Genomic DNA, 57,485 nt, shown 5'->3' with positions numbered 1-57,485 from the left:
CCGGCTCACAGGGCGAGCTGGCGGGGCTGCTCGCGATCCGCGGCTACCACCACTCCCGCGGTGATGAGCAGCGTGACGTCTGCCTCATTCCGTCGTCGGCCCACGGCACCAATGCGGCATCCGCCGTCCTCGCCGGCATGCGGGTCGTCGTCGTCGCGTGCGACGAAGCCGGCAACGTCGACCTCGGCGACCTGCGCGCCAAGATCGCCGCACACGCAGAGGCGCTGGCCGCTCTGATGATCACGTACCCCTCGACGCACGGCGTCTACGAACAGGACGTCGTGGACATCACCGCCGCGGTGCACGATGCCGGCGGGCAGGTCTACGTGGACGGCGCCAACATGAATGCGCTCGTCGGATTCGCCCGGTTCGGCGACCTCGGCGGCGACGTCTCGCACCTGAACCTGCACAAGACCTTCGCCATCCCGCACGGCGGCGGCGGACCGGGCGTCGGCCCCGTCGCCGCGAAGGCGCACCTCGCGCCGTTCCTTCCCTCGCACCCGCTGGCCCAGCGCGCCGAGCACGCGGGCGGGTTCGTCTTCGACGGCGGACCGATCTCGGCCGCGCCCTACGGCTCGGCATCCATTCTGCCGATCTCGTGGGCGTACATCCGCATGATGGGTGCGGAGGGGCTGCGGGAGGCGACCGGGGCGGCCGTGCTCGCGGCGAACTACATCGCCGTGCGCCTTCGAGAGCACTACCCGGTGCTGTACGCGGGGGAGGGCGGGCTCGTCGCGCACGAGTGCATCCTCGATCTGCGGCCGCTGAAGGAGGCGACCGGCGTGAGCGTGGACGACGTCGCCAAGCGCCTGATCGACTACGGGTTCCACGCGCCCACGATGTCCTTCCCGGTGGCGGGCACGCTGATGGTCGAGCCGACCGAGTCGGAGGACCTGGGCGAGATCGAGCGATTCATCGAGGCGATGATCGCGATCCGGGCCGAGGCGGATGCCGTGGCGTCGGGTGCCTGGCCCGCCGATGACAATCCGCTGGTGAATGCGCCGCACACCGCCGAGGCGGTGATCGCGGGGGAGTGGACGCATCCGTATCCGCGCGAACTCGCCGTCTACCCCGTGCACAGCCTGGTGCGCACGAAGTACTGGCCCCCGGTCCGTCGGATCGACAACGCCTACGGCGACCGCAACCTCGTCTGCGCCTGCCCGCCCGTGGAGGCCTTCGCCTAGCCCCGCGCGGTCCGCGATGTCCGCGAGGTCCGTGTGGTCCGCGAGACACGCGTTCCGCACCGAGACACCGATGTACACCCGGTGTCTCGGTGCGGGGGCGGTGTCTCGCGGACGGAGCGGACGGAGCGGACGGAGCGGACGGAGCGGGTGCGGTCACGGCAGGCCGCGGAGGGCGCGGTCGAGCGAACCCAGCAGCCCGAGATCGGGCTGTCGAACGAGAGGCAACCCCGCCGACAACAGGATCGCGCGGAGTTGGCTCGGGGCGATCACGTCGGCCCACGTCCAGTGATGAACCGTGTGGACGCCGCGTCGCATCAGCCGCGCGTCCCGAGCACGCCGTTCGCGGAGTGCGACACGAGCGTCGCCCAAGGCGCCGCTGTACTTGAGATCTCCGTCGGCCTCTCCCGCCACGAGATGGCCGTTGCGCAGCCATGCGAAGTCGACGCGGTCGTCCTCTCCCGGCTCCGGCCCTCGCACCCATCGCTGCATCTCCGGAACAGGAAAACCGAGCGCCTCGATAACCGTCGCGCTCACGGACTCCAGCGGTGACTCGGCAACCGCCGACGCGCGGTCGAGCACCTCGCGTGCGCGACGGCGGCCTCTCGAGGACGGGTGGGTCTCGCTCATCGCCCGCATGCAGCCGGTGGTGAGGTGCGGATCGGCCCGGAGTGCGGCATCGGCCGTCGCGCGGGCGACAGCGGGATGCCGTAGTCGTGCGGCATCCACGGCGACTTCGGCACCTGTCGCGACGAGCACACCGCTCACGTCGTCGAACTGCGGCGGGCGTTCGGCGGCATGCAGCCGGATCTCCCCGACCGCATGCGTCGCTCGCGAGCCGAGGGCGACGGCATGGACGTGCGGCGGTTCGCCGAAGACGGGGAGCCCGCGCAGCGCGGCCGCGGACTCCCGTACGAAGACGACGTCGGGGTAGCACCGCGCAGCCGCATGGACGCGAACGAGGTAGCGGTCCCATGGCGGCAGGTCCCGCCACAGCCGCGCCGGCGCGTAGACCCCGCGCATCACGCGAACGAGCTCCCCGCGCCGCACCGCGCGATCGATGTGCGGCTCGCCGCCTCGCGTGATCAACGGCACCGGGCACTCTCGGACGTCTGGCGTAGCGATCGCGGTTGGCATGTCGCCATTGCACCCGGCGATGAGTTGCCGCCTCCGCTGCTCACCGCTTTCCGTGGGAGCCGCCACCGTCTCTCGATGTGGGGAGGAACCCTTGCTCGCCCCGCGAGACACGGTCCGTGCACCGAAACACCGGTGTGCGGCGCGTGTCTCGGTGCGCCACGCGTGTCTCGCGGACCGGGTGGTGGTCGGTGCGGGCCGGGCGGTGGCCGGCGCGGGAGCGTTGGGGGGTGGGTCAGGCGAAGACGCCGGGCCACCAGGCGGCGGCGAGCGGATAGCCGACGAAGGCGATGACGTCGATGAGGGTGTGCGCGATCACCAGGGGCATCACGCGGCCCCAGCGCTGATAGACCCACCCGAACACGATGCCCATCGCGATGTTGCCGGCGATCGGTCCCCACCCTTGGTAGGCGTGATACGCGCCGCGCAGCGCCGCTGTGGACAGGATGATCGTCCACGTTCCCCATCCGAGCCGCCGCAGACGATCGAACAGGTAGCCGATGAAGATGACCTCTTCGGTGAGGCCGGCCCGCACGGCTGCCAGCAGGAGCAACGGAATCGTCCACCATGACGAGTCGAGTGGTGCGGCGTCGACCTGCACGGTGATCCCCAGCGCGCGACCGGCGACGTAGAGGCCGAGACCCGGGATGCCGATGACGGCGACGAGCAGCACGCCCGCACCCAGATCCCGCCCGAGAACCCGGAAATCCAAGCCGATGCGACGGAACGCCGAGATCCCGGGCTCCCACAGCAGGTAGATCGCCAGTGCGATGGGGGCGAACGCGAAGAACTGGGCCAGGAACTGGTTGAGGACGTCCCAGAACTGGGCGGCGTTCGCGCCCGGGTTCAGCGAGGTCGACTGGTCTCCCAAGGCCTGGTCGCGCGTCAGCGCCTGCACGAGCGCGAGCACCGAGGACAGCGCCGAGCGCCCGACCGACAGAGCGAGCACAATGCTGATCTCCCACCACAACCGGGCGCGCGTGCCCCTCAGTCTTGGCAGTTCGGCGGCCTCGGAATCGATCACCTTGTCAGATTGCCATATCGGCCCTGAACTGAGTTAAGGGTCTGTAACGTTTTCCCTAACGGTTTTGATCAACGCTGATCAGAACTTATGGTTTCGGTATCCGCGCCGTGGGTGTTTCACCCGCCTGCGCATCCATCCCTTACCCAGGAGGAAAATTGAAGAAGTCACGCTGGGGAGCACTTGCCGCGGTCACCGCGGCCGGCGCCCTCGCCCTGACGGGCTGCACGGCCAGCGGCGGCGGCAACGCCACCAACGCTGCGCCGACCGGTGGCACCGTCACGATGGCCATCGTGAACGACCTGACGTCGCTGAACAGCAACACGCCGCAGGGCAACCTGGACACCAACGGTCAGTACGTCTACCTGACCACGGGCGGGTTCTTCTACCCGGACAACAGCTTCAACCTCGTCAAGGACGAGTCGTTCGGCACGTACGAGAAGACCTCGGACGACCCGCTGACCGTGAAGTACACGCTCAAGAAGGACCTCAAGTGGTCCGACGGCGAGCCGATCACGGCCGACGACATGGTGCTCGCGTGGGCGATCGCCTCGGGCCACTACGATGACGCGACCACCGACGCGGACGGCAACGTCACGGGTGGCACGCAGTACTTCCAGATCGCGGGTTCGACGGCGGGCATCAACTCGACCGACTTCCCCGAGGTGGGCGACGACAACACGTCGATCACGCTGAAGTACTCCGAGCCCTACGTGGACTGGGAGATCTTCAACCCCATCGCGCAGCCCGCGCACGTCGTGGCCAAGAAGGCCGGCCTCTCCTCGGCCGCTGACCTGACGAAGCTCCTCCAGGGTCTGCCCAAGGGCGACCCGAAGGCTCCCGTCGCCGCGAACGACACCCTGAAGAAGGCTGCGGACTTCGTCAACACGGGCTACGACATCACGTCGTTCCCGACCGACAAGGACCTCCTGGTCACCTCGGGCCCGTGGGTGCTCTCGGCCTGGACGCCGGGTCAGTCGCTCACGTTCGAGCACAACCCCAACTACAAGGGCAACCTCGCGCCGAAGATCGACAAGCTCGTCATGCGTGTCATCGGCGACGCCGCCGCGCAGGTCACGGCTCTGCAGAACGGCGAGGTCGACCTCGTCTACCCGCAGGCATCCGCCGACACGAAGAAGTCGCTCGAGGCCGTCTCGGGTGCTCAGGTCATGACCGGTGACCAGGTCTCCTACGACCACCTCGACCTGAACTTCGGCTCCGAGGTGTTCAAGGACCCGACCGTCCGCGAGGCCTTCCTCCTGACGGTTCCGCGTCAGCAGATCCTCGACGCGATCGTGACGCCGGTCAACCCCGACGCCAAGGTCCTCGACTCGCAGATCTGGCTGCCCAGCCAGTCGGAGTACGCGACCACGGTCGCTCAGAACGGCTCGGACAAGTACGACCCGTCCAAGCTCGACGACAACATCGCGAAGGCCAAGGAGCTCCTCGCCGGCAAGACGCCGACCGTGAAGATCCTCTACAACACGAAGAACCCGAACCGCGTCGACGAGTTCCAGGCGATCCAGTCCTCCGCGGCCAAGGCCGGCTTCCAGGTCGTCGACGGTGGCGACCCCAAGTGGTCGACCCTGCTGTCGGCTGGCAACTACGACGCGTCGCTGTTCGGCTGGATCTCCCCGGGTATCGGCACGGCGCAGATCCCGCAGCTGTTCTCGACCGACGGTGGTGGAAACTACAACAAGTTCACCGCTGCCAACGAGGACGCGATCGCGTCGCAGACCACGGTTGACAAGGACAAGCTGACGCAGCTCCTCCTGAACATCGACAAGACGGCGTTCACCGAGGGCTACGGCCTGCCCCTCTTCCAGGCGCCCGGCATCTACGGCGTCTCCAGCAAGCTGGACGGCGTCAAGTACATGGGCAACCAGACCGGTCCGATCTGGAACAACTGGGAGTGGTCCGTCAAGCAGAGCACCAACACCAAGTAGTACCCACGCCAGGGTGGCGTCTACGGTAGATCCCGAAGGCGCCACCCTGGCCCCTGTCTGTCAACCGATGGGCAAGGCGATCGCAACCCGATGCCGCCCGCCCGTCGCACGTCGAAGTGAGTGACCTTTGGTCGGTTTCATTCTCCGTAGGGTCGGTGTGTCGATCCTCATCCTCCTCGCGGCATCCTTCGTGATGTTCAATCTGGTCGCTCTGTCGACGGATCCGCTCGAGGACCTCCGCTCTTCCAACAACCCGAACAAGCAGCAGCTGATCGAAGCGCGAATTCAGCTCGCCAACCTGGACGTCGCGCCTCCGCTTCGCTGGGCGATGTGGGTCGGCGGCGCCGCCAAGTGCCTCATCCCCTTCGCGAACGCCTGCGACCTGGGCACCACCTTCCAGGGTGCCCCCGTCACCGACGTCCTGCCGATCGCGATGGTGTCCACCATCCAGATGGTCACGGCGGCCCTGCTGCTGGCCATCCTCTTCGGCATCTCGACCGGAATCCTTTCTGCGCTGCGTGAGAACAGCGGCTTCGACGTGTCGTTCACCGTCCTCAGCCTGTTCCTCTACTCCCTGCCGTCCTTCCTGGCCGCCGCGCTTCTCAAGAACTTCGTCGCCATCGGCTTCAACGACTTCCTGCAAGACCCCGTCATCCCCATCGTCGTCGCGGTGATCGTCGGGATCGTGGTGGCCTTGATCGTGCAGGCGGTCGTCGGCGGTGACACCCGCCGTCGCCTCACGTCCGGGGGCACGAGCTTCGTGCTCACCACGGGCCTGCTCATCTACATGAGCGTCACCGGCTGGTTCCTCACGCCCGGGTTCGGCCCGGTCGGCGTCATCGTGCTGAGCGCAGGTGCCGCCCTCGGTGTGACCGTGCTGATCGCCGGCATCCAACAGCGCCGCGCGTTGCTGACGGCCGGCATCGTCGCCGTCGCCGGAATCATCAGCTACTTCGCGCTGCAGGGTCTGTTCGACGTGTCCACGTTCGCCACCATCGGCATCCTCTTCGTCGTGGCGCTGGCGGTCGGTTTCGCGGCCGGCTTCTTCGTCGGCGGAGACGACCGCTCCCAGAACATGCGCATCGGTGTTCTGGTCGCCGTGATCATCAGCGTCATCATTCTCATCGACCGCTTCATGCAGTCCTTCCCCGGCTACATGGAGGACATGAACGGACGCCCGATCGCCACCGTGGGCTCCTCGACGCCGGGATACGCTCCCGACAACATGTGGCGCGTCGGTCTGGACGTCTTCTTCCACCTGCTGCTTCCGACGATCTCGCTGCTGACGATCTCGTTCGCGGGGTACACGCGTTATGCCCGCGCCGGCATGATCGAGGTGCTCAGCCAGGACTACGTGCGCACCGCTCGCGCCAAGGGCATGCCCGAGCGGGTGGTGGTCGTCCGCCACGCATTCCGCAACGTGCTGATCCCGATCACGACGCTCGTGGCGACCGACCTCGGCGGGCTGCTCGGTGGAGCCATCATCACGGAGTTCATCTTCGCGATCCCCGGTATGGGTGCCCTCTTCCAGCGCTCGCTGGGTCCCGGTGACCTGTACCCGGTGATGGGCTACTTCATCGTCATCGCCTTCATGGCCATTCTGTTCAACTTCCTTGCCGATCTCGCGTACGCGGCACTCGACCCGAGAGTGAGGGTGCGCTGATGTCCAGCACCATCTCAGAAACCCCCGGCGACGTCGAAGAGCGCTCGATCAGTCAGAGCCGGATCATCTGGCGCCGTTTCCTCTCCCAGAAGGTCGGCCTCATCGCCGCCATCGTCCTCCTGGCAATCGTGGCCTTCGCCACGAGCGCCGTCGGGCTCGGCCCGATTCCCGGCTGGTGGAAGTACAACTGGTACGACCTGTCGAACAGCGTCAACGGCGGAGAGCCGACTCTGAGCCTGTTCCCGTTCTCGCTCGGCGACCACCCCTTCGGTCAGGACCGCATCGGGCGCGACTATTTCGCGATGACCATGCGCGGCATCCAGAACTCGTTCGTGGCCATGGTGCTGATCACGGGCATCGCGCTGATCGTGGGTGTCACGGTGGGCGCGATCGCGGGCTACTTCCGCGGCTGGGTCGACGCGGTGCTCATGCGCCTGACCGACGTCTTCATCGTGATCCCCGCCATCGTGATCGCCGCCGTCGTCGGTAACTGGGCCGGCGCGGTCGGCGTATGGGTCTTGGGCTCCATGCTCGGGTTCTTCAGCTGGATGGTGATCGCGCGTCTCGTCCGCGGTGAGTTCCTCTCGCTGCGCGAACGGGAGTTCGTCGAGGCTGCCCGCGTGGCCGGCGCCTCCGATGCCCGCATCATCTTCCGGCACATCCTTCCGAACGCGACCGGTGTGATCATCGTGTCGGGATCGCTCCTGGCAGCCGGCGCCATCCTGCTCGAGGCGGCGATCTCGCTTCTCGGCTACGGCATCCGCTCTCCTGACGTCTCGCTGGGTCTGCTCATCGGTGTCAACCAGTCGGCCTTCACCGTGCGGCCGTGGCTGTTCTGGTGGCCGGCGCTGTTCATCGTCACGCTGGCACTGTCGGCGAACATCTTCGGCGATGCCCTCCGCGAGGCGTTCGACCCGCGCAGCCGTCGGTTCTCCCGTCGTCGCACGAAGGAGCGCGCCGACGGTGTCGAGCCCGATGTCGCCGCTCCGACGAGCATGATGGATGCCGCGGCGCAGAACCCGCGCACCGGCACGCCGACCCTGCAGGATCCGGAGTAAGGCCGGATGCCGTCAGAGGTTCAGCAGCGCCGGAACGGTCGCCGCGGCCAGCAGCAGGCTCAGCGCGAGGGCGGTGACGTGCACGTGCACGCGGGCGCGGTCGCTTCCCGCGCGGCCCAGGGGGATGGCCTCGCTCTCCACGAGCCGATGCCATGCTCCCCGGATGATGTACGCGGCGTCACCGGAATCGGTGCCGAGGGCGTCGGACTTGCGCAGGACGCCGCCCCTCTGGTCGGGTCCGAGGCTGTCACGGCCTCCGCGCGGCATGGTGAGTGCGCCGGCCGCGGGCGCCGCGGACGATCGATATCGACGCGAGGGCGTCACCACGGTCAGCGCGAAGCGGGTGTCGATGTCGACGACCATCGTCCACGGGACGGTCGTGGTCGCGTAGGGGTTCACGAGCGTGATGGACTGCTCGTCCCAGACGATGCGCGGACGCCAGAACAGCTCGCCCACCAGCAGCGCGATCAGCGCCAACGGCACCAGAGCCCACAGCTGCTGCGTCGACCGGGTCGCGCCGAGCAGAACCACCAGCGCCGCGCCGGCGGTCACAGCCACCCATGCGCCGATCGCGATCACGGTGTTCGTGGTCGATCGGTACAGGCGCACGTCATCTGTCATTACCCCATCGTCGCATTCCGGACCACGAGTCCGTTCGCACGCACAACAGAAGGAAACCGCCGATGAGAACCTCCCGCGGCATGCTGCCCACGACCGAGGCGCACCAGCCGGACAGCGGTCCGGTGCTCGAGGTCACCGACCTCAACGTCGACTTCGGCGTCGACGGGTACTGGGTGCCCGCCGCACGTCACGTCTCCTACTCGATCGCTGCCGGCGAAGTGCTCGCCATCGTGGGTGAGTCCGGGTCGGGAAAGAGCGTCTCGTCGATGTCGCTGCTGGGCCTGCTGCCGAAGAACTCCCGCGTGAGCGGCAGTGCGAAGCTGGCTGGCCGCGAGCTCATCGGCATGAAGCCTCGGGAGATGCAGGAGATCCGCGGCAACCAGATCTCGATGATCTTCCAGGAGCCCATGACGGCGCTGAACCCGGTCCTGACGATCGGGTTCCAGATCGTGGAGACGTTGCGCCAGCACTTCGGCGTGTCTCCGGCGGAGGCCAAGGCGCGGGCCGTCGAGCTTCTGACGCTGGTCGAGCTTCCCGACCCGCAGAAAGCCTTCGACTCGTACCCGCACCAGCTGTCCGGCGGCCAGCGTCAGCGCGCGATGATCGCGCAGTCGCTGTCGTGCGACCCGCTGCTGCTGGTCGCGGACGAGCCGACGACCGCGCTGGATGTGACCGTTCAGGCGGAGATCCTCGAGCTCATGCGAAAGCTCCAGGACCGTCTCGGCTCGGCCATCCTGCTGATTACGCACGACATGGGCGTCGTCGCCGACATGGCCGACCGCATCGTCGTGATGCGTCAGGGCGACATCGTCGAGACCGGCACGGTCGCGAGCGTCTTCGCCGACCCGCAGCATCCGTATACGAAGGCGCTGCTGTCGGCGGTGCCGCGCATCACCACCGAGGATCTGCAGGCTCCCGATGCTGCCACCCCGTCCACTCCCGTGGTGGTGTCGTTCGACGACGTCGCGATCGAGTATCCGAAGCGCGGTCGGGTGCCGGCTTTCCGTGCGGCCGACCACATCGACCTGAAGATCTACCAGGGTGAGGTGCTGGGCCTGGTCGGCGAGTCCGGCTCGGGCAAGACGACGATCGGTCGCGCCACGATCGGTCTGCTGCCCATCCACTCCGGACGCCTGACCGTGGCCGGAATGGACATCTCGAAAGCGAACCGCGAGCAGCTGCACGCCCTCCACCACGAGGTGGGAATCGTCTTCCAAGATCCGTCGAGCTCGCTGAACCCTCGAATGACCATCGGCGATTCGATCGCCGAGCCGATCAAGCTGTCCGAGAAGATCAAGGGCGCGCCCCTCGACAAGCGCGTGCGAGCGCTGTTGGACTCCGTGCGGCTGCCGCGCGATTATGCATCCCGTTACCCGCACGAGCTCTCCGGTGGGCAGAAGCAGCGCGTGGGCATCGCCCGCGCCCTCGCTCTCAACCCGAAGGTCCTGGTTGCCGATGAGCCCACGAGCGCCCTCGACGTCTCCGTGCAGGCCACGGTTCTGGAGCTGTTGAAGGATCTGCAGCGCGAGCGCGGGTTCGCCTGCCTGTTCATCAGCCACGACCTCGCCGTCATCGATGAGCTGGCCGACCGGATCGCGGTCATGCGCCACGGCGCTCTCGTCGAGGTCGGCACCCGCGACCAGATCATGCGTCGCCCGCAGCAGGCCTACACCAAGCGTCTTCTGGCGGCCGTGCCGGTGCCCGACCCCGAGATCCAGCGTGAGCGCCGTGACAAGCGTCTGGCTGATCTCGCCGCCGGTGTGGACGCCGATGAGACACCCGGGGATGCCGCCGCGCACGCCTGATCGAGCGGCGCGGGGCGCGGCGGAGGACGCCGCGGCATCCGGCTTGTAGAATGGGAGGCGCTCTGCTCGGAGCGTCTCCCTTTCTCGTTAGGTCATTTCATGGCGCACGCCCTCCGTCCGGATCTCCGTAACGTCGCGATCGTCGCGCACGTCGACCACGGCAAGACCACGCTCGTGGACGCGATGCTCCGTCAGACCGGTTCCTTCGGTGAGCATGCGCACGTCGAAGAGCGCGCCATGGACTCGAACGACCTGGAGCGTGAGAAGGGCATCACGATCCTCGCCAAGAACACGGCGATCACCTACAACGGCATCCACACCGAGGTTCCGGTGACGATCAACGTCATCGACACCCCCGGCCACGCCGACTTCGGCGGCGAGGTCGAGCGCGGCCTGTCGATGGTCGACGGTGTCGTGCTGCTGGTCGACGCGTCGGAGGGTCCGTTGCCGCAGACCCGCTTCGTGCTGCGCAAGGCGCTGGAGGCGAAGCTGCCCGTGATCCTGCTGGTCAACAAGACCGACCGTCCCGACGCCCGGATCGCGGAGGTCGAGGAGGAGGCCCACGACCTGCTGCTGGGTCTGGCCGGCGACCTCGTCGACGACGTGCCCGACCTCGACGTCGACGCTCTGCTGGACGTGCCGGTCGTCTACGCGTCCGGTCGCGCCGGCGCCGCGTCTCGCAACCGGCCCGCCAACGGCGAGCTGCCCGACAACGAGGACCTCGAGCCCCTGTTCGAGGCCATCCTCGAGCACGTCCCCGCTCCCGCCTACGACGACGAGGCGCCGCTGCAGGCCTGGGTCACCAACCTCGATTCCTCGCCGTTCCTCGGCCGTCTGGCCCTGCTCCGTGTCTTCAACGGCACGCTGAAGAAGGGGCAGACCGTCGCCTGGGTGCGTCACGACGGCTCGCACACCAACGCGCGCATCACCGAGCTGCTCAAGACCCGTGCTCTCGAGCGCTACCCGGCCGAATCTGCCGGCCCCGGTGACATCGTCGCCATCGCCGGCATCGAGGACATCACGATCGGCGAGACGATCGCCGACCCCGAAGACGTGCGGCCGCTGCCCGCGATCACGGTCGATGACCCGGCCATCTCGATGACGATCGGCACCAACACCTCGCCCCTCATGGGCAAGGTGAAGGGTCACAAGCTCACGGCGCGCATGGTCAAGGACCGTCTCGATCGGGAGCTGATCGGCAACGTCTCGCTGAAGGTCGTCGACATCGGACGCCCCGACGCCTGGGAGGTGCAGGGTCGAGGTGAGCTCGCCCTGGCGATCCTCGTCGAGAACATGCGCCGTGAAGGCTTCGAGCTGACCGTCGGCAAGCCGCAGGTCGTCACCAAGCGCGGCGAGGACGGCAAGGTCAAGGAGCCGTTCGAGCACCTCACGATCGACGCCCCCGAAGAGCACCTCGGTGCCATCACGCAGCTGATGGCCGCTCGCAAGGGCCGCATGGACACCATGACCAACCACGGCACCGGCTGGGTGCGCATGGAGTTCGTCGTCCCCTCGCGCGGTCTGATCGGCTTCCGCAGCGAGTTCCTGACCATCACCCGCGGCACCGGCATCGCGAACGCGATCTCGCACGGCTACGACGACTGGGCGGGGCAGATCACCACCCGCCAGAACGGGTCGATCGTCGCCGACCGTCAGGGTGTCGTGACACCGTTCGCCATGATCGCGCTGCAGGAGCGCATGAGCTTCTTCGTGCAGCCGACCGAAGAGGTCTACGAGGGCATGGTCATCGGCGAGAACTCGCGCGCCGACGACATGGACGTCAACATCACGAAGGAGAAGAAGCTGACGAACATGCGCTCGTCGACGTCCGACTCCTTCGAGTCGATGACGCCGCCGCGCGTGCTCACGCTGGAGGAGTCGCTCGAGTTCGCGCGCGACGACGAATGCGTCGAGGTGACCCCCGAGAAGGTGCGCATCCGCAAGGTCGTGCTCGACGCGACCGAGCGCGGCCGCGCCGCCTCGCGCGCGAAGCGTCAGGACGGCTGAGCGCCGCGGGAAGCCTCATGCCCGCAGAATCTTCTCGAGCGGGCGACCTCGCGCGACCTCGTCGACGAGTTTGTCCAGGTAGCGGATCTTCTGCATCAACGGATCTGCGATCTGCTCCACTCGCACACCGCAGATCACACCCGTGATCTGCGCGGCGCCGGGATGCAGCCGCGCACCCGCGAAGAAGTCACGGAAGTTCGTCTGCGCGGCGAGGTGATCCGCGAGTTCCTCGGCGCTGTATCCCGTCAGCCATCGTGTGACGGTCTCGACGTCGTCCGCTGAGCGGCCCTTACGCTGCACCTTCTGGACGTAGAGCGGGTAGACGCGGGCGACGGGCATGTCGAAGATCCGCTCCATGACGGGCACCCTACTCGCCCGCAGGCGTTCGCGGGCAGGCGAACTGTCAGGATGGTGGGCATGGATGCCGCAGCTGAAGCCCGAGAGGCCGTGCGTCGCGCGCGGCGCGAGGCCGTCGGCGTCGCCGTCGCGACGAGCGCATACGGTGTCTCGTTCGGCGCCCTGGCTGTGGCGTCCGGCCTCGACGTCTGGCAGACGTGCGTGCTGAGCCTGCTCATGTTCACGGGGGGATCGCAGTTCGCGTTCGTCGGTGTCATCGGCGCGGGAGGCATCGCCGCCGCGCCCGCGGCGGTCGCCTCCGCCGCGTTGCTCGGCGTCCGCAACGTCGCCTACGGGCTGCGCATGGCTCCGGTGGTCGGGCGCGGCTGGCGCCGTCTCGTGGCGCCCCACGTCACGATCGACGAGTCGACGGCGGTGGCGCTGGCCCACAGCGATCCCGCGGCGCGGCGTGCGGGCTTCTGGATCACGGGCGTCGGCATCTACGTCGGATGGAACCTCTCGACGCTGGGTGGTGCGCTGCTCGGCGACGTCCTCGGCGATCCTCGTGTCTACGGGCTGGACGCGGCCGCGGCTGCGGCCTTCCTTGCGCTGCTGTGGCCGCGTCTGCGTCGCCGTCAGGCGATTGCCGTCGGCGTCGCCGCCGCGGTCGTCGCCACGGTTCTCACGCCCTTCCTCATGCCCGGCGCGCCCGTGCTGGTCGCCGCCGTGGTCGCCCTCGCCGTCGGGTGGACCAACGCGTTCGCGGGCCGCGCATCATGACGATGTGGACGGCCGTGCTGGCGGCGTCGCTCGCGTGCCTGGCGCTGAAAGCCCTCGGGTACGCGATTCCTGCGCGATGGTTCGGCTCGGCTCGCGCGGAACGCTCGATCGACCTGCTGACGGTCGCGCTGCTGGCCGCACTGGTCGCCGTGCAGACGCTGGGCGCCGGCCCGCAGATCGTCGCCGACGCGCGCGTGCCGGCGATCTTCGTCGCCGCGGGGCTGCTGACGCTCCGCGCCCCCTTCCTCGTCGTCGTGGTGGCGGCAGCGGTCGTTGCGGCCGCGCTCCGGGCGCTGGGGTGGGCGACGTAGAATCACGGCGTGAGAATCGCACGGATCGGGAGCTGGGCCGTCGCCGCGGTGATCGGCCTCCTCTATGGAGCTGCCGGGACCATCGGTCAGTCCGCACAGTGGGGGGTTATCCCACTGGGGCTGATCGTGGCCGTCGCCGGCACCGGTGCCCTGCTGCTCGCGGTACGACTGCTGACCGGCGACCGCTGGGCGGGGTTGGCGACCGGTCTCGGTGTCATGCTGACGACGTTGGTGCTCTCGGGTCGGGGCCCGGGCGGGTCGGTCGTCGTGCCCGCTCCCGCCGATGGTGAGATCTCCACCGGAGTGATCTGGACGCTGGCCGTTCCGGTGATGGTGGCCATCGTCGTGGCCTGGCCGCGCCTGGCGCCTCGGGCGTCGGCCTCCGGAGCGTCGTCGCTCGACGATGACCCGGCGAGCACGAACTAGACTCGACACGTGACATATGTGATCGCGTTGCCCTGCGTGGATGTGAAGGACCGTGCCTGCATCGATGAATGCCCCGTCGACTGCATCTACGAGGGCGAGCGCTCGCTCTACATCCACCCTGACGAGTGCGTGGACTGCGGCGCGTGTGAGCCGGTCTGCCCCGTGGAGGCGATCTACTACGAGGACGACCTGCCGGCCGAATGGCAGGACTACTACACCGCCAACGTCGAGTTCTTCGAGGACATCGGCTCGCCCGGCGGTGCCGCCAAGGTCGGTGTGATCGCCAAGGATCACCCCGTGATCTCCGCGCTTCCTCCGCAGTCGCACTGATGGCCGTCCGCGATCTCGACGACTATCCCTGGGATGCCGTCGCTCCCTTCGCTGCGCGAGCGCGGTCGCACCCGGGGGGCATCGTGGATCTGTCCATCGGGTCTCCCGTCGATCCGACGCCGGATGTCGTCGCCGAGGCGCTGCGTGCCGCGACGGATGCTCACGCCTACCCGCAGACGGTCGGCACCGCGGCGCTGCGCGGCGCCATCACCGCGTGGTACGACCGCCGCCGCGGGGTTCCCGGTCTGAGCGTCGACGAGGTCCTGCCGACGGTCGGTTCGAAGGAACTCGTCGCCCTCCTCCCGTTGCTGCTCGACCTGTCCGCCGGAGACATCGTCGTGCACCCGCGGGCCGCCTATCCCACCTACGAGGTGGGGGCCAAGCTGGTGGGTGCGACCCCGTTCGCCGCCGACGATCCCGCGCAGTGGCCGGTGGGCACGCGCCTGGTCTGGCTGAACACTCCGGGAAACCCCGACGGGCGGGTGCTCGACGTCCACGAACTCCGTGCCGCCGTCGCGCGTGCACGGGAGCTCGGCGCCGTGATCGTCAGCGATGAGTGCTACGCGGAACTCGGCTGGGACGGGCCCTGGGCCCACGCGCCGATCCCCAGCATCCTCGATCCGCGCATCGTCGGAGACGACCGGCGCGACGTGCTGTCGGTGTACTCGCTCAGCAAGCAGTCGAACCTCGCGGGGTACCGTGCCGCGTTCCTCGCCGGTGACGGCGATCTGGTGTCGCGCCTGCTGACGGCGCGCAAGCACCTCGGTCTCATGCTTCCCGGTCCTGTGCAGAGTGCCATGACGGCGGCGCTGGCAGACGATGCACACGTGGCTGCGCAGCGCGAGCGCTATCGCGCCCGGCGTGAGATTCTCCGGCCGGCACTCGTGGAAGCGGGATTTCGCATCGACAACTCCGAGGGCGGCCTCTACCTCTGGGCCACCGAAGGCGTCGATGCCTGGAAGACCATGGACCGCCTGGCCGATCTCGGCATCCTGGCCGGGCCGGGACACTTCTATGGGCAGCACTTCCCCGAGCACGTCCGCTTCTCCTTGACGGCGACCGATGAGCGGATCGCTGCAGCAGCGGAGCGCCTGGTGACCGTCTCGTAGGTTTCCTCCTACGAATTGCCCGTTCCTTTGCGCGCGATCTGCGTTGGACCGCGCGCCCAGTAGGCTGTAAAAGACCCCACCCACCGCAAGGAGGCTTCGTGAGCGACGCGGGACACCCCCAGAAGGCCACCGTCACCGTCGGTGACCGCACCGCCGAACTGCCGATTCTCTCCGGCACCGCCGGCGCACCCAGTGTCGACTTCTCGACCTTCACGAAGCAGACGGGTTACACGAGCCTGGACTACGGCTTCGTGAACACCGCGGCGACCAAGTCGGCGATCACTTTCATCGACGGCGATCAGGGCATCCTGCGCTATCGCGGTTACCCGATCGAGCAGCTCGCGAAGAACAGCACCTACCTCGAGGTGGCGTGGCTGCTGCTGTACGGCGAGCTTCCCACAGCCGATGAACTGGGGGAGTGGGACGACAAGATCCGGCACCACACGCTGCTGCACGAGGACCTCAAGCGCTTCTTCTCGTCGCTTCCGCACACTGCTCACCCGATGTCGGTGCTCTCGGCCGCGACGGCGGCGCTGTCCACGTACTACGAGGGTCAGTCCGACCCCAACAATCCGGAGCACGTCGAGCTCAACACCATTCGGCTGCTGGCGAAGCTTCCGGTCATCGCGGCGTATGCCCACAAGAAGAGCATCGGGCAGGCGTTCCTCTACCCGGACAACTCGCTGAGCTTCGTCGACAACTTCCTGCGGCTGAACTTCGGCAACCTCGCCGAGACGTACCAGGTGAACCCGGTGACGTCGCGCGCACTCGAGCGTCTGCTGATCCTGCATGAGGACCATGAGCAGAACGCGTCGACCTCGACGGTGCGCTTGGTCGGATCGACCGGCGCGAACCAGTTCTCCTCGATCTCCGCCGGCATCAACGCCCTCTACGGGCCGTTGCACGGCGGGGCGAACGAAGCCGTGCTCGACATGCTCGCGCGCATCCAGGACTCCGGGGAGAGTGTGCAGCGCTTCGTCGAGCGGGTGAAGAACAAGGAGGACGGGGTCAAGCTCATGGGCTTCGGCCACCGCGTCTACAAGAACTACGATCCGCGCGCGAAGCTCGTCAAGGAGTCGGCGGACGAGATTCTCGCCGAGCTTGGCGTCCACGATCCGCTGCTGGATCTCGCGCAGGAACTGGAGCAGGTCGCCCTCGAGGACGACTACTTCAAGGAGCGTCGCCTCTACCCCAACGTCGACTTCTACACCGGCGTGATCTACAAGGCCATGGGCTTTCCCACGCGGATGTTCACGCCACTGTTCGCGATCGGTCGCCTGCCCGGCTGGCTGGCGCACTGGCGCGAGATGCAGTACGACCCGCAGACGAAGATCGGACGTCCTCAGCAGCTGTACGTAGGCGCCGGGGAGCGCACCTACCCCGGGTCCGTCTGACCGGCGCAGCACCCCGCATCCCGTGCGAGGCGTGGCGGGCCGATCCGCTAGGGTCGAGCCATGTCGCGTCTGCTCGTTCGTCGTCCTTCTCCGCGCCTCGCCGACGGCGAGGTGACCCACATCGGGAGGACCTCGGTCGATCCCGATCTCGCCCAACGTCAGTGGGAGGCCTACGTCGACGTCTTTCGCACCCGCGGGTGGGAGATCATTCAGATCGATGCGGCCGATGAACAACCCGACGGTGTGTTCGTCGAGGACGCCGTCGTCGTCTTCGGAGATCTTGCGGTCCTCTGCCGCGCGGGAGCCGAGTCACGTCGGGGGGAGGCTCCGACGGTGCGGGAGGCCGTGGCCGCCACCCGCCTCGAGGTGGCCGAGATCGTCGCCCCCGGCACCCTCGACGGGGGCGACGTTCTGAAGATCGGCTCGACCGTGTATGTCGGTGCCTCATCGCGCACGAACGCCGACGGCATCGCTCAACTGACTGCACTGCTTGCTCCGCGCGGATGGCAGGTCGTCGCGGTCCCCGTCGAACGCGTCCTACACCTGAAGAGCGGTGTGACGGCGCTGCCCGACGGGACCGTCGTCGGTTTCGAGCCCCTGGTCGACGACCAGGCCGCGTTCCCGACGTTCGAGAGCGTGCCCGAGGAGCACGGTACGGCGGTCGTCGTCCTCGGCCCCGACGAGGTGCTGATGTCCTCCGACGCCCCCGAGACCGCCGCCCGCTACGAGGCGCGTGGGCTCCGCGTCGTCGCGACCCCGATCACCGAGTTCGAGAAGCTCGAGGGCTGCGTCACCTGTCTGTCGGTGCGCATCCGCGACTGAGTTCTCCGACCGGCGTCCGGCTCGTGCCGCAGCGGACGCGGACCAACGCAACGGATGCGGATCGCGGGGGGCGCGGCATCCGATTCTGTTGCTGATCTCCGCTTCTGCGGCCGTGATCAGTCCGCGAGCGTCGCCGCGTAGTCGGGGACGTAGTTCTGCAGCTCCCGCGGCGGGCGTTCGTAACCACCGGATGCCGGGCGGGCTGGGATCGCGATCGGCGCGCGCTCGACCTCTTCGTAGGGAATCTGCGAGAGCAGATGGTGGATCATGTTGATGCGTCCGCGGCGCTTGTCCTCGTTGTCGACCTCGAACCAGGGCGATTCCGGAATATCGGTGTGCACGAACATGGTGTCCTTCGCGCGTGAGTAGTCCTCCCACTTGGTGATCGACAGGACGTCGTTGGGGGAGAGCTTCCAGCGTCGCATCGGGTCGTCGTTGCGAGAGCGGAACCGCTTCTCCTGTTCGACGTCCGACACGCTGAACCAGTACTTCTTCAGCAGGATGCCGTCTTCCACCAGCATGCGTTCGAAGATGGGCACCTGATGCAGAAACCGGTGGTATTCGGCGTTCGTGCAGTAACCCATCACATGCTCGACACCGGCGCGGTTGTACCAGGACCGGTCCATCAGCACGATCTCGCCCGCCGCGGGAAGGTGGGCGATGTAGCGCTGGAAGTACCACTCGCTCTTCTCGCGCTCGGTCGGAGTGGGAAGAGCGACGACGCGTGTGACGCGAGGATTCAAGTACTGCGAGACGCGACTGATCGTCGAGCCCTTTCCGGCTGCGTCTCGCCCTTCGAAGATGACCACGATGCGTGATCCGGTGCTCTGCACCCACGCCTGCATGTCGACCAACTGCGCCTGCAGCCGCTTAAACTCGCGTTCGTACGTCTTCTTCGGCATCCGGTCGCTCATGACCAGATGCTATCCGTCCTCGCCTCCCAGGTCGTTCAGGCGTGCAGCGCCTCGTTCAGCGTCACCCCGACGCCCTCGCGGCGCACTGCTTCGACCGCACCCGTCAGCGAGTTGCGGCGGAAAAGCAGGCTGTTCTGCCCCGACAGCTGGGCGCCCTTGACGATCGGGCGCGACCCGTCGTGCAGCGGAGGCTCGTTCGGGAGCACGATCTTGGATCCGGCCGTGACGTAGAGCCCGGCCTCCACGATGCAGTCGTCGCCGAGGGAGATGCCGATGCCGGCGTTCGCGCCGAGGAGCGTGCGGGCTCCGATCGACACGCGGTGCGTGCCGCCGCCCGACAGCGTGCCCATGATCGACGCGCCGCCGCCGATGTCCGAGCCGTCGCCGACGACGACGCCCTGCGAGATGCGTCCCTCCACCATCGAGGAGCCCAGAGTCCCCGCGTTGAAGTTCACGAAGCCCTCGTGCATGACCGTCGTGCCGGGGGAGAGGTAGGCGCCCAAGCGCACGCGCGAGGCGTCGGCGATGCGCACTCCCGGAGGGGTGACGAAGTCGAGCAGGCGCGGGAACTTGTCGAGGCTGTGCACCTGGATGCCGGCGCGCTGCAGGGCCGGGCGCAGGCGTTCCGCGTCGTCGGGGTGCATGGCGCCCGCCGTCGTCCACGCGACGATGGGAAGGTGGGCGAAGATGCCGTCGAGGTTGAGCTCGTTGGGGCGGACGATGCGGTGCGACAGTGCGTGCAGGCGGAGGTAGGCGTCGGGGGTGGACTCCGGGGCGGCGTCGAGGTCGATCGTGACCGTGACGATGTCGACGTTCACCGCGCGACGTGCGTCGTGGCCCGCATACTCGGCCCAAGCCGGCGTGGCGGCCGTGTCGGCGTCGTCGGGGGCGCCGGTGTGCACCACCGGAAACCAGCTGTCCAGGATCGTGCCGTTCTCGCTCGTCGTCGCGAGGCCGATGCCCCATACCGTCCGCTGTTCGCTCATGCCCTCCAGGCTATCGAAGGCGGACCCCTCGATAGACTCGCCCCATGCCCGTGCTCGACCTCACCGCATCCTCCGTCGACCTGACCCGAGCACTCTGTGACGTCCCGAGCGTGTCGGGCGACGAGACGACACTCGCCGACGCGATCTTCGCGGCGATCTCGCCGTTGGAGCACCTCGACGTCTACCGCGACGGCGACACGATCGTCGCGCGCACCCACCTCGGGCGCGCGCAGCGCGTGGCGATCGCGGGTCACATCGACACGGTGCCGATCAACGCCAACCTGCCGACCCGCGACATCGAGATCGACGGCGAAGCCTTCCTCTGGGGTCGGGGGACCGTGGACATGAAAGGGGGCACGGCGGTGCAGCTGAAGCTGGCCGCCGAGCTGGTCGAACCTCGAGTCGACATCACGTGGCTCTGGTACGACAACGAGGAGGTCGCATCGGACCTCAACGGTCTCACGCGCCTGGCACGCACGCGCCCCGACCTGTTCGCCGCCGACTTCGCGATTCTGGGGGAGCCGTCCAACGGTCAGGTGGAGGGCGGGTGCAACGGCACCCTGCGCGCCGTCGCCCGCACGCGAGGGGTCCGTGCCCACAGCGCCCGCTCGTGGATGGGGGAGAACGCCATCCACGCAGCGGCGCCGATCCTGGCGCGCCTGGCCGAGTATCGACCCCGCGAGATCGACGTCGACGGCCTCGTGTATCGCGAAGGGCTGAACGCGGTGCGCATCTCGGGCGGCGTCGCGGGTAACGTCATCCCCGACCTCTGCGAGGTGGAGGTCAACTTCCGTTTCGCTCCCAGCCGCAGCGTTGCCGACGCCGAAGCCCACGTGCGCCATGTGCTGGACGGATTCGATGTCGAGGTGGTGGATGCCGCAGCCGGCGCCCGGCCGGGACTGGACGCACCGCTCGCACAGGAGTTCCTCGCCGCGGTGGGTGCCGAGGCCCGCCCGAAATATGGCTGGACGGACGTTGCGCGTTTCTCGGCGCTGGGCGTGCCCGCTGTCAACTATGGACCCGGCGACCCGCTCTTGGCCCACCATGACGAAGAGCGGGTGCCGCTCGTCCAGATCGAGGACGTCGAGCGGAGCCTGAGGGCATGGCTGAACGGGCGCTGACCGCCGCCGCGCCGCTGCGAGGGACAGGTCCGCTCGGGCGGCTGCTCGTCCTGCGCCCCGCCGTTGCGGTCGCCGTCGTCTACCTCGCGGCCCGCGTGGTCACCACCGGCTTCCTGCTCGTCGCGGCCGAGCTGTCCGGCCCGACCTCGCGCTTCGGCGCGGATGCGACGATCGGAACCCTGTCGATGGGATGGGATGCCCAGTGGTACTGGGTCGTCGGCAGCGCCGGCTACCCCACGCACCTTCCCGTCGACGCGACCGGCGCGGTGACGCAGAACGCGTGGGCGTTCATGCCCGTCTATCCGGCGTTGACGCGGGTCTTGTCGGTGGTGTTCGCGGGCAACTACCCTCTGGCCGCTGTGGTCCTCGCCATCGTCGCCGGATACGGAGCGTGCCTCGCGTTCTTCCATCTCCTCCGAGAGAAGCTCGAGGCGGATGCGGCGCTGTGGGCGGTCGCGCTGCTGGCGGCATCGCCCCTCGCGGCGCTGTTCCAGATGGGCTACGCCGAGTCGCTGTTCCTGCTCTGGCTGTTCCTCGCCCTGCGGCTTCTGCTGCGGCGCCGGTTCGTGTGGCTGTACCCGTTGATCGTCGTCATGGGATACACGAGACCCGGCGTGCTGGCGTTCGCGCTCCTGCTCGGTGCCTACGGCGTCATGCGATGGGTGCGCCGGCGCGACGACCCGCTGCCGCCGGCGCAGGTGATGCACATCGTGGCGCTCGGCGTTCTCGCCGTGGTGGTCGGCTTCTCATGGCAGGTGATCGCGGGCATCGTCACGGGGGATCCCGCCGCCTACATGGAGACCGAGCTGTCGTGGCGGCGCGGGTGGATCGGCGAGGGCGGCTTCGTGCCGTTCGACGGGTTCGTGCAGGGGGCGGCGCTGTGGTTCCGCCTGTGGGGCCTCCCCGAGATCGCGGGATACGTCGCCCTCGCGGTGGCCGTGCTGGCCGTCGCGGCCGTGATCGCGTTCGAGCCGCACGTGCGGCGACTCGGCCCCGAAATGCGACTCTGGTCGGCGAGCTACGTGCTGTATCTGCTGGTCGTGTTCTTTCCGCAGTCGAGCATCTTCCGCCTCCTTCTGCCTCTCGCGCCGCTCTACGGGGCCATCGCCGCCCCGCGGCACGCTCTCTGGCGGTGGGGGATGCTTGTCGTCGGGCTCATCGGCCAGTGGTGGTGGATCTACCAGATGCTGGCGTTGGGCAACTCGTACACCCAGATTCCCTGAAGACGACCCTCCGGCACGCCGCGTGCGGCCGGTGTCTCGGCATACCGATAAACTTGACAGGTAGTCCGACGACGAAAAGGAGCCCGCGATGGCAGCCATGAAGCCGCGAACCGGTGACGGACCGATGGAGGCCGTGAAGGAGGGGCGCCTCATCATCGTGCGTGTTCCCCTCGAGGGCGGCGGACGACTCGTCGTCTCTGTCAATGACGAAGAGGCCAAGGAACTTCACGGCGTGCTCGGCGACGTGGTCGGCGCAGCCTGACGATCTCGCACGTGAAAGGGTCGGTCCTCGGACCGGCCCTTTTCCGTACCCTGCGGTGCGCCGCCGACAGCCCTCAGCCAGCGTTCAGCGCAGATCCGGGGCGACGGTGGTCAGCTGCAGAAGCCCTTCGCCCACGATGGAGAGCGCACCGAGAACCGCGGGCGAGGCCTGTGTCTCCTGGATCAGCGTGCGAAACGCGGTCGTCACGGGATCGCGGCGCACCGGGTCTGCGATCGCGCCCCCGGACAGCACCCGCGGAATGAGGACGGTGCCGCCCGCGCGGACCAGCCGCAGGCCGTGCTCGACGTGGTCGATGACGCTCTCGGGATCGGCATCCACGAGCACGATGTCGTAGGACGCCTCGTTCATCCGGGGCAGCACGTCGCTGGCGCGGCCGGTGATGAAGCGGGCGCGAGCCGGCGGTACCTTCGCGTCGGCGAATGCCGTTCGTGCCGCCGCCAGATGCTCGGGCTCCTTGTCGATGGTCGTGAGTGTCGCGCGGGGCGCACCGTGCAGCAGCCACAGGCCCGACACCCCCGCACCCGTGCCGATCTCGACGACGTTCAGCGCCGCGGTCGCTGCGGCGATCACGGCGATCTGGGCGCCCACCGCCGGGCTGATCGGATCCGCACCCAGCTCGAGCGCGTGCGCACGGGCGCGCTCGATCGCTTCGGGTTCGACGGTGACGTCGTCGACGTACCTGCGGATCGCGTCCTGATCGGCCATGTGGTTCCTCCAGCCCCCAGCGTACGGGGCGCTCGGCGTCGTTTCCGGCAGGCGCACGGGTAACCTGGAGGCATGTTCTTCGGCCTCGACTGGGACAAGCTCGTCCTGCTCCTGATCGTGGCCGCCCTCCTGGTCGGACCCGAGCGGCTGCCGCAGTATGCGGAGACCCTCGCGAGGTTCACCGTGCGCGCGCGCGAGTGGCTCAGCGGAGCCAAGACGCGCGTGAAGGAGGAACTCGGCGACGACTTCGACGACGTGGAGTGGCGCCGTCTCGACCCGCGTCAGTACGACCCGCGGCGCATCATCCGCGACGCCCTCCTCGACGACGCGCCCGTTCCCACGGTCCGTGCCGCGGCCGTCGGCACGGCGATCGCGGCCACCGCGCCCGCGCCGCCGCTGTCCACGTTCGATCCGAACGGTGAGGTCCCGTTCGACGACGAAGCGACCTGAGCGGCCGACGTCAGCGCGGCGTGACCGGCAGCGACCTGCGGGCCAGCCCGCGGGGCGTCGTCGCGATCCGCTCCGCCAGCGCGGCGATCGCGCGTGCGGCCGCATCATCGGGTCGCGAGACGACCACGGGGGCTCCCTCGTCGCCGCCGCGCCGCAGATCGACACTGAGCGGAACCGAGGCGAGGAGCGGAACGACGTGGTCTGGCGTCGACAGCGACGCGGCCACGGCCTCGCCCCCGCCGGCTCCGAACAGATCGAGGGTGCTGCCGTCGGGAAGGGTCATCGCCCCCATGTTCTCGACGACGCCGATCACCCGCTGGCCGGTCTGCGCTGCCACCAGTCCGCTGCGGACGGCGACGTCGGATGCCGCGGTCTGCGGCGTCGTGACGACGAGCACGTCGGCGTGCGGCAGCAGTTGCCCGACCGAGATCGCCACGTCGCCCGTACCCGGAGGCATGTCGATCAGGAGCACGTCGAGGTCGCCGAAGAACACATCGGTCAGGAACTGCTGCACCGTGCGGTGGAGCATCGGCCCGCGCCAGGCGACGGCTGCCGAAACGGGCTGGTCGCGCGGGAGGAACATACCGATCGAGATCGCCTTCACGCCGAAGGCGACGGGAGGGAGCATGAGGTCGTCGATGCGGGTCGGTGCGGGCGGTCGGCCCTCGGCATCCACGAGGCCGAGCAGTCCCGGGATCGAGAAGCCGTGCACGTCGGCGTCGATCAACCCGACCGCGAGCCCGCGCTGCGCCAGGGCGACGGCGAGGTTCGCGGTGATGCTGGACTTGCCGACGCCACCCTTGCCGCTCGTGACCGCGACGACGCGCGTGAGGGCGTCGGGCCCGAAGGGCATGGTCCGCGTGGCACGGTCTCCGCGCAGCCGCGTGGTGAGCGCCTGGCGCTGTGCCGAGGACATCACTCCGACGACGACCTCGACATCGGAGATGCCGGAGGCGGTGGATGCCGCCGCGCGCACATCCCGCTCGATGCGGTCGGCGGCGGGGCAGCCCACGATCGTCAGCGCGATCTCGACGCGCGCGCGGGTGCCGGTGACCGCCACGTCGCGGATCATGTCGAGTTCGGCGAGGGGACGGCGAAGCTCGGGATCGACGACGGCGCCGACGGCTCGCCGCACGTCATCCGCCCGTGCGTCGTCGCCGGTGGCCTCCCGGGCACCGCTGGGAGCAGACGTCACGACTGGTCGGACCTCTCGCCGCGGCGATCCAGGTCGCGGGAATTCTCCAACGACTCGAGCAGAGCCTTCAGCTCCTGGCGCAGCACGTCGCGAGTGACGACGTGCTCGGAGACGTCCGTCATCGCCATGCGGAGGGCGACGACCTCTCGGGCGAGGTACTCGGTGTCGGCGAGGTTGCGCTCTGCGCGCTGACGATCCTGCTCGATCTGCACGCGGTCGCGGTCGTCCTGCCGGTTCTGGGCGAGAAGGATCAGCGGCGCGGCGTACGAAGCCTGCAGCGAGAGGATCAGGGTCAGCAGCGTGAAGTTGTTCTCCGCCGCGTCGAACTGCATCTCGCGCGGCATTGCGGTGTTCCACCAGAGCCACACCGCAACGAACACGGTCATGCCGATGAGGAAGCCGGAGGTCCCCATCGCGCGGGCGAAGGCTTCGGAGAAGCGGCCGAACCGGTCGCGAGAGGGCTGCGGGCTGCGGCTGAGCATGCCCGCGCGGCCGCGCGGCGCATCCAGCGAGAAGGTGCGGCGATCCTTCGCCATCAGGGCCTCCTCGGAAGCATCGCGGTCGTCGCGGGGGCGGTCAGTGCGTCGTCGTCGCCGTCGTGCGAACGCCAGTCCTCGGGCAGCAGGTAGTCCAGAACGTCATCGACACTGACCGCGCCGACGAGCCGGTGTGCGGCATCCACGACGGGGAGGGAAACGAGGTTGTAGCTCGCGAGCAGGCGCGCCACTTCGGCGGCGGATGCGGTGACGGGCACCGGATCGAGCGTGTCGTCGATGATCGCGCCGAGCCGCTCGTGCGGCGGGTACCGCAGCATCCGCTGGAAGTGCACCGTGCCCAGCAGTCGCCCTGTCGGGGTCTCATACGGCGGAAGGGTCACGAACACCGCCGCGGCGAGGGCCGGGTGCAGCTCGTGGCGGCGGATCAGGGCGAGAGCCTCCGCGACCGTCGCGTCGGCCGACAGGACGATCGGCTCGCTCGTCATGAGACCGCCGGCCGTGTCGGGGCCGTACTTGAGGAGGGCGCGGACGTCCTCCGCTTCCTCCGGCTCCATGAGCTCGAGGAGCTCCTCTCGCTGCTCCTCCGGCAGCTGCGCCAGCACGTCGGCGGCGTCGTCCGGCTCCATCTGGTCGAGGATGTCGGCGGCGCGCTCGTCGCCGAGAGCCTCGAGGATGTGCACCTGGTCGTCTTCGGGCATCTCCTCCAGCGCGTCGGCGAGACGGTCGTCGGAGAGCTCCTCGGCGACCTCGAGGAGGCGCTCGTCGGGCAGATCGAGCAGGGTGTTGGCGAGGTCGGCGGGCTTGAGCTCGGAAAAGGTCGCCACGAGCTGTTCGGCCGACTGCGCCTCGCCCGGTACGGCCTGTTCGCGCACATCGCCCCAGCTTGCGAACGTGGTCGGTCCCTTTGCGAAGGGGGACGCGCTGGTCTTGGGCTTGCGGAGGAAGAGCTGGCCGATGTCCCACTCGCCGAGACGGTTGCGCTCGATCGCGGCGTCCTCGATCACCGCGTGTCCGGATCCGTCGGTGAAGTACACCCGACGACCGAGCAGCTCGCTCATGACGCGCACCTCGCCACCGCGCTGCTGGAAGCGTCGGACATTGATGAGGCCCGTCGTGATGACCTGCCCGGACTGGATCGAGGTGACGCGCCCGATCGACAGGAAGACGTGGCGACGCCCCGGAATCTCGACGACGAGGCCCACCACACGCGGCGGGTCGTCTTTTCGATAGATGACGACGACGTCACGGACTTTGCCGAGCCGGTCGCCCGCGGGGTCGAAGACGGTGCAGCCCACCAGGCGTGCCACGAAAACCCTCTGCGTACTCACTCGACCAGCGTAGTCCGCGCCTGCTGTCGCCCGGGGCAGACGTCCGTCGCGCCGCGGCGGATGCACAGGGTGCTCATGCGAAGATGGATGCGTGAGCATGTTGGGCGGAATACCCCAGGAACACGGCGAGAAGATCGCCGACTTCGCGACGTATCCGGCGGCGCAGAAGGCGGTGTCTCAGCTCGTGGAGGCGGACATCCCGGCCCGGGACATCGCGATCGTCGGACACGGCCTGCGCTCCGTCGAGACCGTCACCGGGCGTCTCGGATACGCGGCGGCCGCGCGCTCGGGAGCGGTGAACGGCATCCTGCTCGGCCTCCTCTTCTCGGCCATCTTCGTGCTCGGCACGCCGAATGCGGCGATCCAGCTGTTCATCGGCGTCATGCTGGTCGGCATCGCCCTCGGCATGCTCATGAGCATCATCACGTACTCGATCGTCCGCCGCCGCCGCGACTACACGTCGATCACCCAAGTGCTGGCCGACCGGTACGAGGTGACCGTCCTCCCGCGCAGCATCCACCGTGCCCGGGAAGTCGTCGGCAGAACGGTCACGCCTGCGGCCGCCCATCGCGCGCCCTCGGCGCCGGTGTCCGCACCCGCTCCGGACACGAGCGCACCCCCGCAGTACGGAGAGCGCGTCGATCCGCCGCAGTACGGCGAACGTCTGGCGCCGCCCGTGGAAGCGCCGACCCAACCCAGCGCCCCGCCGGCTGGAGACGCCGGTGTCCGCGACGGCGGAGAACAGGGACCGACAACGCCGGAGCGGTGATGGAGGTCGCTCTGCCGACGGGGTCCGTCGTCGTCTCGACCGCCCCTCATCAGGCGGTCGACCCGTGGGCGGTGATGGCGCTCGCGCACGGTGCCGGGGCCGGGATGGATCATCCTTTCCTGCTCGGCCTGGGCGAGGGGTGCGCGCGTCAGGGCGTCAGCGTGGTGCGTTTCGCCTTTCCGTACGCGCAGGCGGGACGCAAGATGCCGGGACCTGCGTCGCACGCGATCGCCGCCTGGGCCGCCGTCGAGGCGGTAGCGCGCCAGACGGCTCCCGGCGTGCCGTTCGTGGCGGCGGGCAAGTCCTACGGGGGACGCATGGCGTCGATGGCGGCCGCGGAGGGGGCGATCACGCCCGCGGCGCTGGTGTACCTCGGCTATCCGCTGCATCCGCCCGGCGCTCCGGAGAAGCTGCGTGCCGCGCACCTTCCGCAGATCGCGGTGCCGCAGCTGTTCGTCGAGGGGACGAACGATCCGTTCATCCAGCCCCGTGAGCAGTACGATCAGGCGCTCAGCGGATGCCGAGACGCCACCACGGTCTGGATCGACGGCGCCACCCACTCCTTCGAGATCAAGGGGCGCCGCCGGCCCGCCGATCAGATCGGCGGCGAGCTCAGCGACCACGTCGTCCCGTGGCTGCGCCGGCGGCTGTGAGCGCTGTCAGCGTGCGGCGGTGTGCCCCGCGACCCACGCCTCGACCTCGTCGGCGGTGCGGGGGATGCCCGCCGACAGGTTCACGGGACCGTCGGCGGTCATGAGGATGTCGTCCTCGATGCGCACGCCGATGCCGCGGAACTCCTCCGGCACCGTCAGATCGTCGATCTGGAAGTAGAGCCCGGGCTCGATGGTGAAGACCATTCCCGCCTCCAGAATGCCGTCGTAGTACATCTCACGCCGCGCCTGGGCGCAGTCGTGCACGTCGAGCCCCAGGTGGTGGCTCGTCCCGTGGACCATGTAGCGGCGATGCTGTCCGCCGTTGTCGGCGTCGAGCGCCTCGTCGGCGGTCACGGGGAGCAGCCCCCACTCGGACACGCGTTCGGCGATGACGCGCATGGCGGCTTCGTGGATCGTGCGGAACTTCACGCCGGGCCGGGCCGCCGCGAAGGCGGCGTCGGCGGCCTCGCGGACCGTCTCGTAGATCATGCGCTGGACGGGCGAGAAGGTGCCGCTGACCGGAATCGTGCGGGTGATGTCCGCGGTGTAGAGGCTGTCGACCTCCGCACCGGCGTCGATGAGGATGAGGTCGCCCGGAAGGACGGCGCCGTCGTTGCGGGTCCAGTGCAGATAGCAGGCGTGCGGACCGGATGCCGCGATCGTGTCATACCCCTCGCCGTTTCCCTCGATGCGGGCGCGATGGTGGAAGATGCCCTCGACCGCACGTTCTCCGCGGGGCGTCTCGATGATCCGCGGCAGATCGGCGACGATGTCGTCGAAGCCGCGAGCGGTGACCTCGACCGCGAGGCGCAGCTGCGCGATCTCGTAGTCGTCCTTGACGAGGCGCAGCTCGGAGACGACACGCGTCAGTTCCGGGTCCTCATCGAGAACCAGGTCGCCGTCTTCCGCCGCGAAGTCCTCGATCGGGGCCGTGGTGAGTCCGAGCTCGCCGGCGACGCCCGCCAGGGCGGGGCGCGGACCGATCCAGAACTCCCCGATGGTCGCGTCGCTGTAGAACTCGGCGGTGGTCCGGTCGGCGCGCTCGCGCAGGTAGAGCGTCACGTCGTGGCCGGCGCCGCCCTCACGCGGGTCGAACACGAGGACCGAATCCGGCACGCTGTCGCTCGCCCAGCCGGTGAGGTGCGCGAAAGCCGAGTGGGCGCGGAACGGGTAGTCGGTGTCGTTCGAGCGCTGCTTGTACGTTCCCGCCGGCAGCACGAGACGCTGCCCGGGGAAGGCGGCGGACACGGCAGCGCGGCGCGCCGCCGTGTAGGGCACCTGCGGCCGTGGTGAGGGGGTGAGCTCGGGCCGTTCGGCCCAGCCGGTCGAGATGGTGTCGAGGAAGCCGCGCGGGAACGGCTGCTTGCGGTTCGCGTTCTCAACGGGGGTGACGTCGGTGTCGGTCGTGGCGATCGTGTCGCTCTCGCTCGTGCTCATGGCACCAGTCTCGCACCTCCTTCTGTGCGACGGAGGGCGGGCGTGAGTCGTTGCTCTTACCGTGCGGCCTCGTACTGCACGACGAGCGGACGGTGGTCGCTGCCGCTCCCGTCGAGCGAGCCGAGAACGACCGATCCCGTCGGCGTCCAGTTCGCCGTCGCCATGATGTGATCGATCGGGGTGCCGATCAGCGGCGGCAGCGACGTGGACCACGTGCCCACCGCACCCGATCCGGTGCGGGCCGCGGCATCCGTGCATCGGCCCAGGTCGCCGCCGTCGACGCCCAGACGAGCCATGTTGTCGACGGTGGCGTTGAAGTCCCCGGCCATGATCACGTCGTCGCTCGCGCACTGATTCGCGATCCACGTCAGATCGCTGCGCCAATCGTCCATGCGGTCCTGACGGGGCGCGACTGCGTGGACGGCGACGATCGTGGGGCCGCTTCCGTCCACGGGCATCGCGACGACGCTGGGGACGGCGGAGGTGTTGCTCGCTCCGTCGGAGGTGGACGCCACGACGGCGTAGTCGCCGAGGGCGGGGGAGATGAGCAGGGTCGTGGAGTTCGCGGCCCAGTCCGGGTATCCGGGACGCTCACCGTAGTTCTCGTGATGGGCCCACATCGGCGCACCCATCTCGCGCATGGCGATCGCCACGGCTTCGCCGGTCTCGATCGTCGTCTCGGGCAGAGCGACGACGTCGGCTTTCATCGCCACGGCGGTGCGGGCGATGAGATCGGCGTCGGTGGCCGCACCGGCGGTGTTCCAGGTCATGACGCGGATGCTCGAGTCCGTCGCCGGCGGAAGGCTGCCGGTTCCCACACCGCGCGCGAGCAGGATGCCGCCGTTCGCGAGTGCTCCGAGCAGGGCGATGACCGCGATCGCGCCCGCGAACGCTCGCAGCGGGCGGGCGAGGGCGAGAAGCAGACCGAGCACGAAAAGGGCCCCGAGCACCAGGACGACGACAGGGCGCAGGGACACGATCTGGGCGAACGGGAACGTCTGCTCGAGGCGGAAGAACTGTGGCCACGTGACGACCGCCGTGGCGATCGCGGCGGCCACCGTCACGAGGATTCCGAGCAGGCGCAGCACGTGTGGGACTCTACGGCAGTGCTCCTGGGAGTTCCCGGACCGTGAGCGGTGGACGCCGGTCCTGTGCGCGCCGGCGGTACGCTCGGGGCATGGTTGTCTCGTCGGCTGCGGAGTGGATGCCGCGGTTCCGCGGGCCCAGCGACCTGCACCTGCACTCCGACCATTCCGACGGCACCGAGCCTCCCGCGCGGGTGATGGCCGCCGCTCACGCCGTGGGTCTGCACACCGCGGCGTTGACCGACCACGACACCACATCCGGCTGGTCAGAGGCGGCAGAGGCGGCGGCGTCGCTCGGGATGACGTTGATTCCGGGGATGGAGCTGTCTGCCCGTCACGAGTGGCGCAGCGTCCATGTGCTCGCCTACCTGTTCGACCCGGAGCATGCGGTGCTGCGCGCACTCACCGACCGGATACGCCACTCGCGTCTGACTCGTGCGCAAACGATGGCCGAGCGCATCGGCCGGGATTACGACCTCACCTGGGACGACATTCTCGCCCAGACGACCGTCGGGGCGACCGTGGGGCGGCCGCACCTGGCCGACGCGCTCATCGCACGCGGCTACGTCCGCGATCGGGGTGAGGCGTTCGCCGGCATCCTTCACCCCGGCAGCGACTACTACGTCGACCTGTACGCGCCCGATCCGGTGACCGCGGTGGCGGCGGTGGTGGATGCCGGAGGTGTGCCGATCATCGCTCATCCGGCGGGCAGAGGGGGCTTGCTGCCCGAAGGTCTCCTGGGGCGCATGCTCGATGCCGGGCTCGCGGGCTTCGAACTCGGCCATCGGGAGAACCGGGAGCCGGCACTGGGGGCGCTGCAGACGCTCGTGGCCGAGCGGGACCTCATCGTCACCGGATCCAGCGACTATCACGGACTGGGAAAGCCCAACCAACCGGGAGAGTTCACGACCGCCGACGAGATGGTGCAGCGCATCATCGGGAGGGCGACGGGCAGTTCGCCCGTTTTCGCCTGATCTCGCGATGCAGCAACCCACACCGCTCGAGCGGCGCATCGATGCGGCCGCTCACCGCGTGCTTCGGGGCGCGCCCGACCGCGGCGCGCGCGCGACAGCCGTGGAGTTGGCCGTCTTCGTGGTCAAGCAGGCGTGGGCCTGCGTGTTCGGCTTCTCGTTGCTGGCGGTGATCGTCGCGGCCCGATTGTGGTGGCCCGACGATGCTGCGCTGGCGCGCAACGACGCGTTGACGATCGCGGCCGTACTGATCCAGATCGCGATGCTCGCGGGGCGGCTCGAAACCGGCCGTGAACTGTGGGTGATCGTGCTCTTCCACGTCGCCGGCACGGTGATGGAACTGTTCAAGACGGATGCCGGATCGTGGACCTACGCGGCCGACGGCGTGCTGCGAATCGGCGGCGTACCGCTGTTCAGCGGATTCATGTACGCCGCCGTCGGCTCGTACATGGTGCGCGTCTACCGGCTGTTCGATCTCGCGTTCGTCCGCTACCCGCCGAGGTGGATCACGACGATCGTGGCGGCATCGATCTACGTGAACTTCTTCGCGCATCACTTCGTCTGGGATCTGCGCTGGGTGCTCCTTGTCGCTGTCGCGCTGCTCTGGGCTCGGACGGTCATGCACGCGCGCGTCTGGCGTCGCACGCTGAGGCTGCCGCTCCTGGCTGCCTACGCCGGCGTGGCGCTGTTCATCTACCTCGCAGAGAACATCGGCACGTGGGCGGGTGCGTGGGCGTACCCCGACCAGTTGGATGGATGGCATCCCGTCTCGATCACGAAACTGGTGTCGTGGTTCCTGCTGATGATCGTGTCGGTCGTCATGGTGACCTGGGTCTACCCGCCGCAGGCGCCGGCGACCGAGCCTGCGGGGCGGTGAACGGCCTCGCCGCGATGCCCGAGGCGATGCGATCAGCGCGTAAGGTCAGGCTCCCGCGACAGGGGGAGCGGCGGGTGCGCCGCCGCCCGAGCCGCGGCGACGACGGCGGCGACGCGCGGGCGCGGCGTTGCCGTCGCGGTGCTCCTTGCCGGCGCCGTCGTGGGTTCCTGCGCCCTCGGCGGCAGCGGCAGCATCGCCGGTGTGCGCCGTCTCGGCATCCGCGCCCGTCGACGATCCTTCGGCGAACGTCGAGCCGATCGTCGACGACCCGGAGCGGCGACGGCGGCGACGGCGGGTGCCGGTCTCAGCGGCTCCCTCGGCCGCGGCATCGGCTGCGCGCTCGGGAGCCGGGCGCTGCGTGCGCACCGCCTCCGTCCTGGGCGCCTTCGCGATGCGGCCCTTGGTCCCCGCCGGGATGTCCAGGTCGGTGTACAGGTGCGGGCTCGACGAGTACGTCTCGACCGGCTCCGGCTGCCCGAACTCGAGCGCCCGGTTGATCAGGGCCCACTTGTGCAGGTCGTCCCAGTCGACGAAGGTGATGGCGATACCCGTCTTGCCGGCGCGGCCGGTGCGTCCCGCGCGGTGCAGGTAGGTCTTCTCGTCGTCCGGGATCGTGTGGTTGATGACGTGGGTGACGTCGTCCACATCGATACCGCGGGCGGCGACGTCGGTGGCGATCAGCACGTCCTTCTTGCCGGCCTTGAACGCGGCCATCGACCGCTCACGCGCCTCCTGGCTCATGTCGCCGTGCACGGCACCCGCATTGAACCCTCGGTCGTTCAGCTCGTCCACCAGCTTCTGAGCGGCGCGCTTGGTGCGGGTGAAGACCACCGTCTTACCCCGGCCCTCCGCCTGCAGGATGCGGGCGATCACCTCGTCCTTGTCGAGCGAGTGGGCGCGGTAGACGAGGTGCTTGATGTTGGCCTGCGTCAGTCCCTCATCGGGGTCGGTCGCCCGGATGTGAATCGGGTTGCTCATGAAGCGGCGCGCGAGGGCCACGATGGGGCCGGGCATCGTCGCCGAGAAGAGCTGGGTGTGGCGCACCGGCGCGACCTTCTGGAAGATCTTCTCGATGTCGGCGAGGAAGCCCAGGTCGAGCATCTTGTCGGCCTCGTCGAGCACGACTTCGATCGCACCGCTCAGATCGAGCAGGCGCTGGTTGTTGAGATCGATCAGGCGACCCGGTGTGCCGACGACGATCTGCGCACCGGCTTTCAGCTGGTCGATCTGGCCTTCGTACGCCTTGCCGCCGTAGATGGCGACCACGCTCGTGGAGCGGTTCTGGGTGAGCATGTCCATGTCTTCGTAGACCTGGACGGCCAGCTCGCGGGTCGGAACGACGATGAGCGCCTTCACACCCGGCGCCGGGTCGAGGCCGAGACGCTGGACGACGGGGATGCCGAAGCCGAAGGTCTTGCCCGTTCCGGTCTTGGCCTGGCCGATGATGTCCTGGCCCGGCAGCCCCAGCGGAATCGTCTGCTCCTGAATGGGGAAGGCGTCCACGATGCCCTTGGAGGCGAGGGCCTCGACGATGTCGGGATCGATTCCGAGTTCAGCGAATGTCGTCACAATACGTGCCTGTCTGGCGGTGAGAAGCCGCCGGTGAGGAAGTCCACGCCTTCTACTCATCCGCAGGCGCGGGGGTCTCGATCCATCGCCGAGACCTGACCAGCCTACCGGAGGGTGTCGGGACGACCTCGGAAGCGGCGGGTCGCATCTAGGCTGGGGGCGTGGTGACCTGGCCCTGGCAGCGCGACCGCACCGTCGCACGGACGCTGCGCGTGCGCTCTCGCGGCGACTTCGGCGACGTCCGGCGCGTCGACTTCGAAGAGCTCGCACCCGACATCGACACGTTCCTCGGTCAGGCCGCGTACCTGCAGCTCGGATACTTCGAGACGCTCAGCGAGCTGATCGCACCGACCCCCGAGCTGACGCAGAAGGAATCGATCTCGGTGGCTGCCGGAGCGGCCCTGCACAAGCACCGCGCGATCCTCGCCCTCATCCGTGAACGCGGCGACGATCCCCTCGATCTCATGCTTCCCTTCCGTGAGCCGCTCGACGCATTTCGCCGGTCGACGCACGGTGCCCGCTCGCTCGAGACGATGCTCTCGGTGCACATCACGGCGGGCATGCTGGACGACTTCTATCTGGCGCTGTCCTCCAGCTACGGCGTGACCGGCCGGCGGGTCGCGGAGATCCTGCGCGGCGACGACGACCGGCAAGCCCTCGTCGACATCATCGCGGGTGCGATCGCTGCCGATGAGCAGTGGAAATCGCTGCTCGCTCTGTGGGGACGTCGCCTCGTGGGCGACACCCTGCTCATCGCCCGCGCCGCGCTTCGTCCTCAGACCTTGGATGCCGCGGAGGAGCGTAAGGTCGAGCCGGTGTTCACCGACCTTCTCGGTGCGCACTCGCGTCGCATGTCTGCGATGGGGCTCGACGCCTGACCGAGGGGCCGCGCCGTCGGCCCGGCGAGCTCAGGAGATCTTCAGCCGCAACCGCTCGCGCGCGTCGTGGTTTGCGCGCACTCGCGTGAGGATGGCGAGGACCGCGGGTACGACGACCGCGGGGACGGCGATCGAAAGGATCCACAGCCACGGGTCCAGCGTCGTCAGACCGGCCCAGGTGAGGGCCATCCAGACCACTCCGCCCAGGACGGCACCGAGCACGGGGGCGACGGCGCTGCCACGCGAGGTGCGTCCGGGCATGAGGTAGTGCAGGACGCCGCCGTAGGCGCCGCCGAAGATGAACGCGAGCAGGATGTCCACGGTGGGATGCCGGTGCTCAGGCGACGAAGCCGACGCGCCGGGACTCTTCCGTGCCGACCTCGATGAAGGTGATGCCGGCCGTGGGAACGATGTAGGTGTTGCCCTTGACGTCGGTGAAGGTGACGAAGGACTCCGAGGCCTCGAGGGCCTTCTGGATCGTGCTTGTCACGGCATCCGCCGACTGGGCCGACTCGAAGCTGAGCTCCCGAGCGGTGTTCGCGATGCCGATGCGGATCTCCACGGTGATTGCCTCACTTCTGTTCATGACCCGCCGCCGTCGGCGGCCGGAGCGGACCGGTACGCCGGCCGCACCTCGACTCTACGACACCGGATCGGGCGCGGGATCGCGCGCAGGGCAGTGCGCCGCTCGCTGTGCGCGAACGCTCGTGTCGGTGTGTCCGGCTAGCGTGAGAGGCATGGATCGTGTGACGTGGGATGCCGCTCAGCGTGCCGTCATCGACCTTCCCGCCGACGCGTCCGGCGTCGTGGTGGGCGCCCCGGGATCGGGTAAGACCGCGACCGCGATCGCGCGGGTCGGCGCACTCGTCCGGCCGCCCGCGGGCCACACCCGCGGTGCGTTGCTGCCGGACGAGGTGCTCGTGCTGACTCCGTCTCGGACCTCCGCGACCGCACTGCGTGATCGCCTCGCTCTCGCCGTCGACGTCGCCACGCCCGGCGCATTGGCGCGCTCGATCGTCGCGTTCGCCTATCAGATCATCCGCGCCGACGCCGTCCATCGCGGCGACCCGGCGCCCCAGTTGCTGACCGGCCCGGACGAGGATCAGGTCATCGCCGACCTCCTGGCCGGGGATTGCGAGGATGAGGCCGAGGGCTTCACCCGGTGGCCGTCCTCGCTGCCGGCCGCGGTGCGCTCCACACGGGCGTTCCGCGCGGAGCTGCGGGCTCTGCTCGCCGAGTGCGCCCAGCTGGGGATCTCGCCGGACGATCTGTCGGACCTCGCGGCGCAGCACGGCGTCGCCGAGTGGGCGGCGGCGGCGTCCTTTTCCCGGGAGTACCTGTATGCGCGCGACCGCATGCGCGGCGCCCACCGCGATGCCGCGGGTCTCGTGCGCGAGGCACTGGGCCTGGTCCGCACGCTCCCGGCCGGAGCGCCGGGAATTGCCGCGCTGGAGCGGCTGCGGGCGATCGTGGTGGACGACGCCCAGGAACTGACTCTCGGCGGGGTGGAGCTCCTGGAGGCGTGCCGCTCTCGGGGTGTCGCCGTGCTGGCGTTCGGCGATCCGGATGTCGGCTCGGGGAGCTTCCGCGGCGCCAGCCCGGAGAACTTCTCCCGCCTCGCAGCCGCCGGGCCGGTGCACGTGCTGGAGCGGATGCACCGCGGCACCGACGCCCATCGACGCCTGATCGCCGCCGTCACGGCCCGCATCGGAGCTGCCGGCCTCGTCGCGCACCGCCTGCGCCCTCCCACCGCCTCCGACGCGCCGACGGTCGACGACGAGAGTGTCCGTGCCGTCACCGCCCGTTCCGCGTCGGAAGAGCATGACGTGATCGCACGTCTGCTCCGAGAGCGCCACGTCCACGACGCGGTGCCGTGGTCCTCGTGCGCCGTCATCGCGCACGACAGTCGACAGGTTGCGACTCTCGAAGCCGAACTCGCCGCTCGCGAGGTGCCCACGCGCACCCGCGGGCAGCGACCGCTGGCTGAGGCCCGCGCGGTGGCGGATCTGCTGCGCATCGCACTGCTGGCGGAGCTCGATCCCGCCGGCTGGAGCCTCGAGGACGCCGTCGATGCCCTTCGCGCCGGCGGGATGGATCCGGTCGAGATCCGCCGGCTGCGTACCGCCCTGCGGCTGTCGGCGCTCGCTGCGGAGCCGCCGGCGGAGGCTGCCTCCGACGAGCGGGTCGTCTCCAGCGCCGAGCTGCTGGTCTCCGCGCTCGGTCATCCCGTCGCGTTCGCCCTGCTCGACACCCGAGAGGGTCGCCGCGCCGAGCGGATCGCGCGGACCCTCGCAGACGTCCGCGCTCACTGGGATCTCGTCCACGCGGGCGGGGCCCAGGCGCCGACCGCCCACGAGATCCTGTGGAGTGCGTGGGACGGCCTGGGTGCCGAGCGGTCATGGGTCGCCGCGGCCGAGGGGTCGGGGCCGCTCGCCGCACAGGCCGGCAGAGAGCTCGACGCGCTGGTGGCACTCTTCCAGGCCGCCAAACGTCACGGCGAGAGAGCGGACGGCACCTCACCCGGGGCGTTTCTGCGCGGCATCCTCGAGTCGGACGTCGCCGAAGATCGGCTGGTCGACGATTCCCGGGCGGATGCCGTCGACATCCTCACCCCCGCCGGCGCCCTCGGAGCCGAGTACGACACCGTCGTCGTCGCCGGGGTCCAGGAAGGCGTCTGGCCGAACCTGCGGGCGCGAGGAAGTCTGCTGCAGACCTGGCGGCTGGCGCCGCTCGCCCTCGGGGGCTCCGAAACCGCCGACACGCTGGATCGACGACGCGGGGTGCTCCACGACGAGTTGCGTCTGTTCGCGCGCGCGTGCTCCCGCGCCCGCCGACGCCTCATCGTGACCGCCGTCGACGACGACGACACGGGGCCGAGTCCGCTCTTCGAGATGCTCCCGCAGGCGCAGCCCGCCGCACGCTCGGCGGCGCATCCGCTGACCCTGCGTGGGCTGGTTGCCCAGCACAGACGTGCGCTCACGGAGCGTCGAGCAGACCCCTCCACGCGACGCGCCGCCGCCGAGCAGCTGCGGCTGCTCGCTGCGGCGGGCGTTCCGGGCGCCGCGCCCGACGAGTGGTATGGCATCGCCCCCGTGACTTCCACAGCGCCGTTGCGCGATCTCACGCGCGAGGACGTGCGCGTATCGCCGTCGCGGCTCCAGACGGTGGAGGAGTGCGAGCTCAACTGGCTGCTCGCCGACCTGGGGGCGGATGACGGGGGAGCCGTCGCGGGCCTCGGCACGCTGGTGCACGCGGCGATGGAGCGCGCAACGGGCTCCGACGAGGACGCGCTGTGGGCGGTCGTGGACGCGCGGTGGAGTGAACTGGAGTTCGAGTCCGCCTGGCGCGAGCGCTCGGAGCGCGTGCGGGCGCGCGAACTCGTGCGACGACTGTCGCTCTATCTGCGGCGGTTCGAACTCGCGGGCGGAACCGTCATCGGCGCGGAACCGCATTTCGAGGTCCCGGTCGCCCTCGATCCGGCCGGCGGTCACGGTGCCATCGTCAGCGGCTACATCGATCGCGTGGAGCGCACGGCCTCCGGGGAGGTGGTGATCGTCGATCTCAAGACCGGAAAGCGTGAGCCGCAGACCGACGCGAAGGTCATCGACAATCCGCAGCTCGCCGCCTACCAGCTGGCGCTCGATGCGGGCGCCATCCCCGAGGCTGCAGGCCTCACGCCCGGCGGGGCGAAGCTGCTCGTGCTGCGCCCGTCCGCGGCCACGAAGGATTATGTGGAACCCCGCCAGCCGCCGCTGGACGACGTCGCTCGCGACGCCTTCCTCGCCCGAGTGCGGGAGGCGGCGACCGTCATGAGCGGCGCGGAGTTCTCGGCGCCGTATGAGGAGCACTGTCGCGATGATCACTCCTACGGCCTGTGCCGCATCCACACGATCAACGCGGTGAGCGCGTCATGAGCGCCGTCTCTCCGACCGCGCTCGCGGCCGCCCTCGGCCAGTTCCCTCCCACGGACGAACAAGCCCGGGTGATCGCGGCGCCCCTCGCGCCCGCGCTCGTCGTCGCCGGCGCCGGCAGCGGCAAGACCGAGACGATGGCGGGACGCGTGGTGTGGCTCGTGGCGAACGGCCTCGTTCCGCGTGACGCGGTGCTGGGTCTGACGTTCACCCGCAAGGCCGCCGGCGAACTCGCCGAGCGCGTGCACCGCCGACTGCAGCGGCTTGCGGAGTTCGAACGCCGCGGACTCGTTCCCCATCTCGAGGCCCTGCACGCGCGGGGGCAGCTGGGGATCCTCGGCGAGCTCGAGCGCAGCGGTGCACCGTCGTCGTCGCGGTACGCCGTGCTCGATGAACTCGTCGTCGCCACCGGCGCCGTCGCGGTCCCCGATGAGGTGTCGGCCGACGCGCTGCTGGAGCGGCCGACCGTCTCCACGTACAACAGCTTCGCCGACAGCATTGTCCGCGAGCACGCCGTCAGACTCGGCCGCGACGCCGAAGCCGCCGTTCTCAGCGAGTCGGCGGCCTGGCTGCTGATGCGACGTGTCGTGCTCGAGTCGGACGATCCGCGGCTGGAGGTACGCGAAGAGGCGCTGCGTTCGATCATCGATGCCGCCCTGCGCATCGCCCGTGACGCTGCTGACAACCGCGTCGACCTCGAGCAGCTCGCGCGCTTTCCCGCGCGCTTCTCGGACGTTCTGGAACGGCCCTCGACGTCGGCGCGCGTCACGGTGTACGCCGACATCGCGAAAGCGCAGGTGGCCGTCGGCGCACTGGACGTCCTCGCGGATCTTGCACGGGAGTACGCCCGGCGAAAGCTCCGTCGAGGGGTGATCGATTTCTCCGACCAGGTCGCGGGCGCCTGCGAGATCGTCGAAGCGCATCCGACCGTCGGAGAGGAGTTGCGCGATCGCTATCGCGTGGTGCTGCTGGACGAGTACCAGGACACCTCCGTCGTGCAGACCCAGCTGCTCGCCTCCGCCTTTCGCGATGCGGCCGTCATGGCCGTCGGAGACCCTCACCAGTCCATCTACGGCTGGCGGGGGGCGAGCGCCGGCAACCTCGGCGACTTCGCGACGGCATTCAGCAGCACCGGTCGGGCCGAGACCTTCGCGTTGATGACGAGCTGGCGCAACAGCGTCGACGTGTTGCGCGCGGCTGACGCCGTGCTTGCGCCTCTTGCCGAGAGCGTCCCGGTCGTCGTCGAAGGCCTGCGACCTCGTCCGGGAGCGGGCTCGGGCGAGGTGGAGATCCACATCGACACCGACATCGATGCGGAGGCCGACGCCGTGGCGGACTGGTTCGCGCGTGTACGGCACGAGCGCGCCCGAGCGGGCGCCGCGACGACAGGAGCCGTGCTCTTTCGCAGCAAGAAGCACATGGTGCATTTCGCGGACGCCCTGGGCCGGCGCGGCATCCCGCACCGCATCCTCGGCCTCGGCGGGCTGCTCTCCACTCCGGAGGTCGTCGACGTGGTCGCGACGCTCCGCGTGATCAGCGACCCGCGCGCGGGTTCGTCGCTGATCAGGTTGCTCGCCGGCCCGCGCTGGGGGATCGGCGTGGCTGATCTGCGGGCATTGAGTGAGCTGTCCCGCAGGATCAGCCGTCACGACGCCGCGCTTCGGCCCTTGGAGCCCGACGTCGTGGCGCGGATGCGTTCGTCGGCGGGGGATGACCAGGGCTCGCTCATCGACGCCCTCGACTTCTTTTTGCGCCACGGCGTCGACCACGGTTGGCTGTCCGACTTCACGGCCGCGGCGCGGGAACGCCTGCGCGAGGCGGCCGCCGTCTTCGCCGGCCTGCGTCGGCAGGCGACGCTGCCGATCCCGGAGCTCGTGCGCATGATCGAACTCGAGCTCCGCCTGGACATCGAGCTCGCCGCGAATGAGGCGCGCGGTCCGGCACGCGTCGCCGGCGATCAGCTGCGCGCTTTCGTCGATGAACTGCACGGCTTTCTGGCGACGGATGACCGTGGTTCGCTGCCGAGCCTTCTCGCCTGGCTCGACCACGCCGAGCGCCTCGATGAGTTCGCACCCCGCACGGAGCCGCCCGAGGACGATGTCGTGCAGCTGCTCACGATCCACGGGTCCAAAGGCCTCGAATGGGACGCCGTGGCGGTCGTCCGCCTGGTCGAGGACGAGCTGCCCTCGCGGCCGAAGGACACGCGTGGGTGGCTCGGGTTCGGCGTTCTCCCGTACGAGTTCCGCGGCGACGCGGATTGGCTGCCCGACTTCCGGTGGGATGCCGACCGGTCCCCGACGCAGCAGGATCTCGTCGGCGCCCTGAACGACTTCGTCGCGGCCGGGCGCGCGCGCCAGCGTGATGAGGAGCGTCGGCTGGCGTACGTCGCCGTCACTCGTGCACGCGACCACCTGCTTCTGAGCGCTTCGCACTGGTCGGGCACCACGTCGCCGCGTCGCCCGAGCGCTTTCCTGGAGGAGATGGCCGCGGCCCTGGGCCGGACGCTCGACCCGGACGTCGACCCGGGCGAGAACCCTTTCGAGGGTCGCCGCCGCCTCCTGACGTGGCCGCTCGATCCCCTCGGAGCGCGGCGCGGCACCGTCGCCGCCGCCGCCGACGGCGTGCGGCGGGCGGCGGACGCCGAGCCCACCGCCGAACTCGCCCTCCTGCTCGCCGAGCGGGCGGAGCGGCAGCGCTCGGCGCGACCGGCGGCGCCCGTGCGCATCCCGGCATCCCGTTTCAAGGACTTTCTCGGCGACGCGCCGGCGCTGCGCCGTGCGCTGCCCGAGCGTCCGTATCGCCAGTCGCGCCTGGGCACCGCGTTTCATTCGTGGGTGGAGCAGCGTTCCGGCATCGTGGGGGCCGGCGTCTCACTCGAGGACGCGCTGTGGGACGACGATGACGCGAACCCCGCTGCCGACGTTCCGTCCGCCTCGACACCCGCCGACCTCGCGCAGCTGCAGGAGCGCTTTCTGGCGTCGGAGTGGGCGTCGTTACGGCCGTTGGAGGTCGAGACGGAGATCGACGTCACGATCGACGACGCTCTCGGCGACGGCCGGGCGCACGTCGTGATCTGCAAGCTCGACGCCGTCTACCGGCGCGGCGATCGCATCGAGATCGTCGACTGGAAGACGGGCCGTGCGCCGCGCACCGCCGCCGAGAGGGAAGAGCGGATGATCCAGCTGCGCCTGTACCGCGAGGCGTACCACGCCCGGCACGGCATACCGCGAGAGCAGATCGACGTGGTGCTCTTCTACGTCGCCGAGGGGCTCATCCTCCGGGACTGATGGTCGCTGTGGCGCGCGCGGCCGGCGTCAGGCCGTTCCCGTCCACCGCCGCAGCGCGTTGCGGGCGGCGGTATCGCGGTCGATGTCGTCGGCCGAGGGCTCACCGGGGGTGTCGTCTGCCACGGCATCGCCTCGACCGTCCTCGGGCGCGGAGCCGTCGTGCACGGGAATGTCGGACGTGTGCACCGGAACGCGCGTGGCTGACGCGTGTGCCGGCTGCGCCCACTCGGACATCTCGATCGCGACGGTGTCGAGGCGGCTGGTCTCGACCATGCCGGTCGCATTCTCGTCGGCGAGGAAGGTGGCGAGGGTCTCGGGGTCGAAGCTGTCGGTCTGCATCGAGGTGTCCGCGGCCTCGCCCGCTCCGGCAGGCACCCGCTGGGTCGCTGCGAGTGCCTGATCGAGCGTGACATCATCACGTGCTCGCACGGGCTCGTCGCGAACGTTGGCGTCGAGCGATTCGAGCAGTGCCACGGCGTCGCGGACGACGTCCTGCTGACCGGCCTCGTGGCCGTGCACCAGCCATTTCGCGAACTCCAGCTCCGCGTGCAGCCGAGCCCGCTCGGCGAGAAGGGCATCGGGCGCGCGGTGCGAACGACGCGCGTACTCGTCGAGCACGTCGGCCTGAGCGGCCGGGGCCGAGGCCGTCCAGCGCACATCGATGGCCGGGTCCCCGACGCCGAGCGCACCCCAGGTCAGAAGGCCGGTGACGGCGGGGATGCCGTCGGCATCGTCTTCGAAGACGAAGGATGCCGGGTCCACCCCACCCAGAACGACGGTCGTCTCGAAGCGCCACAGCGGATCGGAGCCGATGGCGGTGCTCCAGCGTCGGAGCAGACCGAAGGGCAGCAGGCCCGTCGACTCCGCCCGATCGAGGAGGCGCTCGGCCTCGTCGCGCACCTGCGCAGACGTCAGCATCGGCAATCCCGCGTCGCGGATCACCGTCACCGGGAGGTCGTGAACCGCCGCGATCGCGGCGGCGAGAGCGGTGGCGACCCCCCGGCCCGCGGGCACGTGGGCGGCATCGACCCGGTAGCCGGGCAGCAGGGTCTGGACGAGGGCGCTGCGGCCATCGACCGTCGTCTGACCGAGCACATCCGGGGCGCCGAACGGCAGCACTCCACGCACCCCCGCGGTCAGCGACGTCAACGCCCGCGCCTCGGAGCGCAGATCCTGCTCGGCCTGGTCGTTGACGGGTACGCGCACCACGACTCGTCGGCCGTCGTCGAGCGTGGCGATCGCGCTGTCGTAGCGGCCGGAGACGCCCTCGGTCAGCGGCGCCACACCGACCACCGCGACGCGGGGAAGGGCCGACGTGACCGACGCGGCTAGAGTGAGTGGTGAGCGTGCCATGCCCCCAGGGTAGGTGTGCCGCGCCCCGTCCCCGTGTGCGCCACGCCCGTCGAGGAAGGTCCCGGATGTCGCCATCGGCTGAGCCGCCCGTTCCCGTTCGTCCGCCCGCTCTTGCGCGCGGCGGCATCGACCGCTGCGCCGAGGAGCGCGACGCACCGGACCTGCTTGCGCGTCTTCGCGCCGAGAGGTCGACGCGGGTGGTCGCCGTGCACGGCGATCGCGCCCCGCTCGACGGCGACGGGACGCTGCGCACCGTGCCGGTCGAGAGCATTCGTGACGGGGTGTCGTGGGCATTCCTCGGACGCGACGGCGCAGGCGCCGCGGTGCTGCTCGCGGCATCCGGCGCCGACCATGACGTTCCCCTGAGCGCGCATCCCGCCGACGGGTGGGCAGCGCTGCGGGCGGTCGGCGGAGAGATGTCGGCCACGGACGCCGGACTCCTCGTCGAGGCGGTCGCTCTGGGGCGATGGCTGGTGGAAGCGCCCTTCTGCTCCCACTGCGGTGCGCGCACCGAGGAACGTGCAGCGGGCTGGGCGCGCCACTGCCCGGTCTGCGGGCGCGAGCATTTTCCCCGCACCGACCCCGCCGTCATCGTCGCCGTGATCTCTCCGGACGGCTCGTCGTTGCTGCTCGGCAAGAACGCGCTGTGGGCGGATCGCAACCTCTACTCGACGTTCGCCGGCTTCGTCGAGGCGGGGGAGTCGCTGGAGTCGGCGATCGTGCGCGAGGTGCAGGAGGAGGCCGGCGTGATCGTCGAGGCGCTGCACTACCGGGGGTCGCAGTCGTGGCCCTACCCGCGCTCGCTGATGCTCGGATTCCATGCGACGGCGGTCAGCATGTCGGCGGCCTGCGCCGACGGCGAGGAGATCGTCGACGTCCGGTGGTTCTCGCGCGGGGAGATCCGTGGAGCGCTGCGCGGCGAGGGCGACGTGCTCCTTCCGGGCACGACATCCATCGCGCACCGGCTGATCGCCGACTGGGCGGGAGATCCCGCGTGAGCGGACGCGCACTGGAGGGCCTGGACGACGAGCAGCGGGTCGCGGCGGCGACGCTGCGCGGACCCGTGTGCGTGCTTGCGGGCGCCGGCACGGGAAAGACGCGGGTGATCACGCACCGCATCGCCCACGGCGTCGACACGGGGGCTTATTCGCCGTCGAGAGTCATGGCGGTGACCTTCACAGCGAAGGCAGCGGGGGAGATGCGCGGGCGGCTCCGCGCGCTCGGTGTCGAAGGGGTCGCCGCACGCACGTTCCATGCGACCGCGCTGGCGCAACTGAACTTCTTCTGGACGCAGCTCGCCCGCGACACCGCACCCTCGATCATCGACAACAAGGTACGCGTGCTCGGGCAGGCCGCCGACAGCCTGGGCCTCCGCCTGGACGGCACCACCCTGCGCGACGTCGCCAGCCGCATCGAATGGCGCAAGGTCGCGATGCGCACGATCGATCAGGATGCCGCAGCGCACCCCGAGGGGCTTGGTGCCGCCCTGGATGCACCGGCGCTCACAGACCTGCAGCGCCGATACGAGAAGCTGAAGGACGAACGCCGTCAGCTGGACTTCGAGGATGTCCTGCTCGCGTGCGCCGGGATGCTGGAATCGGAGCCGCGCGTCGCGGCGGCCGTGCATGAGCAGTACCGCCACCTGACGGTCGACGAGTTCCAAGACGTCTCGCCTGTGCAGCACCGCCTCCTGGAGCTCTGGCTCGGAGACCGACGAGACCTCTGCGTCGTCGGCGACGCGAGCCAGACCATCTACTCGTTCGCCGGCGCCGACCCGCGCTACCTGCTCGAGTTCCCCGACCGCTACGAGGATGCCACCGTCGTGCGGCTGGAACGCAACTACCGCTCCGACCCGGCGATTCTCGGTGTCGCGAATGCGCTCATGCGCGGACGCCCCGGAGCCCTGGTCCTGCGTTCGGACCGATCGACGGGCCCCGTCCCGTCGGTCACCGCGTACGACGACGATCAAGCGGAAGCCGACGGCGTGGCTGCGGCGGTGGCGGCCCAGCTCGCGTCGGGCATCGAGCCGAACGAGATCGCCGTGCTGTATCGAGCCAACGCGCAATCAGCGCCCGTGCTCTCGGCCCTCGCCTCGCGCGGCATCGCTGCGACCGTCCTCGGCGGCAAGCGATTCTTCGACCTGCCCGAAGTCCGCCAGGCGGTTTCGCTCCTGCGCGGCGCCTCTGTCGCACCGACCGCGGACGGTCTGGTGCGGGCGGTGCGGGACGTGCTGCGGTCGGTCGGCTTGACCGACGACCCGCCTCCGGCCGGTGGGGCACTTCGCGACGCGTGGGAGGCGCGAGCCGCCGTGCTGCGTCTGGCCGAGCAGGCACCGGAAGACACCACCCTGCGGGCGTTCACCGACGAGCTCATCCTTCGTGGGCGCAGTCAGCACGAGCCCACTCTGCGGACGGTGACGCTCGCTACGCTCCACGCGGCGAAAGGCCTGGAGTGGGATCACGTCCACCTCCTCGGGCTCGCGGAGGGACTGCTGCCGATCTCTTACGCCACGGGCTTCGACGAGATCGACGAGGAACGAAGACTCGCCTACGTGGGGGTCACGCGGGCTGCGCGTACCCTTTCGATGAGCTGGTCGGAACGGTCGGGATCGCGCCCGCGTCAGCGTTCTCGCTTCCTTCAGGAGATCGGCACAGGCACCGTGCGTGCGGGCGATGCGCATGCCACGTCCGCCGGACGCGCGCGGCGCTGAGCCCCACCGAGAGGCTCGACGGCGGCTCATCGGGGCGTGACCCAGAGGAATCGAGGGCGTCGCGCAGAAGCCTGCCGGTGAGGATGCCGGCTTCGATCAGCAGGCCGGGATCCGTGCGTACCGGATCGCGACCGAGCAGCTGCGCAGCAAGGAGCGGCCACTGCGGGTCTTCGGCGGTGCGACGCGCGTGCTCGCACGCGGTGCACGCCGTCACGCCGGGGACGACGACGGGTCCGACGTGCACGCGGTCGCCGGCGAGTTCGATCGGGATATGGGTGACGTCGGCACGCATGAGCCGCGCGGCACGGCGCGGCTCGATGAGCCGGTCGGCGACGACGATCACCGGCACCCCCTGCTGCGGCGCGTCCACGGCCCAGGTGTCGACCGACACGCGCGCCAGGCCCGCGGCATCCCACCCCGCCATCAGCGCTTCACGCTCGATGCTCGTCAGCGATTCGGGCACCTCCACCCTGACCGCGCGCGGCGTCGGTGACTCACGGGTGAGCGCTTGCTCGATTCGTCCCGCGAACTCTGCGGCTTCCGCCGCGGTGGCGCCGAAGCTGCGTGCCAGAGGGACCAGCCCCGCGTCGGCGACGCCGTCGGCGAGGGCATCGAGGAGGCGCTCCTGCCACGGGAGCACGCCGTCGACGCGGATCGCCGGATCCGTGCCGAGTTGGAGGCTGGAAGGCGTGCGCCACAGCGGCGGGGACGAAGCGGCCAAGCGGAGCATGCCCCGATTCTGAGGCCCGACGCGCCCGCCTGCCGCGACTGTCCACAGACGCGGCACGGGACCCCGGAGAGATTCCGGCGGGGGAGGAGGCGCCGGCTCACACCGGCCGGGGATCCTCCGGACCGTCGTCATCGGTGGTGCGCGCCTCGGGTGCGCCTCCGCCCTGCTCCGCCTCTCCAGCCGCCTCCTCGGCCGCTTCGGCCAGCAGCGCGTCCAGCGCCTCGTCGAGAGCATCCCGTTCGGGGTCCTCGCCGCGTTCGTGGGCGACCAGACGTGCGACGAGCGCCTGCGGGTCGTCGATGTCACTCGCTCCCGGCATGAGGTCGGGGTAGTCCCAGAGGCGATCGCGCGCCTCGATGCCCACGGCATCCGTGACGGCCCGCCACATCGCCGCCGCTTCGCGCAGTCGTCGGGGGCGCAGTTCCAAGCCGACGAGGGAGGCCATCGCCTGTTCGGCGGGACCGCCCACCGCTCGGCGGCGACGCACCGCCTCGGCGATCTTCGCCGAGGCGGGAAGACGCGAGGTCGCATCGGCGGTCACGACCTCCACCCAGCCTTCGATGGTCGCCAGGAGGTTCTCGAGCCGGCCCAGCGCGGCCTCCTGCGCGGGCGTGCGTTGGGGAAGCAGCGCTCCGGACTCGAGAGCCGAGCGCAGTTCCTCCGGCGAGGACGGGTCGAAGCGTGATGCGAGGTCTTCGAGGGCCGTGGTGTCGACGTGGATGCCGCGGGCGAACTCGGTCACCTGGGTGATCACGTGCAGCCGCAGCCACCGGGCGTGGCGGAACAGGCGAGCGTGCGCCAGTTCGCGGGTGCCCAGATACAGGGCGAGCTGGTCATCGGTCACATCGAGATCGCGGGCGAAGTCGGCGAAGTTCTGCGGCAGGATCGCCGCGATGCCGTCGGGCATGACGGGAATGCCGACGTCACCGCCGGAAACCACCTCCTGCGACAGACGTCCGATGACGCCGCCGAGCTGAGCGGCGAACAGAGAGCCGCCCACGCGCCGCATGAACGTGCCCGCTCCGGCGACCAGCTGTCGCATCTCTTCCGGGGTCTGCTCGTCGATCGCGGCGGTGAGTGCCCCCGCGATCGAATCGGCGACGGGCTCGGCCAGCTCCTGCCAGACCGGAAGTGTCGCCTCGACCCACTGTCCGCGGGTCATGGCCTGCGCCGGGGCCGCGAGGTCGGAGATCGTCGTGGCTTCGCTCAGCCAGAGGGTCGCGAGGCTGAAAGCCTGGTCGAAGTCCTGACGATCGCCCGACGTGATGCCGAGCCCGTCCTTGTTCGCCAGGTGCAGCGCTTGTGTCTTCGCGGCGCTCCAGTCGATGCCGTCGTCGCTGCCGGTGGCGAAAGCGTGCTGCATCTGCGCCATCATCTGCTGCAGCATGGCGGGATCCACGCCCATGCGGGAGAGGCTCTCGAGCTGTTCGGGGTCGAGGCCTGCACCACCACCGCCGAGCAGGTTCCGCAGCAGTTCTTGGAATTCGTCCTCGGGGCGGTCGGGAGTCTCGTCAGCCATATCAGGCGCCTTTCAGCAGGCGGATATCGTCGCGTTCTACGCTAATGGCTGGACTTCCCCGCACGGCCGCCTCGGCCCGCCACGGAGGATGTCCCGTGTACGCCGATCGCGAACGATCGGCCGGGAGGATCTGCTGTGGCACTGTTCGACGAGGGCACGACGGTCGTGCCCGCTCGCCGCCGTCCGGTGTCTCGCCCCCTGCGCGTGGGCGTGTGGGCTCTTGCGGTCGCCTTGGTGGCGCTGCTCGCCCTCACGCTGCTGCCCACCAACTACGTCATTCAGCGTCCGGGGCCGGTCTTCAACACGCTGGGGTCGGCCCCCGACTCGTCGGGCGCCGACGTGCCGCTGATCACCGTGAAGGGCGCCCCGACCTACCCGACCTCCGGTGCACTGGACCTGCTGACGGTGCAGGTCGTCGGCAATCGCGAACGGACGCCGTCGTGGTTCGAGCTCGCTCTCGCCTGGTTCGACCCGGCGAAGGCGGTGCTCCCGTTGGACGACGTGTTCCCGCAGGGTCAGACGACCGAGCAACGCAACCAGGAGAGCGCGGTGATGATGGTCGACTCGCAGAAGGAGGCGACGGCTGCCGCTCTCACGCAGCTCGGCTACGACGTCAAGCCGATGGTCGAGGTCTACGCGCTCACCGACGACTCGGCGGCGCAGGGCATCCTCCAGAAGGGCGACATCATCCGCAGCGCGAACGGTCAGGCGATCACCGAGACCGATCAGCTGCGCACCATCATCAACGCCGGCGCGGGCGCTCCCGTTCTGCTCACGATCGACCGCTCCGGGGCCAGCGAGAACGTCGAGGTGACCCCGAAGCAGGCCACCGTGGACGGCAAGAGCACGTGGCTCGTGGGAATCTCGACCATGCACGACTACGACTTCCCGGTCGACGTCACCCTGCAGCTGAACAACGTCGGCGGGCCCAGCGCCGGCATGATGTTCGCCCTGGGCATCATCGACACGCTCAGCGACGGGAACCTCAACGGCGGCGAGCAGGTCGCCGGAACCGGCACGATCGATGCCGCCGGCACCGTCGGGCCCATCGGTGGGATCCGCCAGAAGATGTACGGGGCGGTGGGTGCCGGAGCGACCTACTTCCTCGCCCCCAAGGACAACTGCGACGAGGTGGTCGGACACGTCCCATCCGGTCTCCGGGTGTTCTCCGTCGCGACCCTGAAGGACTCGTTGCAGGTGCTGTCGACGATCCGCGACAAGGGTGACCTCGACGCGCTTCCGACCTGCCGCTGACCTCACGGCATCCTGGAAGGTTGCTCGGCATCCCTCCAGAATCACCCCACCTAGGATGGTGGTGTGACCACGACCTCAGCGCCGAACCAGGCCACGCCGAACCCCGTCCGTCGCGCGATCGCCATCACGCTCGCGGTCATCGCGGTCGTCGTCGTCGGCTTCTTCATCTTCGCGAGCCTCTACGCCGACTGGCTCTGGTACGACCAACTCGGGTTCTCGAGCGTGCTGTGGACGCAGTGGACGGCGCGCGTGATCATGTTCGTCGTCGGCTTCCTGGCGATGGCCGTGCCCGTGTTCATCGCGATCCAGCTCGCCTACCGACTGCGTCCGGTCTATGCCCGGCTGACGTCTCAACTCGATCACTACCAGGAGGTCGTGGAGCCGCTTCGTCGGTTGGCGATGTGGGGGATCCCGGTGTTCTTCGGGTTCTTCGCGGGCTTCGCCGCCTCGGCGCAGTGGGAGACGGTCTGGCTGTGGTTCAATCGCGTCGATACCGGCGACCTGGACCCGCAGTTCCAGATGGACACCGGCTTCTACATGTTCTCGCTGCCGTTCTTCAGTTCGGTCCTCGGGTTCGCCTCGGCTGTGCTGCTCGTCTCGCTGCTGCTGTCGGCGCTCGTGGCGTATCTGTACGGGTCGGTGCGCATCGGGCAGCGCGAGCTGCGCATCTCGAAGGCCGCGCGCATCCAGCTCGCCGTCCTCGCCGGCCTCTACCTGCTCGTGCAGGGCGTGAGCATCTGGCTCGACCGCTACAAGACGCTGACGCAGCAGAGCGATCGCATCACCGGCGCCAGCTACGTCGACGACCACGCGGTCATCCCCGGCCTCACGATCATCGCCATCGCGGCCGCGATCGTCGCCGTTCTCTTCTTCGTGACGGCGATCATCGGCCGGTGGCGGTTCCCGCTGATCGGTGTGGGCCTTCTCGTCGTTTCGGCGCTGGTCGTCGGCGTTGCGTATCCGTGGGTCGTGACCAACCTGCAGGTGCGTCCCAACCAGGAGACCCTGGAGAGCCCGTACTACCAGCGCAACATCGACGCCACGAAGAAGGCGTACGGCATCGACGGCCTGACCAAGAGCGACTTCCAGGCGGTCACGAACGTCGCCCCCGGCCAGCTGCGCTCCGACGCCCAGACGACGGCGTCGATCCGCATCATGGACCCCGCCATCATCTCGCCCACGGTGCGCCAGATCGAGCAGTACCGCGCGTACTACCAGTTCACCAACCCGCTCGATGTCGATCGCTATCAGATCGACGGCAAGTCGCAGGACACCGTCGTCTCGGTGCGCGAGTTGAACATGGCCCAGCTCGGACAGGCCGCCTCCTGGTACAACTCGACGCTCGTCTACACCCACGGTTACGGCATGGTCGCGGCGAAGGGCAATGAGCGCACCGCCGATGGCAACCCCGTCTTCATCGAGCGCGGCATCCCGACCACCGGCGCGCTGACCACGAGCGAGAAGTACGAGCCGCGCATCTACTTCGGCGAGAACTCCCCGCCCTACTCGATCGTGGGTGCGCCGGAGGGCACGCCCGACATCGAGCTGGACTATCCGCGGGGCACCGGTGACGCCGCCCAGACGAAGACGACGTTCCAGGGCAACGGCGGGCCGAACGTGGGCAACCCGTTCAACCGCCTGATCTACTCGTTGAAGTTCCAGTCGACCGACATCCTGCTCTCCGACGGCATCAACGCGGACTCGCAGATCCTCTACGATCGCGATCCGATCGACCGCGTGAACAAGGTCGCACCGTACCTGGAGCTCGACAACGACCCGTACCCGTCGGTCGTCGACGGACGCATCGTCTGGATCGTCGACGGTTACACGCTGAGTGCCAACTACCCGTACTCGTCGATCGTGAGCCTTCGCGATGCGATCAGCGATACGACGAACACCACCCCGCGGGTGGCCCTCGACGACGTCAACTACATTCGCAACTCCGTCAAGGCCACCGTCGATGCGTATGACGGCAAGGTGACCCTGTACGCGTGGGACGACACCGATCCGCTGCTGAAGGCGTGGCAGAAGATCTACCCCTCGACGGTCAAGCCGCTGTCGGACATGAGCGCCGACCTCATGAGCCACGTGCGCTACCCGACGGACCTGTTCAAGGTGCAGCGCGCGATGCTGGGCACCTACCACGTCGACGACGCGGGCTCGTTCTACCAGCGCGACAACGCCTGGAAGACCCCGAACGATCCCACGCAGAAGAACCCGGTGCTCCAGCCGCCGTACTACCTGACGATGAAGATGCCGGGGCAGGATGCCGCGAGCTACTCCATGTTCACGACGTTCATCCCGGGCGGTGACGACACGCGCAACGTGTTGATGGGATACCTGTCGGTGGACTCGGATGCCGGAGCCACGGCGGGTGTCAAGGACCCGAACTACGGCAAGCTGCGCATGCTGGAGATCAACGCCGAGACACCCGTCCCTGGACCCGGACAGGTGCAGAACACGTTCGATGCCGATCCCAGCGTGTCGGCGTTCATCAACATCCTGAAACAGGGGCAGTCGGAGGTCATCAACGGCAACCTCCTCACGCTGCCGGTCGGTGGAGGACTGCTGTACGTCCAGCCGGTGTTCGTGCAGTCCTCCGGGTCGACGAAGCTCCCGACCCTGCAGAAGGTGCTGGTCGCCTTCGGCAACCAGGTGGCCTTCGAGAGCACGCTTCAGGATGCGCTCGACAAGCTGTTCGGCGGCGACTCGGGCGCGAGTGCCGGCGACGGCGACGTCACCCCGTCCGCGACACCGAGCCCGGCTCCGACCGACGGCTCGAGCTCCGGCTCGGGTGCGACCGGCGGCGGCACCGGGACGAGCGTCGAGTTCCAGGCGGCGCTCAAGGACGCCCAGCAGGCGATGATGGACCGGCAGAGCGCCCTGACGCAGGGCGATTGGGCCAAGTACGGCGAAGCCGACGCGCGGCTGACGGCGGCGCTGCAGAAGCTCATCCAGCTGGAGGGTCAGGGCTGAGACCCGGACGCGCATGATCCACGGCCCGGAGGCGGTGACGCCTCCGGGCCGTGTGCATGGGCGCGAGGATGCGCGCGGAGGGGTCAGCGGCTGAGCGCGTACCAGATGAGAAGCAGCGTGACCGCGAATCCGGTGAACTGGTTGAGCCACAGGAAGCGATCCCACCCGCGGGTGGCACGCTCGGCATCCTGGTCCGCGACGTTGCGGTACGGCCAGACGGTGACGATGTAGGGCAGCGCGAGGAGAGCCGCGAGCGGTCCCGGCCACGCGGTGCCGAACATCGCGACGCCGGCCGTCGCATACCCGGCGATGGCGAGGCGGACGGTGGTGCGGGCACCGAAGACCGTCGCGATGGACGAGATGTCGGCCTCTCGATCCGCCACGACGTCCTGCACGGCCCCGAAAGCGTGCGAGGCGATGCCCCAGAGGGCGAAGGCGACGATCACGGCGCTCAGCTGCCACGTCCACGTCGCGCCGGCCAGCGCCAACCCGTACACGGCGGGGGAGAAGAAGTGGATGCTGCTGGTCACCGAGTCCGCGACGGGACGTTCTTTCAGACGAAGCGGCGGCGCGGAGTAGAAGACGACGAAGAAGAGGCTGATCGCGAGCACCAGCCAGGAGATGGGTGTGCCGACCAGCACGAGGTAGACGACGAACGGCAGGCACGACAGAGCGGCCGCCCAGAGCGTGATGGCGTGCAGGCGACGCTCGAGCACGGCGCCGTGGGCGCCACCCTTGCGGGGGTTGCGCAGATCGGACTCGTAGTCGAAGACATCGTTGATCCCGTACATCGCCAGGTTGTAGGGGATCAGGAAGAAGACGGTGCCGACGATGAGGGTCGCATCGATCCTTCCGGTCGTGAGGACGGTGGCCGCCGCGAAGGGGTAGGCCGTGTTGATCCAGCTGACGGGTCGAGACGAGAGGAGGAGCTGGCGGGCGGTGGCGGTCGCGGTCATCGTGCGGAATCCGTCTCGGTGTCGGTGGGGGAGGAGGGGTCGCGTCGAGGCGGGCGGAGGAGCTCGGCGACCGCGGGGACGGCGAAGGCGGCCACGATCGGATAGGACAGATCCTCGATGGGAGCCAGGCCCACACGGATGCCGCTGATGAGCGCGTCGGGATAGGTGAACAGGCCGGCGGCGATCATCGCGTTGTCGAAGATCACGGTGAGCACGACCAGAACGACAGCGGTGATCACGCTCGCCGTCAGTCGCATGCCGAGCCCTGGACGGCGAGCCGTCGCGGCGAAGGCGATCGCCCCGACGAGGGCGAACGGCGCGACGATCAGAGGATACGTCACGGCATCCTCCGCACTCGCCGGGCCCGTGCCGTCAGCGCGCGGATCGCCGCAGCATGCACCACGAGCGCCAGATAGCACAGGAAGGCGAGGAAGACGGGCTCTTCGACCGGAAGGTGCGGCGCCAGATCGATCCCCAGGAGATAGGGGCTGTCACCCTTGACGAACACGCCGGTGGCGATGCCGACGGCATCCCAGAGCAGGAAGAACGCCGTCGCGACGAGGACCGTGGCGATCGCGCGCCCGCGGCGGCGCTCGGCCGTTCGGGATGCCGGCCACAGGACGAGGCGAAAGCGTGCATCCAGCGCGATGATCCCGCCCAGCGACACCAGGAGGACGAGCAGATAGGCGCCGGGCATGTCAGTCGTCGCCGGCGCCGCGGCGGATGCTCCGTCCTGCTCCCACGCCGCTCGGCTCCGGGAGGCGGGCCGCTCCGTCGTCTCCACGAAGTCTCTTGACGACCAGCTCGGCCGAGATCAGGCACATCGGAAGGCCGATGCCGGGCAGCACGGAGGTGCCGGCATAGAAGAGCCCGTCGACCTTTCGTGACGCGTTCCGAGGTCGGAAGACGGCACTCTGGCCGAGCGTGTGCGCGAGTCCGAGGGCGCCGCCCCGCCACGCTCCCAGATCGGCTTCGAAGTCGGCCGGTGCGATGGTGCGCCGCACCCGGATGCGTGCGGCGAGGTCCGGGATGCCGGTCCATGCCGCGATCTGCGCGATGACGCGATCTGCGGCTGCCTCGATCAACGGCGCGCCTGCCCCGTCGACGCCGCCGTGCCCGAGTGACGGATCGGCGGGCATCGGAACGAGCACGAAGAGGTTCTCGCTGCCCGCCGGGGCGACCGATGGGTCCGTCGCCGAGGGGCGGCACACGTACAGGGAGGCAGGATCGGGAATCCGCGTGTCGCGGCCGAACACATCGCCGAAGTTCTTCTGCCAGTCCCGGGCGAACAGCAGGGTGTGGTGGGCCAGCTGCGGAAGCTCGCCCTCGACGCCGAGCAGCAGCAGAAGGGCGCCGGGTCCGGGGTTGCGCCGTCGCCACCACCGTTCCGGGTAGGTCTGCAGCGACTCCGGCAGCATCGTCGTCTCCGTCGCGTGCAGGTCTGCGGACGACACGACGATGTCGGCTTCGTGCACCGTGCCGTCGGCCAACCGGATGCCGATCGCGCGCGCATCGTGGGTGAGGATCTCCGCCACGGGCGACGCCGTGTGCACGGTGGCGCCCTGGGCCTCGGCCACGCGGGAGACGGCCGCGATCACCTCGGTGAAGCCGCCCTGTGGGTAGAGGACGCCCTCGTCCAGGTCGAGGTGGCTCATGAGGTGGTACAGGCTCGGCGCATCGTAGGGGGATGATCCGAGGAAGACCGCGGGGTAGCCCAGGATCTGGCGCAGGACGGGATCGGCGAAGCGCCGCGCGACGTGGTCGTTGAGCGATCGCGTGAGCAGGGGAGCGAGGCGAGGCAGCTGACCGGCCACGGCCGGGGCCCGCAGACCCTTCGTGGAGGCGTAGGTGTCGTAGAGGAACCGCGACACGGCGAGGTCGTACGCATCGTGGGCCGAATCGAGGTACTCGTCGAGACGTGCTCCGGCGCCCGGCTCGCGGCTCTCGAAGAGCTCCCGCGCCTGCGCGCGACCGGACACCACGTCGATCGGATCGCTGGGTGCGGCGCCGTTTGGCTCGGGATAGACGCGATAGGCGGGGGTCAACGGCACGAGATCGAGCTGCTCGGCCGCTGTGGTGCCGCACAGGCGGAAGAAGTGATCGAAGACCTCGGGCATGAGATACCAGCTCGGTCCCGTATCGAAGCGGAAGCCGTCGCGCTCCCACGAGCCCGCTCGACCGCCCAGCTCGGGGGAGGCCTCGTGGAGGTCGACTCTCCAGCCGTCGCGCGCGAGCAGGGCGGCGGTGGCGAGCCCTGAGATGCCTCCGCCGATGACGAGGGCCGTGCGGCTCATGCGGTGCTCCGTTTCGGGGGGCGGCCGGCGAGGGCACGGGCCGCGATGGTTGCTTTGACGGGGGTGGGCACGGAGACCCGCGCGGTCTCGTCGTCATCGCGCAGGCGGCGGGAGAGCTCCGCGAACAGGCCGTGTGCGGTGGTCACAGCGCGCCGGCAGTCGGCGGGCAGGTCGGCGATCGCCCGCGCGGCGGCATCCAAGTCGGCGTCGATGCGGTCGAGGACGGCGATGCGGTCTCGGTGTCCGTCCTGGAGGCCGAGGTAGTCGCGACCGAGGCGGTTCTCGTCGTCCGCGCGGTCGCGGAGGAAGTTCACGTCCTGGAAAGCGGCACCGAGGCGGCGGGCGCCGTCGACGAGAGCCGGATCGGCGATCAGCGGCGTGCTGCGACCGGCGTTGACGAAGATCTGCAGGCACATCAGACCGACGACCTCCGCCGACCCGTAGACGTAGGCGTCGTGCGATGCGTCGTCGTGCTGCGTGCGTGTGAGGTCGGTTCGCATGGAGGCGAAGAACGGCCGGATGAGATCATGACCGATCCCGCACTCGCGTGCCGCCAACGCGAACGCGTGGACGATGAGGTTGGTGCTGAAGCCCCGAGCCACCGCAGCGAGCGTCTCGGCCTCCAGCTCGTCCAGCAGCAGACGCTGGGTGGATGAGGGCAGACCCGTCGCCTCGGCGGCGCCGTCGACGACCTCGTCCGCCACTCGGACGAGCGCGTAGACGCTGCGCACATGCGTGCGCACGCGCGGACCGAGAAGGCGGCACGCCAGGGCGAAGGACGTCGAATAGGCCGTGATCACGGTCGCTGCCGCGTCTTGTGCGCAGCGGTCGTACGACGATCCGCCGCTCACGGGATGCGCTCCTCGATCGTGTTCGCGACCTCGGCCAGCAGTGCGACGACGGCAGGGGGCAGGGACGGCGATGCGGCGCGGGAACGTGCGCGGCGGAGGCGATCGTGAATGAGAGCGACCAGGTCGTCGCGGGCGCCGCTGGCTTCGAGTTCCCGCTGCGCGCGGCGCACGGCGATCGGGCCCGTGTGCGCGACGGCGAGGGCCGAGCTCACCCGCGGCCAGGCGGCGGTGTCGCGCGCGAGCGCGATCAGGGGAGTGCGCTTGGCCTCGCGAAGATCGGCGCCGGGGTCGCGGCCGGCTTGACGACGTGAGCCGAACGTTCCGATGAGGTCGTCGACCAGCTGGAAGGTGAGCCCGAGGTCGGCGGCGGCGAGGGAGAGCTGCGCCCGGGCGGCATCCGATGCCCCGGCCAGGACCGCTCCGGCCAGCAGCGGCGCTTCGAAGGAATAGGCGGCCGTCTTGTCGTGGGCGGCGCCCAGCAGCGCATCGGTCTCGGGATAGTCCGCACGCGCGGCGTGCTCGACATCGGCGAGTTCGCCGGATGCCGAGACGAGGATCGCGTCGTCCATGATCTGCAGAAGCGCGGCGCGTGCCGGTGCGTCGATGGCGACGGAGGCGACCAGCCGCGTGGCCTCGAACAGGAGGAGATCGCCGGCGAGCACGGCCGCGGCGTCGCCGACCGTTGCCGCCTGGTCCGCCGACGCTCCGAAGGAGTGGGCGCGCGTGCGGAATCGACCCGCGACGTTGGGAATGCCGCGT

Annotated in this window: 51 protein-coding genes (2 of these 51 cut by a window edge); 28 read left to right on the top strand and 23 right to left on the bottom strand. The window is 69.4% G+C overall.

What is annotated here, in order from left to right; all coding sequences use genetic code 11:
- Window positions 1–1,184, top strand: the end of a protein-coding gene (gcvP, locus tag PP359_RS03935) for an aminomethyl-transferring glycine dehydrogenase (RefSeq protein WP_499249929.1). 1,690 nt of this gene lie to the left of the window's left edge; the window shows 1,184 of its 2,874 coding nt (coding positions 1,691–2,874); its start codon lies off the left edge, out of view; it ends in the stop codon at window positions 1,182–1,184.
- Between the two features lie 153 nt (window positions 1,185–1,337).
- Here gcvP and PP359_RS03930 read toward each other — a convergent pair whose 3' ends face one another.
- Entirely contained in the window at window positions 1,338–2,276 is a 939-nt protein-coding gene (locus PP359_RS03930) for a hypothetical protein (RefSeq protein ID WP_499249928.1), read from the bottom strand.
- A gap of 274 nt (window positions 2,277–2,550) precedes the next feature.
- On the bottom strand, window positions 2,551–3,339 hold the full coding sequence (locus PP359_RS03925; RefSeq protein WP_135949036.1) for a CPBP family intramembrane glutamic endopeptidase: 789 nt from the start codon (window positions 3,337–3,339) through the stop codon (window positions 2,551–2,553).
- Between the two features lie 155 nt (window positions 3,340–3,494).
- Between PP359_RS03925 and PP359_RS03920 the strand changes: the two genes are divergently transcribed.
- The 3 genes from PP359_RS03920 (at window position 3,495) to PP359_RS03910 (ending at window position 8,003) form a co-directional block, all read left to right on the top strand.
- On the top strand, window positions 3,495–5,282 hold the full coding sequence (locus PP359_RS03920) for an ABC transporter family substrate-binding protein (protein ID WP_499249927.1): 1,788 nt from the start codon (window positions 3,495–3,497) through the stop codon (window positions 5,280–5,282).
- A gap of 157 nt (window positions 5,283–5,439) precedes the next feature.
- The gene (locus PP359_RS03915) at window positions 5,440–6,945 is read left to right on the top strand and encodes an ABC transporter permease (RefSeq protein ID WP_499249926.1); all 1,506 of its coding nucleotides are present in this window, start codon (window positions 5,440–5,442) and stop codon (window positions 6,943–6,945) included.
- Window positions 6,945–8,003, top strand: a complete 1,059-nt coding sequence (locus PP359_RS03910; protein WP_499249925.1) for an ABC transporter permease — start codon at window positions 6,945–6,947, stop codon at window positions 8,001–8,003. The genes PP359_RS03915 and PP359_RS03910 overlap by 1 nt, the downstream gene beginning before the upstream one ends.
- Before the next feature lie 12 nt (window positions 8,004–8,015).
- Here PP359_RS03910 and PP359_RS03905 read toward each other — a convergent pair whose 3' ends face one another.
- Window positions 8,016–8,624 carry a PH domain-containing protein gene (locus tag PP359_RS03905; protein WP_135949037.1) on the bottom strand — a complete coding sequence of 203 codons (609 nt, stop codon included), beginning with the start codon at window positions 8,622–8,624 and terminating at the stop codon, window positions 8,016–8,018.
- Between the two features lie 62 nt (window positions 8,625–8,686).
- On the opposite strand from PP359_RS03905, the gene PP359_RS03900 reads away from it, so the two are divergent.
- The gene (locus PP359_RS03900) at window positions 8,687–10,429 is read left to right on the top strand and encodes an ABC transporter ATP-binding protein (RefSeq protein ID WP_499249924.1); all 1,743 of its coding nucleotides are present in this window, start codon (window positions 8,687–8,689) and stop codon (window positions 10,427–10,429) included.
- 99 nt (window positions 10,430–10,528) lie between these two features.
- Complete coding sequence (gene typA, locus PP359_RS03895) at window positions 10,529–12,436, top strand: translational GTPase TypA (protein WP_036284930.1); 1,908 nt, start codon at window positions 10,529–10,531, stop codon at window positions 12,434–12,436.
- Window positions 12,437–12,451: 15 nt separating this feature from the next.
- Here the strand turns inward: typA and PP359_RS03890 are convergent, their stop codons facing one another.
- Window positions 12,452–12,793 carry a DUF2200 domain-containing protein gene (locus PP359_RS03890; RefSeq protein ID WP_294944704.1) on the bottom strand — a complete coding sequence of 114 codons (342 nt, stop codon included), beginning with the start codon at window positions 12,791–12,793 and terminating at the stop codon, window positions 12,452–12,454.
- 60 nt (window positions 12,794–12,853) lie between these two features.
- Between PP359_RS03890 and PP359_RS03885 the strand changes: the two genes are divergently transcribed.
- The 7 genes from PP359_RS03885 to ddaH all read left to right on the top strand — a co-directional run bounded on the left by PP359_RS03885 (window position 12,854) and on the right by ddaH (window position 17,944).
- Window positions 12,854–13,552: an AzlC family ABC transporter permease gene (locus PP359_RS03885; RefSeq protein ID WP_294944706.1), complete on the top strand. Its 699-nt coding sequence runs from the start codon at window positions 12,854–12,856 to the stop codon at window positions 13,550–13,552.
- Complete coding sequence (locus PP359_RS03880) at window positions 13,549–13,863, top strand: AzlD domain-containing protein (RefSeq protein WP_036314955.1); 315 nt, start codon at window positions 13,549–13,551, stop codon at window positions 13,861–13,863. Before PP359_RS03885 ends, PP359_RS03880 begins: the two co-directional genes overlap by 4 nt.
- A 9-nt stretch (window positions 13,864–13,872) precedes the next feature.
- Window positions 13,873–14,289: a histidinol dehydrogenase gene (locus PP359_RS03875; RefSeq protein WP_112931275.1), complete on the top strand. Its 417-nt coding sequence runs from the start codon at window positions 13,873–13,875 to the stop codon at window positions 14,287–14,289.
- Window positions 14,290–14,298: 9 nt separating this feature from the next.
- Window positions 14,299–14,619, top strand: coding sequence for a ferredoxin (gene fdxA / locus PP359_RS03870; protein WP_036314968.1), 321 nt, complete (start codon window positions 14,299–14,301; stop codon window positions 14,617–14,619).
- A complete protein-coding gene (dapC, locus tag PP359_RS03865; protein ID WP_112931276.1) occupies window positions 14,619–15,728 on the top strand; it encodes a succinyldiaminopimelate transaminase in 1,110 nt (369 codons plus the stop codon). The genes fdxA and dapC overlap by 1 nt, the downstream gene beginning before the upstream one ends.
- A 98-nt stretch (window positions 15,729–15,826) precedes the next feature.
- Window positions 15,827–17,122: a citrate synthase gene (locus PP359_RS03860; RefSeq protein ID WP_039415799.1), complete on the top strand. Its 1,296-nt coding sequence runs from the start codon at window positions 15,827–15,829 to the stop codon at window positions 17,120–17,122.
- A gap of 60 nt (window positions 17,123–17,182) precedes the next feature.
- On the top strand, window positions 17,183–17,944 hold the full coding sequence (gene ddaH, locus PP359_RS03855) for a dimethylargininase (protein ID WP_499249923.1): 762 nt from the start codon (window positions 17,183–17,185) through the stop codon (window positions 17,942–17,944).
- 116 nt (window positions 17,945–18,060) lie between these two features.
- Here the strand turns inward: ddaH and ppk2 are convergent, their stop codons facing one another.
- Window positions 18,061–18,858, bottom strand: coding sequence for a polyphosphate kinase 2 (gene ppk2, locus PP359_RS03850; protein ID WP_499249922.1), 798 nt, complete (start codon window positions 18,856–18,858; stop codon window positions 18,061–18,063).
- A 35-nt stretch (window positions 18,859–18,893) separates the two neighbouring features.
- Window positions 18,894–19,844, bottom strand: a complete 951-nt coding sequence (dapD, locus tag PP359_RS03845) for a 2,3,4,5-tetrahydropyridine-2,6-dicarboxylate N-succinyltransferase (RefSeq protein WP_112931278.1) — start codon at window positions 19,842–19,844, stop codon at window positions 18,894–18,896.
- A 44-nt stretch (window positions 19,845–19,888) separates the two neighbouring features.
- Here dapD and dapE point away from each other — a divergent pair, with 44 nt between their 5' ends.
- From dapE to PP359_RS03830, 3 genes are all read left to right on the top strand, one after another.
- Entirely contained in the window at window positions 19,889–20,965 is a 1,077-nt protein-coding gene (gene dapE / locus PP359_RS03840; protein ID WP_036317430.1) for a succinyl-diaminopimelate desuccinylase, read from the top strand.
- Window positions 20,947–22,188: a hypothetical protein gene (locus PP359_RS03835; protein ID WP_499249921.1), complete on the top strand. Its 1,242-nt coding sequence runs from the start codon at window positions 20,947–20,949 to the stop codon at window positions 22,186–22,188. The genes dapE and PP359_RS03835 overlap by 19 nt, the downstream gene beginning before the upstream one ends.
- An 88-nt stretch (window positions 22,189–22,276) precedes the next feature.
- On the top strand, window positions 22,277–22,450 hold the full coding sequence (locus PP359_RS03830; RefSeq protein WP_005053677.1) for a DUF3117 domain-containing protein: 174 nt from the start codon (window positions 22,277–22,279) through the stop codon (window positions 22,448–22,450).
- Window positions 22,451–22,534: 84 nt separating this feature from the next.
- Here the strand turns inward: PP359_RS03830 and PP359_RS03825 are convergent, their stop codons facing one another.
- Window positions 22,535–23,176 carry an O-methyltransferase gene (locus tag PP359_RS03825; RefSeq protein ID WP_036315025.1) on the bottom strand — a complete coding sequence of 214 codons (642 nt, stop codon included), beginning with the start codon at window positions 23,174–23,176 and terminating at the stop codon, window positions 22,535–22,537.
- Between the two features lie 72 nt (window positions 23,177–23,248).
- Between PP359_RS03825 and PP359_RS03820 the strand changes: the two genes are divergently transcribed.
- Window positions 23,249–23,626: a twin-arginine translocase TatA/TatE family subunit gene (locus PP359_RS03820; RefSeq protein ID WP_112931281.1), complete on the top strand. Its 378-nt coding sequence runs from the start codon at window positions 23,249–23,251 to the stop codon at window positions 23,624–23,626.
- Window positions 23,627–23,636: 10 nt separating this feature from the next.
- Here PP359_RS03820 and PP359_RS03815 read toward each other — a convergent pair whose 3' ends face one another.
- From PP359_RS03815 to PP359_RS03805, 3 genes are read right to left on the bottom strand one after another with little or no spacing between them, the layout of a single operon-like run.
- A complete protein-coding gene (locus PP359_RS03815) occupies window positions 23,637–24,821 on the bottom strand; it encodes a P-loop NTPase (protein WP_347417201.1) in 1,185 nt (394 codons plus the stop codon).
- Entirely contained in the window at window positions 24,818–25,357 is a 540-nt protein-coding gene (locus PP359_RS03810) for a DUF1003 domain-containing protein (protein WP_347417202.1), read from the bottom strand. Before PP359_RS03810 ends, PP359_RS03815 begins: the two co-directional genes overlap by 4 nt.
- Complete coding sequence (locus tag PP359_RS03805) at window positions 25,357–26,646, bottom strand: magnesium transporter MgtE N-terminal domain-containing protein (RefSeq protein ID WP_039415784.1); 1,290 nt, start codon at window positions 26,644–26,646, stop codon at window positions 25,357–25,359. The genes PP359_RS03810 and PP359_RS03805 overlap by 1 nt, the downstream gene beginning before the upstream one ends.
- Window positions 26,647–26,743: 97 nt before the next feature.
- Here PP359_RS03805 and PP359_RS03800 point away from each other — a divergent pair, with 97 nt between their 5' ends.
- Entirely contained in the window at window positions 26,744–27,415 is a 672-nt protein-coding gene (locus PP359_RS03800; protein WP_347417366.1) for a general stress protein, read from the top strand.
- Window positions 27,415–28,068 carry an alpha/beta hydrolase family protein gene (locus PP359_RS03795; protein WP_499249920.1) on the top strand — a complete coding sequence of 218 codons (654 nt, stop codon included), beginning with the start codon at window positions 27,415–27,417 and terminating at the stop codon, window positions 28,066–28,068. Before PP359_RS03800 ends, PP359_RS03795 begins: the two co-directional genes overlap by 1 nt.
- A gap of 6 nt (window positions 28,069–28,074) precedes the next feature.
- Here PP359_RS03795 and PP359_RS03790 read toward each other — a convergent pair whose 3' ends face one another.
- Window positions 28,075–29,505, bottom strand: coding sequence for an aminopeptidase P family protein (locus PP359_RS03790; RefSeq protein WP_135949043.1), 1,431 nt, complete (start codon window positions 29,503–29,505; stop codon window positions 28,075–28,077).
- A gap of 56 nt (window positions 29,506–29,561) precedes the next feature.
- Window positions 29,562–30,593: an endonuclease/exonuclease/phosphatase family protein gene (locus PP359_RS03785; protein ID WP_347417203.1), complete on the bottom strand. Its 1,032-nt coding sequence runs from the start codon at window positions 30,591–30,593 to the stop codon at window positions 29,562–29,564.
- 89 nt (window positions 30,594–30,682) lie between these two features.
- Here PP359_RS03785 and PP359_RS03780 point away from each other — a divergent pair, with 89 nt between their 5' ends.
- On the top strand, window positions 30,683–31,564 hold the full coding sequence (locus PP359_RS03780; protein ID WP_135949045.1) for a PHP domain-containing protein: 882 nt from the start codon (window positions 30,683–30,685) through the stop codon (window positions 31,562–31,564).
- 7 nt (window positions 31,565–31,571) lie between these two features.
- Window positions 31,572–32,438 (top strand): DUF817 domain-containing protein, encoded by an 867-nt coding sequence (locus PP359_RS03775; protein WP_499249919.1) that lies wholly within the window; start codon window positions 31,572–31,574, stop codon window positions 32,436–32,438.
- 45 nt (window positions 32,439–32,483) lie between these two features.
- Here the strand turns inward: PP359_RS03775 and PP359_RS03770 are convergent, their stop codons facing one another.
- Window positions 32,484–34,007, bottom strand: a complete 1,524-nt coding sequence (locus PP359_RS03770; RefSeq protein ID WP_499249918.1) for a DEAD/DEAH box helicase — start codon at window positions 34,005–34,007, stop codon at window positions 32,484–32,486.
- A gap of 161 nt (window positions 34,008–34,168) precedes the next feature.
- On the opposite strand from PP359_RS03770, the gene PP359_RS03765 reads away from it, so the two are divergent.
- The gene (locus tag PP359_RS03765) at window positions 34,169–34,885 is read left to right on the top strand and encodes a ferritin-like fold-containing protein (protein ID WP_036315065.1); all 717 of its coding nucleotides are present in this window, start codon (window positions 34,169–34,171) and stop codon (window positions 34,883–34,885) included.
- 30 nt (window positions 34,886–34,915) lie between these two features.
- On the opposite strand, the gene PP359_RS03760 is transcribed toward PP359_RS03765, so the two are convergent.
- Window positions 34,916–35,206 carry a hypothetical protein gene (locus tag PP359_RS03760; RefSeq protein ID WP_039415766.1) on the bottom strand — a complete coding sequence of 97 codons (291 nt, stop codon included), beginning with the start codon at window positions 35,204–35,206 and terminating at the stop codon, window positions 34,916–34,918.
- Window positions 35,207–35,222: 16 nt separating this feature from the next.
- On the bottom strand, window positions 35,223–35,447 hold the full coding sequence (locus tag PP359_RS03755; protein ID WP_036315071.1) for a DUF3107 domain-containing protein: 225 nt from the start codon (window positions 35,445–35,447) through the stop codon (window positions 35,223–35,225).
- A 175-nt stretch (window positions 35,448–35,622) separates the two neighbouring features.
- On the opposite strand from PP359_RS03755, the gene PP359_RS03750 reads away from it, so the two are divergent.
- Both PP359_RS03750 and PP359_RS03745 read left to right on the top strand, forming a co-directional pair.
- Complete coding sequence (locus PP359_RS03750; RefSeq protein WP_499249917.1) at window positions 35,623–38,799, top strand: PD-(D/E)XK nuclease family protein; 3,177 nt, start codon at window positions 35,623–35,625, stop codon at window positions 38,797–38,799.
- Window positions 38,796–42,083 (top strand): ATP-dependent DNA helicase, encoded by a 3,288-nt coding sequence (locus PP359_RS03745; protein WP_135949048.1) that lies wholly within the window; start codon window positions 38,796–38,798, stop codon window positions 42,081–42,083. Before PP359_RS03750 ends, PP359_RS03745 begins: the two co-directional genes overlap by 4 nt.
- A gap of 27 nt (window positions 42,084–42,110) precedes the next feature.
- On the opposite strand, the gene PP359_RS03740 is transcribed toward PP359_RS03745, so the two are convergent.
- Window positions 42,111–43,436 carry a phosphotransferase gene (locus PP359_RS03740; RefSeq protein ID WP_135949049.1) on the bottom strand — a complete coding sequence of 442 codons (1,326 nt, stop codon included), beginning with the start codon at window positions 43,434–43,436 and terminating at the stop codon, window positions 42,111–42,113.
- A gap of 65 nt (window positions 43,437–43,501) precedes the next feature.
- Here PP359_RS03740 and nudC point away from each other — a divergent pair, with 65 nt between their 5' ends.
- Both nudC and PP359_RS03730 read left to right on the top strand, forming a co-directional pair.
- Window positions 43,502–44,434 carry an NAD(+) diphosphatase gene (gene nudC / locus PP359_RS03735; RefSeq protein WP_036315091.1) on the top strand — a complete coding sequence of 311 codons (933 nt, stop codon included), beginning with the start codon at window positions 43,502–43,504 and terminating at the stop codon, window positions 44,432–44,434.
- Window positions 44,431–46,146, top strand: coding sequence for an ATP-dependent helicase (locus tag PP359_RS03730; protein ID WP_499249916.1), 1,716 nt, complete (start codon window positions 44,431–44,433; stop codon window positions 46,144–46,146). The genes nudC and PP359_RS03730 overlap by 4 nt, the downstream gene beginning before the upstream one ends.
- 827 nt (window positions 46,147–46,973) lie before the next feature.
- Here the strand turns inward: PP359_RS03730 and PP359_RS03725 are convergent.
- Complete coding sequence (locus tag PP359_RS03725; protein WP_112931295.1) at window positions 46,974–48,395, bottom strand: zinc-dependent metalloprotease; 1,422 nt, start codon at window positions 48,393–48,395, stop codon at window positions 46,974–46,976.
- Between the two features lie 135 nt (window positions 48,396–48,530).
- Between PP359_RS03725 and PP359_RS03720 the strand changes: the two genes are divergently transcribed.
- Both PP359_RS03720 and PP359_RS03715 read left to right on the top strand, forming a co-directional pair.
- Complete coding sequence (locus tag PP359_RS03720; protein ID WP_499249915.1) at window positions 48,531–49,649, top strand: YlbL family protein; 1,119 nt, start codon at window positions 48,531–48,533, stop codon at window positions 49,647–49,649.
- A gap of 63 nt (window positions 49,650–49,712) precedes the next feature.
- A complete protein-coding gene (locus tag PP359_RS03715) occupies window positions 49,713–52,625 on the top strand; it encodes a UPF0182 family membrane protein (RefSeq protein ID WP_135949052.1) in 2,913 nt (970 codons plus the stop codon).
- Between the two features lie 83 nt (window positions 52,626–52,708).
- On the opposite strand, the gene PP359_RS03710 is transcribed toward PP359_RS03715, so the two are convergent.
- The 6 genes in view from PP359_RS03710 to PP359_RS03685 are tightly spaced (at most 1 nt apart) and all read right to left on the bottom strand, a layout consistent with a single transcriptional unit that may run on beyond the window.
- The gene (locus PP359_RS03710) at window positions 52,709–53,581 is read right to left on the bottom strand and encodes a prenyltransferase (protein ID WP_499249914.1); all 873 of its coding nucleotides are present in this window, start codon (window positions 53,579–53,581) and stop codon (window positions 52,709–52,711) included.
- Window positions 53,578–53,922: a lycopene cyclase domain-containing protein gene (locus PP359_RS03705; protein ID WP_112931297.1), complete on the bottom strand. Its 345-nt coding sequence runs from the start codon at window positions 53,920–53,922 to the stop codon at window positions 53,578–53,580. Before PP359_RS03705 ends, PP359_RS03710 begins: the two co-directional genes overlap by 4 nt.
- A complete protein-coding gene (locus PP359_RS03700; RefSeq protein WP_112931298.1) occupies window positions 53,919–54,278 on the bottom strand; it encodes a lycopene cyclase domain-containing protein in 360 nt (119 codons plus the stop codon). The genes PP359_RS03705 and PP359_RS03700 overlap by 4 nt, the downstream gene beginning before the upstream one ends.
- Window position 54,279: 1 nt before the next feature.
- Entirely contained in the window at window positions 54,280–55,875 is a 1,596-nt protein-coding gene (gene crtI / locus PP359_RS03695; protein ID WP_112931299.1) for a phytoene desaturase family protein, read from the bottom strand.
- Window positions 55,872–56,726 (bottom strand): phytoene/squalene synthase family protein, encoded by an 855-nt coding sequence (locus tag PP359_RS03690; protein ID WP_039415737.1) that lies wholly within the window; start codon window positions 56,724–56,726, stop codon window positions 55,872–55,874. The genes crtI and PP359_RS03690 overlap by 4 nt, the downstream gene beginning before the upstream one ends.
- On the bottom strand, window positions 56,723–57,485 hold the 3' portion of the coding sequence (locus PP359_RS03685; RefSeq protein WP_112931300.1) for a polyprenyl synthetase family protein. It continues 314 nt past the right edge of the window; the window shows 763 of its 1,077 coding nt (coding positions 315–1,077); the start codon falls outside the window, past its right edge; its stop codon occupies window positions 56,723–56,725. Before PP359_RS03685 ends, PP359_RS03690 begins: the two co-directional genes overlap by 4 nt.

Source organism: Sphingomonas sp. BLCC-B65 (genome assembly GCF_028550675.1).
Taxonomy (GTDB): domain Bacteria; phylum Actinomycetota; class Actinomycetes; order Actinomycetales; family Microbacteriaceae; genus Microbacterium.
Note: the sequence above shows the minus strand (reverse complement) of the source record. Positions and strands in the feature narration are given on the sequence as shown.

What these genes read in the sequence shown, in the direction of transcription:
- PP359_RS03810 (WP_347417202.1), bottom strand. Translation starts at nt 25,357, where the DNA reads ATGGCGAAGGATCGCCGCACCTTCTCGCTGGATGCGCCGCGCGGCCGC.
- PP359_RS03725 (WP_112931295.1), bottom strand. Translation starts at nt 48,395, where the DNA reads ATGGCTGACGAGACTCCCGACCGCCCCGAGGACGAATTCCAAGAACTG.
- ddaH (WP_499249923.1), top strand. Translation starts at nt 17,183, where the DNA reads ATGTCGCGTCTGCTCGTTCGTCGTCCTTCTCCGCGCCTCGCCGACGGC.
- PP359_RS03825 (WP_036315025.1), bottom strand. Translation starts at nt 23,176, where the DNA reads ATGGCCGATCAGGACGCGATCCGCAGGTACGTCGACGACGTCACCGTC.
- PP359_RS03750 (WP_499249917.1), top strand. Translation starts at nt 35,623, where the DNA reads ATGGATCGTGTGACGTGGGATGCCGCTCAGCGTGCCGTCATCGACCTT.
- PP359_RS03820 (WP_112931281.1), top strand. Translation starts at nt 23,249, where the DNA reads ATGTTCTTCGGCCTCGACTGGGACAAGCTCGTCCTGCTCCTGATCGTG.
- PP359_RS03740 (WP_135949049.1), bottom strand. Translation starts at nt 43,436, where the DNA reads ATGGCACGCTCACCACTCACTCTAGCCGCGTCGGTCACGTCGGCCCTT.
- PP359_RS03790 (WP_135949043.1), bottom strand. Translation starts at nt 29,505, where the DNA reads ATGAGCACGAGCGAGAGCGACACGATCGCCACGACCGACACCGACGTC.
- PP359_RS03910 (WP_499249925.1), top strand. Translation starts at nt 6,945, where the DNA reads ATGTCCAGCACCATCTCAGAAACCCCCGGCGACGTCGAAGAGCGCTCG.
- dapD (WP_112931278.1), bottom strand. Translation starts at nt 19,844, where the DNA reads ATGAGCGAACAGCGGACGGTATGGGGCATCGGCCTCGCGACGACGAGC.
- nudC (WP_036315091.1), top strand. Translation starts at nt 43,502, where the DNA reads ATGTCGCCATCGGCTGAGCCGCCCGTTCCCGTTCGTCCGCCCGCTCTT.
- PP359_RS03890 (WP_294944704.1), bottom strand. Translation starts at nt 12,793, where the DNA reads ATGGAGCGGATCTTCGACATGCCCGTCGCCCGCGTCTACCCGCTCTAC.
- PP359_RS03745 (WP_135949048.1), top strand. Translation starts at nt 38,796, where the DNA reads ATGAGCGCCGTCTCTCCGACCGCGCTCGCGGCCGCCCTCGGCCAGTTC.
- PP359_RS03700 (WP_112931298.1), bottom strand. Translation starts at nt 54,278, where the DNA reads ATGCCCGGCGCCTATCTGCTCGTCCTCCTGGTGTCGCTGGGCGGGATC.
- ppk2 (WP_499249922.1), bottom strand. Translation starts at nt 18,858, where the DNA reads ATGAGCGACCGGATGCCGAAGAAGACGTACGAACGCGAGTTTAAGCGG.
- PP359_RS03835 (WP_499249921.1), top strand. Translation starts at nt 20,947, where the DNA reads ATGGCTGAACGGGCGCTGACCGCCGCCGCGCCGCTGCGAGGGACAGGT.
- PP359_RS03795 (WP_499249920.1), top strand. Translation starts at nt 27,415, where the DNA reads ATGGAGGTCGCTCTGCCGACGGGGTCCGTCGTCGTCTCGACCGCCCCT.
- dapE (WP_036317430.1), top strand. Translation starts at nt 19,889, where the DNA reads ATGCCCGTGCTCGACCTCACCGCATCCTCCGTCGACCTGACCCGAGCA.
- crtI (WP_112931299.1), bottom strand. Translation starts at nt 55,875, where the DNA reads ATGAGCCGCACGGCCCTCGTCATCGGCGGAGGCATCTCAGGGCTCGCC.
- PP359_RS03880 (WP_036314955.1), top strand. Translation starts at nt 13,549, where the DNA reads ATGACGATGTGGACGGCCGTGCTGGCGGCGTCGCTCGCGTGCCTGGCG.
- PP359_RS03800 (WP_347417366.1), top strand. Translation starts at nt 26,744, where the DNA reads ATGTTGGGCGGAATACCCCAGGAACACGGCGAGAAGATCGCCGACTTC.
- PP359_RS03885 (WP_294944706.1), top strand. Translation starts at nt 12,854, where the DNA reads ATGGATGCCGCAGCTGAAGCCCGAGAGGCCGTGCGTCGCGCGCGGCGC.
- PP359_RS03775 (WP_499249919.1), top strand. Translation starts at nt 31,572, where the DNA reads ATGCAGCAACCCACACCGCTCGAGCGGCGCATCGATGCGGCCGCTCAC.
- PP359_RS03900 (WP_499249924.1), top strand. Translation starts at nt 8,687, where the DNA reads ATGAGAACCTCCCGCGGCATGCTGCCCACGACCGAGGCGCACCAGCCG.
- PP359_RS03905 (WP_135949037.1), bottom strand. Translation starts at nt 8,624, where the DNA reads ATGACAGATGACGTGCGCCTGTACCGATCGACCACGAACACCGTGATC.
- typA (WP_036284930.1), top strand. Translation starts at nt 10,529, where the DNA reads ATGGCGCACGCCCTCCGTCCGGATCTCCGTAACGTCGCGATCGTCGCG.
- PP359_RS03710 (WP_499249914.1), bottom strand. Translation starts at nt 53,581, where the DNA reads ATGACCGCGACCGCCACCGCCCGCCAGCTCCTCCTCTCGTCTCGACCC.
- dapC (WP_112931276.1), top strand. Translation starts at nt 14,619, where the DNA reads ATGGCCGTCCGCGATCTCGACGACTATCCCTGGGATGCCGTCGCTCCC.
- PP359_RS03780 (WP_135949045.1), top strand. Translation starts at nt 30,683, where the DNA reads ATGGTTGTCTCGTCGGCTGCGGAGTGGATGCCGCGGTTCCGCGGGCCC.
- PP359_RS03830 (WP_005053677.1), top strand. Translation starts at nt 22,277, where the DNA reads ATGGCAGCCATGAAGCCGCGAACCGGTGACGGACCGATGGAGGCCGTG.